The sequence below is a fragment of the Cobetia sp. 10Alg 146 genome (assembly GCF_029846385.1).
GTDB classification, from domain to species: Bacteria; Pseudomonadota; Gammaproteobacteria; order Pseudomonadales; family Halomonadaceae; genus Cobetia; species Cobetia marina.
In genome coordinates, this window is sequence record NZ_JARWKT010000009.1 from 57672 (window position 1) to 115342 (window position 57671).

The following is a 57671-nucleotide window of genomic DNA, read 5'->3' on the forward strand; positions in this document are numbered from 1 at the left end:
CAGTGTCCTTGGTCTCATCCCAGGCAGCGGCCGCGCTCTTGCGAGTGTCCTGCCACCAGTCGGTGGTGTACTGCGGCTGTTCCTTGAGCTGAGCCTCATCCATGTTCACATGGATGCGATATTCGAGATTGTCGATGTCGTCACCCTGACGGGTTTCCAGCGTGAACTTGCCGGTCTCGACCACGTACTGCTGATCATCAAGGCCCAGCACTTCATCACTCTCGACCACCAGCGCGGCGACCTGCATGTTGTCGTCGAGCAGCACATCTTCCACTTCACCCACGACTTGCTGGTCGTCGTTCTGCAGATAGACGTCAGCATCCATCAGTTCATCAGCGGAGTAGAGTCCCTGCGGATTGGCCATGGCCAGGCCGGAGGTGGTCAGCAGAGTGGTCGCGGTGATCGCACCCAGAATCTGTTTGCGGTTCATCTTGCTCATGCCGTACTCCTTGCGTGTCGATTCTTCATTGCCGTCTGCCCTGATGTAATCCGGCGGCGACTGCGTGGCGTGCTGCAGTGATGGGTCAATCAGGACATGGACGATGTCGGGCTGCCATCTCGTGCAGCCATGCTTCCTAAGATTCAGATGACGCGATCAAGTTTCAAGGGGGGAGTGGAAAAACTTGTACGGTAGTTCATGCGCTCGTCACGAATCAGGTGCACTTTTCGGCCAGCGAGATGCCGGCGTCTGGCGGGGCTACGGCGGTCTGCCGGCAGAACAGGAGGGCAAGGCATGGAGGTGTCCATCAGTGAATATCGATGGCCAACCGCGCTGTCATCCGTGCTGGCGGAGGAGAATGCCGCACTCAACCTGCAGTTTTCATTGCACGATCACTGAATTTGTAGCGAAGTGTTACGGTCGGGGCGTGACGATTGTCAGTGGTGAGGTCGACATCTGCAGGGGGATCAACGCTGCGTAATCGCAGTTCAGGATGGGAGGTTCAGGGTGTACGTTAGCTATACAGATACGTTTTGATACTCAGAAAAACTTGTACAACAGTTTTCAAGTGTCTAACTTTGAGGGTGTCAGAGCGCAGCGAGGCCAATGATGAACGCCTCGCCAAGAGAGGGAATGGAGATCCGCAGCGTGCTTTTCAAGCCCTCGTCCTTTCCTTGCTCGAGATCTGGCAGGTCACGGTCGAGTCTATCGAGGAAGGCCGTGAGAGTTTTCATCAAGGATCCAGCGGAGGGCATCGAGATGAACGCAGTGCGCAAGGTTCCCATGGAGTGTTCACGTTGTGGCAGCAATCGCGTCAATCTGGGAGAAAGCCCGGCAGATGACGACATCGTGAGCTGCGCCGAGTGCGACGAATTTCTCGGGGTGTGGTTCATGCTGCGCGACCGGCTTGAAGCCAGCGCTCGCAAGCGTGCCACCATCGACCCTGCCTTGATGGCCAACCAGGTGATCAAGCAGCTTGATGCACAGGCTTGAGATGTTCTACCCACTGACAGCCAGCAGGTGATACGGCATTCATCAGTCGTCCAGCATGCTGGTCAGTGAGATGTGAGAGTCAGGCTTCGGCAATCGTCATCCTTTCGGTCAATCGTCCATTGCCGGAGCCCCGAGCAAGTGCCTTGTCAAAGGCGACATGAATTCGTGATACCGCTGGCGACTGTCCAGCGTCCTGGTCGACCCCCTCGGTGAGCGTTGCCTCCCGATTCAGGTCCTGTTCTGCCTGAGAGTGTTTTCCCGGCCATTGGCCGGGATTTTTTTGTGTGTCATCCGACAAGGCAATCAGCGTGTTTCGAGACAGCCTTGATCTGCATCATCCGTGGGAGTGTTATTCGTTTGTAAGATTGTCCTGTCAGGATGAGGCGCGTCTGATGCCCTGTCGCGGATGAGACATGCTGGAGATGCCTCGAGCTATCCGGGACATCAGCAAGGAATCTGATATTTCTAACATAAAGTGCAATGGAGTCTGCGGCCTCGTGTCTCCATCATGCGCACGCATGCTGAGCCATGTCTGCATGATCCCCTTATCGAGAGCCTGGTCATGACAACGTCACCTCTTGCGCCGAAAAGGAGTTCGCGCATGTTTTCTACTTCAATCCCGACCAGTAATGGACCTCGCTGCCCCGAGTGCAATGAATCATTGCATTGGCCAGCCTGTGATCTCCCCGATGAGCACCTGTTGAAATGCCCGAATGGTCATGTCCTGTGTTCCATGGGGGACTTCCGATTGGCAGCGCGTGAGATGGCACTCCAGGAAGAGTTTCGTCTGACGCGAGATGGTGCCCGCTCCCATGCGCAACGACGCCCACTGGAGCACTCCGCGAGAAATCGTCAGGATGCCATCGTCAGCGGTGAACGCATCAGCGCGGCTTGAGAGTTCTTGCATCCTGAGGTCTCCAGCTCATTGCAAAGCCCCCGCCCACGCCGGGGGCTTTGCGTTCCTGGCACACGACGCGAGCGGGAAGGGAGTCGTGTGCAGGAGACAGGCAGCCGCCTCACGGCTGCTCTTCTCGACCTTCGGTGGCAAGCACGCCATGGGGTTGCAAGCAGGATGCCTGCCCCCATGTCTTTCACAACCGCATGGATCCTGCGCACTTCCCGTTCCCCGGGCTTGCGTCGCGGATGCATGCCTTCCAGAGACTGCACAGGAGGCTGTTACATGTCCGATCTATCCGAGGAACTGCGTATCCCCAAGCCGTGCCCCGACTGTGGTAGCAAGCGGATGCGCGTCTCTCAGGTGCACAATCCGGAAGACAAGGTCTTCTGCGCCTCGTGCGGCACTTACGTCTGCCTGTATGCGGATGTGGCCAGGATGCGCGAGGAGGGGGCGTCCAGTGAAGCCGAAGAGCTGCTGGAGCAGGCCGCCAACAAGGGTATCAAGAAGTAACGATATCACCGGGGTATCCGGAGATGCCACGCCCTGAAACGCAAGAGGCCCTCACGTCGGTGAGGGCCTCTTGCGTTTCAGGGCATGGCGCGAATCAGCTTTCGTCAGAGCCTGTCGGCGTCGATGCCTTGGCGATGGCGCCGGTGTTGTCGGCGGCTTCCAGCTTGGCCAGCATGTTCTGTGACTCACGCTTGAAGGCGGCCAGCGCCTTGCCGGACAGCGACTTGTTGTTCGGCAGCTGGACGCGCATGGCATCGACCTGACGATTGTTGACCATCACCTCATAGTGAAGGTGCGGGCCGGTGGAGCGGCCGGTATTGCCGGACAGGGCGATCTTCTCACCCATCTTCACGCGCTCGCCTTTCTTGACCAGAGGTCTGGAGAGGTGCAGGTAGCGGGTCTTGTAGCCATTGTCCATGCGCAGCACGAGGTAGCGGCCCGCCAGCGGGTGGTTGCCGACCAGTTCGACCACGCCATCAGCCGTGGACAGGACCGGTGTACCGACGCGAACGGCAAAGTCGGTGCCCTTGTGCGGGCTGATGCGACCAGTGACCGGATGGCGACGGCTCAGGTTGAAGGGCGAGCTGATGCGCGCCTTGTGGGCCAGCGGGTAGCGATTGAAGGCCGGGTCGAGACCCTTGCCGTCCGGAGTGTAGTAGCGGCCATCGGCGGCATTGCGCACCACGGTCAATGACTTGCGGGTACCCTCGTAGCGCGCGGCCAGAATGCGCGAGTCGGTGCTGGTGCCATCGATCATGTCGGACTCGACCAGCACCTGGAACTTGTCGCCCTTGCGGGTATCGCGACGGAAATCGATCTTCTTGCCCAGTACCTGGGTCAGCTGGGTGACATCCGCCACGCCAAGACCGGTGGCCTCCGCCGAGAGCGAGAAGCTGCCGCTGACGGTACCGGCGAACAGACGCTGGGTCGCTTGAGTGGCCTTCTCTATCTTGGCGACGCTGAAGGAATCCTGCTGAGGGTCACGCTTGACCATGAAGCCGCGACGCGCATCCTTCATGATGCGCAGCGCCAGCAGGTTGCCGTCCTCGTCGAGCTTGTAGTCGAGGCTGTCACCGATACGCCAGTGGGTCAGCACACGCTTGTCCGGCAGCGACTTGATGATGCGGGTGGTCTCGCGATAGCCGAGCCCCAGAGAACGCTCCGCCATCACGGCAAAGGTGTCGCCCGCCTGAACGGTGTAGGTCTGCCATTCCGGGACATAGACTTCCTTGGCTGCCAGTTCGGTCTGCAGCGTCGGGCTCTCGCCCAGCTCGACCGGATCGACGGACAGATCATCGTAGGAGGTCCCGCCGGCCTGCTCATCGGTCGCGGTGGCGATCACCGCCTCGGCCGTCTTCACGGCAGAAGGTGCCAGTGCCACGATCGGGCCGGGCTCAGCTTCACCGGCAGGGTAGTTGGCGTCGGTCAACATCACCGGCATGTCGAAGTCGACATCGATGACCTCACTCGGCGTCAGCGCGGAGAGTGGCACCTCGCCAGCTGCGCTCAGTGCCTGATGCCCCGCATCAAGACTCGCCGTGGCCAGCGGAGCAGGCGTCTGTTGCGCGTGCGCGATGGCAACCGGCAATGCGTTCGTCACCTCCGAGCTGGCATTGGCCAGGTCGATGGCGAGGTGGCGAGAGGCAGGTGAGATCTCTTGAGAGTCCAGAGTTTCAAGAAGCTTGTGAGCGCCCAGCACGGTGACCATTGTGGCAACAGGTAAAAGAAGATACTTGTGCACGCGTGGGAGCGAATGAAGGATTCGCAGCATAGTTGACCGATGATGTGATGAAGTGAACAGAACAGAAGACGACAGATTCGCATCCGAACCTTAACCAAGCTTTTGCGCATTCGATAGGCTGGACACATGTCCAGTATTAGGAATTCAACCCTGTTTTGATCATCAGGGGTCGTGCTAGCGGTGTCTGTTTTATGAGGACAGTCGAAAATCCCGCCATTTTTGCTTAAGAAACGCTGTTCTCACAGTAATATCTGCTTGCTGTTAAATTTTGTAACTTCGTCGAAATATTCTGCAAGTCAGTGCGTACATCACGAGGATAGCGTCCTGTTGTCAGAGGATTGTGACGCAGAGTGGCGAACGTGTTGGCACATGATGCTCTGGCGTCGCAACATGAGATCTCTGAAGGGGGCGAAGATTGTCCAGAGGGACAAGCAGGGTGGCGTCGCTCGTGCCGCCCTGTCTCGCCTTTCGTGCGCCCGCGTGGCAACAAGAAATCAGTGGAGAATGTCCGATGTCGTCTCGAGTGACTCTGGCCCAATGGCAGATGCTGGCCGCCGTGGTCGATCATGGCAGTTTTGCCCGAGCCGCCGAGGCCGTGCACAAGAGCCCCTCCACGCTCAATCATGCGGTGCATCGCCTGGAGGCGTTGCTGGGAGTGCCGTTGCTGGAGCCGGTGGGGCGCAACGTGCGCCTGACCGAGGCCGGCGAGATGCTCCTGCGTCGCGCACGCCAGTTGATCGAGAGTGCCAGCGCGCTGGAGGATGTGGCCCAGGCGCTGTCACAAGGCATGGAGAGCGAGATAAGCCTGGCCGTGGACCAGCTGTTTCCCTCGGACCTGCTGGCCCGTGCGCTGGAGGGGTTCTCCGCGGCCTATCCCCAGGTACGGATACAGCTGCACGAAACCACCCTGACGGGTGGCAGTGAGCTCTGGGATGCCGGCCAGGTCGATCTGCTGGTCAGCGCGCTGCCACAGGAAGGGCAGCTTGGTAGCCTGCTGGTGCGGGAAACCTTCGTGGCGGTAGCGGCGCCAAGGCATCCCCTGCATGCGCTGGGACGGCCGCTGGATCTGCGTGACCTCGAACAGCATCGGCAGCTGGTGGTGCGCGACAGCAGTCGCTCGACAGGCATGGATGCCGGCTGGCTGAAGGCAGAAAAGCGCTGGACGGTGAGTCATCTGGCGACGTCCGTCGATCTCGCCGAGCGTGGCCTGGGCTTTGCCTGGCTGCCGCGTTCGCGAATCTCGCAGGCGCTGACCCAGGGGACACTCGTGCCCTTGCCCTTGCTCAACGGCGGCGAGCGTGAGATCGACATTCATCTCTACCTGCCTGATGCCGACAGCGCCGGCCCTGGCGTGCGTGCGATGGTCGAGCAGCTGCATCACAGCGTTCAAGGGGGGTGAAGCACTCCTGAGCCACATGAGAAAGCGGCTGGGGATTGGAAAAGCTTCTGGGCGCTACCACCTGTCGGAGAGGCGTCATTCGTTGCGTGCGGGGACCATGGCTCCTCTGCGATCCCTTGAATGGCTATCCTCACCTTGCATGACAGGACATTTCCTCATGGGCTTACTGGTCGATGGCACCTGGCAGAACCGTGGTTACGATACCGACAGCAATGGCGGGGAATTCAAGCGCGAGAGTGCCAGCCTGCGTGACTGGGTCGTACCCCCCGGTACGGCCGAGCAGGGCCCTGACGGCCAGTCTGCCGTGCCCGCCGAAGTCGGGCGCTACCATCTCTATGTCTCGCTGGCCTGTCCGTGGGCCCACCGTGCGCTGGTGATGCGCTCTCTCAAGGGACTGACGTCGGTCGTGGGCATGTCCTTCACCAGCCCCTACATGCTGGAACATGGCTGGAGCTATCTCGAGGAAGAGGGCTCCAGTGGCGATCCGATCAACGGCGTGCGCTACCACCATCAGCTCTACACCATGACCGACCCGCACTACACCGGCCGTGTTACCGTACCGGCGCTGTGGGATCGCAAGGCGGGGCGCATCGTCAACAACGAATCCGCTGACCTGGTGCGCATCTTCAACGACGCCTTCGATCCGCTGACCGGCAATGACCTGGACTTCTCTCCCGAAGACCTGCGCGGCGAGATCGACGCTCTCAATGCCGAGATCTACGACAAGGTCAACAATGGCGTCTACAAGACCGGTTTTGCCACCCGCCAGCAGGCCTATGAGCGTCACTTCACCGCGCTGTTCGCCTGCCTGGATTCACTGGAACGCCGTCTGGCCGACTCGCGCTATCTGGTCGGTGAGTGGTTGACCGAAGCGGACATCCGCCTCTTCACCACGCTGCTGCGCTTCGATGTCGTCTATCACGGCCACTTCAAGTGCAATCAGCGCCGCATCAGTGACTATCCCAATCTCTCGAATTACCTGCGCGAGCTGTACCAGTGGCCGGGCGTCGCCGAGACCTGCGATCTCGCGCAGATCAAGACCCACTATTACGGCAGTCAGCTGGCGGTGAATCCGACCGGTATCGTGCCCCTCGGCCCGACGCTGGATCTCGAGGCACCGCATGATCGTGAGCGCCTGACAGGGCAGGGCATTCGCCGCCACCACTGAAGCCATCGCTGCCGGGACGAGGCGTTCGGCCTCACGGCCTGGTTCGTCTGGCCTTGGCCAGCCAGCGGTCCAGCGCATTGCCGAAGTCGCGCTGCTCGCGCTGGCCATAGGCGGAGGGGCCGCCGGTGTGTTCGCCGCTGGAACGCATGCTCTCCATGAAATCGCGCATCTGAACCTTGGCGCGGATGTTGTTGGCATCCAGTGTCTCGCCGCGGCTCGTCATCACCAGGGCGCCTTTCTCGATCGCCTCCAGCGCCAGCGGCAGGTCGGACGTGATCACCATGTCGCCGGGCCGGGCGCGCTCGACGATCAACTGGTCCGCCGCATCGGCACCGGCAGGGACGGACAGCGCCTTGACATGCACCGAGCGTGGCAGCGGCACCTGATGATTGGCCACGAACCAGGTGGGGGTCGCGGTCCGCTCCGCGGCGCGGACCAGAATGTCGCGCGCCGCGCGCGGGCAGGCGTCAGCATCGACCCACAGCGTGGTGATGGGCTCGGCGGGTGAGGGGGTGGTGGGGTCTTGCACGTCAGTCATGCCGTCTCCTGTCAGAGGGAATTGGCGAGTGTGGCCTGCGCCGGTAGACGCCTGGCCTGCGACCAAGGTCAAAAGAAAGGATGCAGAATGCGCGAGGGACTGCTAGAATGCCAGCTCCTCGCATGTAGTGACCCACCATCCTGAGTAGCCGAAGCCGGTGATCGCCTTTCTTGACAGGCCTTCAGACGGTAATTTCGCGCCTCCCGGACCGAGTGGCGTAGCTTGCCCCGAGCCCTCCGTGACCCCTCGATCCTTCGATGTCCGGCCGCCGAGACGCAAGACCCGTCCCAGTCCACAGTGTGCATGATGGAGCGCCCCGAGACTCTCAAGTGGAGAGCCTCTGGTTGCTGTACGGTCGCCGCAGCGTTGTGCCTGATAGCGGAAATGCGTCTGCCATCAGAGCAACCCGGGCCCGTCCATGCCAAGACGTCCAAGCACTCGTACGTTTTTTCTGATGATGCCAGCGCCTCGTGCCTGACGGCATCGCCAGACGGAGCCCTTACGCTTCGTGTCGGTTCAAGCCGACCCATTCTTCAGCTACAAGCTTCACTTGTAGCCATTTAGGTGTGAGATATACATGACCACGACTTCCGTCGTCGATCGCTTCAGCGATCTTGCCCTGCTGCCTGCCGTCCTGACCTCTCTCGAGAAGCTGGGCTACGAAACACCGTCCCCCATCCAGGCCCAGACCATCCCGAGCCTGCTCGATGGCCGTGACATGATCGGTCAGGCCCAGACCGGTACCGGCAAGACTGCGGCCTTCGCTCTGCCGCTGCTGACCCGTCTGGACCTCGACCGCCGCGAGCCGCAGGTTCTCGTGCTGGCTCCGACCCGTGAGCTGGCTCAGCAGGTCGCTGTCAACTTCACTCGTTACGGCCAGTTCATGCGTGGCCTGGAAGTTGCCACCCTTTGTGGTGGTCAGGACTACCGCGAGCAGATGCGCAGCCTGAAGAGCGGCGCCCAGATCGTCGTCGGGACTCCGGGTCGTGTCATCGACCACCTGGATCGCAAGAGCCTGAAGCTCGACGGCCTGTCCGCCCTGGTGCTGGACGAAGCCGACGAGATGCTGCGCATGGGCTTCATCGATGACGTCAAGCGCGTCGTCGCCGATACCCCGAAGGAAGCACAGCGCGTGTTCTTCTCCGCGACGCTTCCGACCGAGATCGAGCGTATCGTCAACCGCTACCTGGTTGATCCGATCAAGGTGGCCATCAAGTCCGAATCCAAGACCGCTTCCACCATCGAGCAGATGATGGTGCGTGTCGAAGGCGGCGCCAAGCTGGAAGCGCTGTCTCGCCTGCTGGAAGTCGAGACCGTCGATGCCGCCATCGTCTTCGTGCGGACTCGTGCCGCCTGTACCACCGTCGTCGAGCAGCTGATGGCTCGCGGTATCTCCGCTGCGGCACTGTCCGGTGATCTGGACCAGTCCCTGCGTGAGCGTACCGTGACGCGTCTGAAGCGTGGCAAGGTCGACGTGCTGGTCGCGACCGACGTCGCCGCTCGTGGTCTGGACGTGGCGCGTATCACCCACGTCTTCAACTACGACCTGCCGGGTGACAGCGAATCCTTCGTCCACCGTACTGGCCGTACCGGTCGTGCCGGTCGTGAAGGTCGCGCCATCACCTTCGTCAGCGGTCGCGAGATGCGCAAGGTTCGCTGGATGGAGCAGGCCCTGGGCCAGCGCATCACCGAACGCCAGCTGCCGAGCGAAGAAGAGATCCGTGCTCACCGTGACGCGGCCTTCCGTGCTCGCGTCGTCGAAGCCCTGGGCAGCAGCTCCAATGGCCACCGCGCCCTGGTGCAGAGCCTGATCGAGGAAGGTCATGATCCGGTCGAGCTGGCCGCGGTCTTCGTCAAGATGGCTCGCGCCGAAGAGACGCCGATCCAGTCCCTGCCGAAGCCGGGTGCGCGTCGCAACGAGCGTCCTGAGCGCGGCGAGCGTCCGGAACGTGGTGAGCGTCGCAGCTCTGCGCCGGTCGCACGTGAAGGCATGAAGCTCTACCGTGTGGCCGTCGGCCATCGTGACGGCGTCAAGCCGGGTCAGCTGGTTGGCGCTCTCGCCAACGAAGGTGGCATCGAAGGTTCGCGCATCGGTCGCATCGACATCCGCAACACGCACAGTGTCGTGGAGCTGCCGAGCGGTCTGCCGACCAGCATCGTGTCCAAGATGGCGCGTGCTCGCGTCGCTGGCCGTCCGCTGGAACTGGCAGAAGACGGTGCGGGCGCTCGTCCGCAGCGCCGTGAAGGTGGCAACGACGACCGTCGTCGCGCCTGATCAGGCCTGAGTCTGGCCGGCGCTGAACACAGTGCTGGCCACAGCTTCTGAAAAGACCGGTACCTCTCACGAGGTGCCGGTTTTTTTGTGCCTGGACGAAAGGCGCCACAGGGGCTGGTATCCTGTTCTGGCATAGCGGTGGAGCGTCCACCGTCCATCATTTCCCGAGGATGCCCACATGATCTCTTCACTCGATGCCCTGCGCCGTGGCCTGAAGGCCGCGTCCGCCCGCCAGCTGATACTGTGCGCTCTGCTGGCGACACCCTGGTTGTCGCTCAGCGCGGCCCACGCCGAGTCCGGCATGCCCGCCAGCAGCGCCACGCCGGAGATTCGCGTCCCGCTGGTCTCGCTGGAGGCCCTGCGGCTGTCACCGGTGGTCACGCCGCAGGGCGAGGTGCTGGGTCGGGTCGAGGATGTGCTCAGTGATACGCGTGGCCAGATCCATCGTCTGTTGATCCGCCCGCAAGGCGGTGACAAGGCGGCCAGCATCGACTTCACGCGCTTCACTCGTGAAGCCGTCAGTGATCCGCTCGCCGCCACGGCCCCCGGCGACATCCGCTACCGCCTGGTGCTCGACATGACGCCGGAGCAGCTGGCGGCACGCGCGGATCAACCGCTTTCCAATCGGCTCTCGCGTCAGCTGGAACGCGGCATGGGGGAGGTCGGCAACGGGCTGGACAGCTTCCGCAACCAGGCGGCGGAGGTGCTGCGTTCACTGGGCAAGCAACTTGAAGGTGAGGGCGATCGATAGCATCTGAGAGGGAGAGACCCGCAACCGCCGTGAGGGAATGCATGAGTAAGTGCATGAGTGAGTGGACGACAGCACTGCACGATTGGAATCTCGACCCTGCCGACGCCGTCGCCAAGCAACGCGAAATGGCGACGCGACTGACGCTGATGCCGCCCTGGGGAGCAAGTCCCGAGGCCTGGCCGGCGACCATCACGGGGGTCGATATCGGCTTCGAGGATGCAGGCGAGGTGACACGTGCGGCGGTGGTGACGCTGGATCTGGCGACGCTGGAACCCCTCGAGCAGCAGCTGATCCGTCAGCCGACCCGCATGCCCTACATTCCGGGCCTGCTGTCATTTCGGGAGCTGCCCGCTGCCATCGCCGCCATTGAGGCACTCGAGCGGCCGCCCGAATGCCTGATGGTGGACGGTCACGGCATCGCCCATCCGCGCCGCCTGGGTGTGGCGGCGCATCTTGGCCTGTGGTGTGACCTGCCGTCCTTCGGCGTGGCCAAGAAGCGTCTGTGCGGCAAGCATGGCGAGCCGGGCGATGCGCGTGGTGACTGGGTCGCGTTGACGGATCGCGTACGCGAGGCGGATGCCGAGCTCGGCATCATCGAGGACACCGCGCTGCCCAGACGCGAACAGCGCAGCCAGCTGGGCGCCGTGCTGCGCTCACGCGCGAAGGTCAAGCCGGTGTTCGTCTCGCCGGGCCAGCGCATGAATCTGGACACGGCGCTTTCGATGACCCTGCACTGTCTGGACAAGACCAAGCTGCCCGAGCCGACCCGACTGGCGGATCAACTCGCCAGCCGGCGTCTCAAGCGGCTCCGTGATGCCTAGCTTCGCATTACCTGTCTTCGCGTTATCTGTCTCTGCGTTATCTGTCTTTGCGAGGCCTGGCGACGCTTAGCCTTCGATCTCCAGACGGCTCTGACCGTTGCCCGAGGGGCGCACCGCGATACGCACCGGAATACGTTCATGCATCTCGGCCACATGCGAGATGACCCCGACGCGACGGCCGCTGGCCTGCAGGCCATCCAATGCCTCCATCGCCAGCGCCAGCGAATCCGGGTCGAGACTGCCAAAGCCCTCATCGATGAACAGCGATTCGATGCGCAGCTCGCCGGAAGCCATGCCCGCCAGGCCCAGCGCCAGTGCCAGCGAGACAAGGAAGGTCTCGCCACCGGACAGCGAGTGAACGCTGCGCAGTTCATCACCCATCTCGGTATCCACCACCACCAGTCCCAGCGGGCTGGCGCCGCGTGCCAGACGATAGCGACGTGCCAGATTGGTCAGGTGCAGATTGGCATGCTCGATCAGGCGTTCGAGATTGAAGGCCTGGGCGATGGTGCGGAACCTGGCGCCGCTGGCGCTGCCGATCAGCTCCGACAGCGCCCCCCAGCGCTGATGTTCGGCACGCGCGGCTGCGAGACGCTCGGCAAGCGCGGCGCTGCCACTGCGGCGCTGATCATCATTGAGTATCGCCGCCTGTGCCGTCTGATGGGCCTCGCGCACGGCATCGAGCGGTGCCTTGAGTGTCGTGATCAGACTGGCCAGCGCCTCGCCAAGCTCGCGGGTGTCGTCCTCGGGCCCTGGCGGCGCATCCGTCAGTGTGCCAGCGGCTCCTTCTTCCGGGGCCTCCTGCAAGCGGGCCTGCAGACCAGCATGCACCGCCAATGCCTGCTTGGCCTGGCCGCGAATGACGCCGAGCTCTTCAGCTCCTGATGCACCGTCTCCCGCGGTACCGTCTGCCTGCGTATCGTCTCCAGTCGTGTCCTCGGCGGGCGCTGCCAGCTGTTCGAGTGCTGCCTGCCAGTCGGAGGTCCGAGCGGCCTGCCAGTGTTTGAGCTGACGCGCATTGCGCTCCTCACACAGGGCATCCGCGCGTGCGACTCGCTCGTGGGCGCTACGCAGTTGCTGGCGCAGTGCCTGCAGGTCGTGATCCTCGACGGCCAACAACTCCTCGATCCGCGCGTCATCCAGGCCAGGGTTCTCGGCCTGCCAATGCGCGCGTTCACTGTCGAGCGCGCGCTGCTCCTCTTGCAGCTCCGTCTGGCGTTGCTGCAGGTTGGCCTGCTGCTGCGTCAGCTGCTGTTGCTGGTCGCTCAGCTCTTGCAGCGCCTGACGCGCATCCTCCTGCTCATTGCGCATGCGGGTGGTCAGCGATTCGACCCAGTCGGACCAGTCGCTCACGCTGGCATGCTGTCGCCTGGGGTCTGCGCTCAGCTGCTGGGCAAGCGTGCCGCTCAGCTGCTCGATCTCGCTCGCCAGCGCCGCGATGCGTGCCTCACACTGCTGAAGCTGCGCTTCGCCATGCTGGCATTGCGTCGTCAGCGTGGCGTGGCGTGTCGCCAGTGCCTGGCGTTGCTCACGTAGCGGCATCAGCTGACGCAGCGTCGTCACCAGCGTGTTCTGACGGGCGTCCAGTTCGCCAAGGCGCTGCTCGATCAGTTCCAGTGCTCGTGCGGCAGGCAGCTGGGGCAGGGACTCAAGCAGCGGCTGCTCTGACAGCGAATGCCGAGCCAGAATGTCGGTCAGGTTCGACTGACAGGTCTGCGCCTGCTGCTGCAGACGTTGTCGTTCCGTATGCAGCTGCGCCTGTTCCTGCTGCAGGTAGCCGAGCTGCTGCTCGAGACGTGCGTGCTCGTGACTGGCCGCCTCCATGGCGTGCTGCGCGGTGGCCGTGGCCTGTCGGCGCTGTTCAAGGCGCTCGCGGGCCTGCTGTTCCAGCTGAGCGATCAGCGCCTCGGCCGGCGCGGCCTGGTCGGCGGCGGGGTGCTCATGGCTGCCACATACCGGACATTCCTCGCCATGGACCAGCCCGCGGCGCAGCGCCATCACGTTGTCGCTGCGTGCCAGACGCTCCTGCTCCTGCTGGCGGCGCTCGGCGTCTTCCTCGTGGCGCGCCTGATCACGGGCCTGCAATGCCTGGGCCTGCCGGGCAGCCACCTCGCGCAACGCCTGTTGCTGCCGAGGCAGCAGCTGCTCCAGCTCGACAAGGCGCTGCTGGACCTCATCACGGCGGGCCAGGCCATTGATCTGCTCGCTGAGCACAGGTTTCAGCTGCAGCAATGCATCGCGCTGACGTTGCAGCTGGTCCCGATGGTCTTCGGCATCGCTCAGCGGCTGACCGGACTCGTCGACCAGCGTCGCCTGCAGTTGCTGGAGTTGATGATCCAGCTGCTGGCGCTGTCGATCCTGTGTCTCCAGCTCCTGCTGATGGTGGCCGAGCGTGTCGCGCAGGCGTTGCTGTTCATTCTGCTGGCTGACATGTGTCTCGCGCTGTTGCGCCAGACGCGAGGCCACCTGACGGGCCTCTTCCAGCTTGGGCAGTTGCTCGCCACGCCAGGTCTCGCAGCGCTGCATGCGTTCATCGGCGGCCTGCTTGTCGGCCCGGGCCTGCTCGGTGAGTGGTGACAGAGTGCCGAGCTGTTGCTGTACTCGGGTGAGCTGCGTGGTCAGCTGGGCATGCTGCGGCGAGATCGCCTTGAGGCGCAGCAGAGCAGGGCGAATCGGTGCGAGGGCTTCCAGGGCGCTGAGTTGCTCGCGCTGACGGGATAGCGCAGCACTGGCGGCGTGAGCCTCCTTCTGTTCAAGCTGCGCCTGACCCAGGGCCTGTTCGAGCTCGCCCGCCGTGGTGGTCCACTGGTGATAGGCCGTCAGCGCATCATGCTGTTCGCTGAGGCGGGTCATGGCCGTCTGGCGTAGACGGACCTCATCCTCGAGTGCCTGGCGCTCGTCCGGGCTTGCCGGCAGCTGGCCATCCAGATGGCGTTCGAGCTCGTTGACGGCCTCGCGGGCGCTGCGCTCACGCTCGTGGGCGGCGATCGAGATATCGGAGTAGTGGCCGGTGTCGGTCAGTTTCTCCAGCAGCTCCGAGCGCTCGTTGTCGTTGGCGCGCAGGAAGGCGCTGAACTCGCTCTGGGCCAGCAGCACGGCGCGGGTGAACTGCTCGAAGTTCAGTCCCAGTCTGTCGATGATCAACGCCTTGGCGTCATTGCTGGTGGTATTGAGGATCTGAGCTGACTGGGTGTCATCGGCCGTGGGCAGCAGCTGGAGATGTTGCTTGGCGTTCTGCAGGCGCCCGCCGGGCTTGCCGCGCGCGCGGCTGACCGTCCAGCCGGCGCGATAGCGCAGGCCATCGCGGCCGATGAAGTCCACCTCGGCCTTGCCTTCGCCGCAGCCGCGCCGGAGCAGGCTGCGCGGGTCCTTGAGGGTCAGCTGATGCTCGCCGACATCCTCCAGCTGACCGCCGCTCGGGGTCTGGCGCAGGCGTGGCGTGGTGCCGTAGAGCGCCAGACACAGGGCATCGAGCAGCGTGCTCTTGCCGGCCCCGGTGGGTCCGGTGATGGCGAACAGGCCCGCATCGGACAGCGGCGCCTTCTCGAAGTCGACTTCATGCGCGCCGGCCAGTGAGGCCAGGTTGTCGAGGCGCAGGGCGAGGATCTTCATGCCTGACCTCCCTTGGCCTTGTCTGCCGAGGCTGTCTTGTCGGCCTGGCGACCGGGCTTGGTGGCCTTGCTCGGTTCCCCTGCCAGGCGTGCCTCACGCGCGATCTCGACCTCCTCGAGCAGCTGGGCGAAATCCTCGATCAGTGACGGGGCCGGCTCGCTGTCATAGGTGGCGCGATAGTGGCGCTCGAACAGCCCCATCGGCCCCAGTTCATCGAGCTTCACGCCCTTGGGCGCGCGATTCTCGGCGCTGGGCGCCGGATAGCGGGTGACCAGCTTGATCAGCCGCAGCGGCGCGTCTTCCAGCAGTGCCTCGATGCGCGCGCGCAGGTCGATGACGGGCGCCTCCAGCTGCACGCTCACCTCAAGCCACGGCCAGCGTGCCGGCTCGAGTTCACGGTCTGCCTCGGCGACCAGCGCCGTGAGCTGGGCGGTGATCTCGGTCAGCGGTGCCGGTCCGATGCGCGTGAGCGCGACATGGCAGGGCACGCGATGCTCCTCGACGCCCACGAGTGTCTCGTCTTCGAGAGTGATCTCCAGCACGCGGTGACCGTAATCGACCTCGGAGAAGTCCATCGCCAGCGGCGTGCCGCAATAGCGGATACGCTCCTGGCCGCCCACGCGTTGCGGACGATGCAGATGGCCGAGCGCCACATAGGCGATGTCGTCGGGGAACAGGCTGGTCGAGAGCGCCTCTTCGCCTCCCATCAGGATCGGACGCTCGCTGTTCTCGGAGACCTCGCCGTCTCGCATGTGCGCGTGGCCCATGGCGATCAGCGCCTCGCCGGGCTGGCGGGCGGCACGCGCCGCGCTGACCAGCTGCTCGTGCACACGGGCCACTCCCGCGCGATAGGCCTCGCTGCGGGTGCGCTCAGGCTTGTTCACGTCCTGCGACTCATCCTCGCCAGCTCCCAGGCCGGTGACCTCGGCCGGGCGCAGAAAGGGCACCGCCAGACACAGGGCGCGGCGCTTGCCGTCACGATCATGCAACGGCACCAGCAGATGCTGACAGTCGAGATGGTGGGCATCCCCTCCGTCGGCAGAATCATCGACCCAGCGCACACGGCCCAGCGCATGGGTCTTGAGGCGGGCCAGCAGGGCGGCGGGCAGCTCGATGCGTGAGCCGGAGTCATGATTGCCGGCGATCATCACGATCTCGAGCGCCGCGTCCTGCTCGTGGGCGCGCACGATGAAGTCGTAGAGCAGCTCCTGGGCGGCGAGGCTCGGATTGACCACATCGAACAGATCACCGGCGATCAGCAGGGCGTCCGGGGTCAGACACTTGAGCCGTGCCAGCAGCCAGTCGAGAAAGGCGGCATGTTCGACATGGCGACTCTGGCCATGGAAGCTCTGGCCGAGATGCCAGTCCGAGGTATGCAGAAAGCGGAAGCTCACTATGCGTTCCTTGCGGTGTCAGAAGAAGAATCACGAACCCGGTCGAGCTGACGTCCGAGTCTGGATGTGCTCAGTGTACGGATTGCGTCTGGTCGGGCGAAGGGGAGGGCATCATGTGTCGTGCATCTGGAGCGCATTTTCAGGCAGTTGATCTGGATCAATCCCGTTCACGGGCAAAATCGACAAAAGTCGCTACGCTGAAAGTCGAGGCCTGTGTCGAAATTCGACAAGCCCCGGCGATGGCAGCGTCAGGGTGGCTTCAGAAAGGCAGGAATCGATGGACGACCAATGAACAACAATCAGGCCGGCAACATGGGAAGCCGTTGCCGATGCCCAGAGATGACAGGAAGGAATCGCAATGCGCCACGGTCTTTTTGCCTCACCTCGCCCCGATAACCTCGGCCTGCATGATGGGCTGCTGGCACCAGCCCCGAGTACCCCCAACGGGGTCAGCTCCCAGGCCTCCGACAGCAAGCATTACGTAGCGCCGCTCCCGATGCCGACGGACTGTTGCCTGAGCGCGATGGAGAAGATGCACAGCATCATCGAATCCATGGGGCATGCGGAAATCATCAGTACGGATGACGGTTATCTGCATGCGGAATTCCACACGCCCCTGCTGGGCTTCGTCGATGACGTGGAAATCGTCTGCAATGAACAGGAAGGCGTCTGTCATGTACGCAGCGTGTCACGCATGGGACATTCCGACCTCGGCAAGAATCGTCAGCGGGTCGAGGATATCCGTCATCGCCTCGAAGGCTGGGGTTACTGCAGCTGAAGCTGCCCCGAGAAGGGCATCGCTCACGTCGATGCGCCACTTTCACCTCGCCAATGCACCTGTGTGCCTCCCGACGACTTCCCATCACCCCGGTCTGCCTGTTCAGGCGCCGGGGTGTTTCGTCTGCGTCTATCGTGCCTGATCTGCCTGGCCGGGCTTTCATGTCTCTTCGCGCGCTTGCGACATTTCGTGCCCCTCTCTGCAGAAACCGCCCGTAATCCGTGAGCGGGCGCTACCCAGCCACGGGCGTGTTTGCTACTCTGGGTGCGTTACATGAGACGCATGACTGCATCGAGCAATATTGTGTTTTTCGCAATACAGTGATGCAGCGTACGCTGGCAGGATTCCGCACCATCGCCACGCCCGGGGCAACCCCGGTGCTTTCCGCCATTGCGCTCGCTAGAACGCCTGTAAGTGGCGTCTGCGAGGCTTGTGCTGAAAGACGACACGACAACAAGATGCGCGACGCGTGAATCACTCTTGACCATCGCTGGACACCAGCCCCCGCTAACACAGAGATCCATGAACGATTCCGTCCCCGCAGCGGGCTCAGCCACCGCTGCCCACGATTTGCCCAACGAAAATTCGCTCAAGCGTGGTGACATCAAGGTACTTGGCCTGTCCGCACTCGGCGGCGCCCTCGAGTTCTATGACTTCGTCATCTTCGTGTTCTTCGCCACCGTCGTCGGTCAGCTGTTCTTCCCGCCCGACATTCCCGAGTGGCTGCGCCAGGTGCAGACCTTCGGCATCTTCGCCGCCGGTTATCTGGCGCGCCCGCTGGGCGGCATCATCATGGCCCACTTCGGCGATACGCTGGGTCGCAAGAAGATGTTCACGCTGTCCATCTTCATGATGTCGTTGCCGACCCTGCTGATGGGCATGCTGCCGACCTATGCCGTCATCGGCATGTGGGCGCCGCTGCTGCTGATCATCCTGCGCATCTTCCAGGGTGCGGCAGTCGGCGGTGAGGTGCCGGGGGCCTGGGTGTTCGTCAGCGAACACGTCGCACCGCGTCACAATGGTCTGGCCTGCGGCACCCTGTCGATGGGGCTGGTGGGCGGCATCCTGCTCGGCTCGCTGATGGCCAGTGCCATCAACAGTGTCTATACCCCGGAAGAGGTGAGTGATTTCGCCTGGCGGATTCCGTTCATCATCGGTGGCGTGTTCGGGCTGTTCTCGGTCTACCTGCGTCGCTGGTTGCACGAGACCCCGGTCTTCGCCGAGATGCAGCAGAAGAAGGCGCTGGCCGCCGAGCTGCCCTTGAAGATGATCCTGCGTGAACAGCGTCCGGCGATTGCCGTGGCGATGGCCGTCACCTGGGTGCTGACCGCCGCCATCGTGGTCGTGATCCTGATGACGCCGAGCCTGATCGCGGAGCTCGAGGGGCTGACTCGTGCCGCCGCCTTCTCCGCCAACAGTCTGGCGATCGTGGCGGTGTGCATCGGCTGCATCGTGTCCGGTTACATGGTCGATCGTATCGGTGCCGGGGTGACCCTGGTGCTGTGGAGCGCTCTGCTGGGCATCACCTACTGGATCTTCCTGGCCACCATGCACTCGGACCCCAGCCTGCTGGTGCCGCTCTACTGCCTGACCGGCTTCAGCGTCGGCATCGTCGGCGCGGTGCCGAGCATCGCGATCCGCGGCTTCCCGCCGGCAGTGCGCTTCACCGGGCTGTCGTTCTCCTACAATGTCGCCTACGCCATCTTCGGTGGTTTCACGCCGATTCTGGTCTCGCTGATGATGACCGTCTCGCCGCTGTCGCCCACCTGGTACGTGGCGGCGCTGTCGCTGATGGGCGTGGTGCTGGGTCTGTGGCTGGCGCTCAGTCCGCGCGGCCGCGAGCTGATGGAAATCACGCGCTGAGCAGAGCACTGACTCGGCGCCAGGGCGCCTGTTCCCGACCAGTCAGGCATTCATCTGTCTGAAAACGCGCATCACCCTCCGGGGTGGTGCGCGTTTTCGTTTGGGCCAGCGCCGAGGCGACGCTAGGATGGAGGCACTCGTCACGCCTCGCTCTCGACTCGTCTCGCCTCGGCCATGAGGGCTCGGGGGCTTTGCCAGCAGGATGCCCGCATGTTTACCGTTCTTCACGCCAATCACCTCGAGGATCTGCGCGATCTGGCGCTCAAGGTGATCAAGGCCGCTCCCCAGCCTCCGCTGGTGCCGGAAACCTTTCTCGTCCAGTCCAACGGCATGGCCCAGTGGCTGAGGTTGTCATTGGCCGAGGCCGATGGCATCGCTGCCTCGGTCGATTTTCCACTGCCCTCAAGCTTCGTGTGGCGTGCCTATCGCGGGGTCCTGGGTGGCGTGCTGGGCGACGAGATTCCGGAGCTGTCACCCTTCGACAAGGGCCCGCTTGCCTGGCGTCTGCTGCGCCTTTTGCCGGGCCTGCTGGCCGATGAATCCCAGGCGGAATGCTATGCGCCGCTCAGGGATTACCTGTGTCGCGATGAGCGTGGCCAGCTGATCGAGGCAGTCGATGAGGGTGCCCTGCCTGCACTGCCCGAGGGGCCGGAGGCAGAGCGTCAGCAGTGGCAGCTGGCCTGCCAGCTGGCGGATCTCTTCGATCAGTACCTCAACTATCGCCCCGAGTGGGTGCGCAGCTGGGAGAGCGGGCTGGAGGATGACAACTTCCGCGATGCCTTCGCGCGTCAGCAGGCCGCAGGCGAGCTGCCCGCCAATCTGCTGCCGGACAACCTGCCCGCCAGCCAGAAATGGCAGCCGGCCCTGTGGCGCGCGGTACTGGCGGATGCGCCGCCCAGCAGCCGACAACATCACCGTGCCGCTCTGCATGGTCGCTTCGTCGCGGCCGCGCGCGCGCTGGAATCACTGCCCTCATCACGCCGCCACCCGTTGCCGCCACGCCTGTTCGTGTTCGGCATCTCGGCACTGCCTGGGCAGACGCTGGATGCGCTGCATGCGCTGTCCGGGGTGATGGACATCTACCTGATGATCACCAATCCCTGCCGTCATTACTGGGGCGATATCGTCTCCGACCGCGAAGCCGTGCGGCGCAGTATGAGAGCCGACAGTCTGCGCATGGACAGCGAGCGCGTCGCGCGACAGCGTGCCCGTCACCCCGAGGCACCGGCGCTGACCGGGCTGGCGGAGGAGGAGCTGCACCTCAAGGCCAATCCGCTGCTGGCCGGGCTGGGAGCCCAGGGGCGTGACTTCATCGTCAATCTGTATGAATTCGAGAGCGCGCTGTCCGGGCGCGACAGCGGTTTCGATCTCGAACTGGACGTCTTCGTGCCGCGCATCAGCGAGGATACGCCGCCCGAGCAGGCACCGCTGCTGCATCAGATCCAGGACGAGATTCTCGAGCTGGTGCATCCCGGCGAGCGCGCCCTGGCCGAGGGAAGTCCTCGCAGGCTGGAGGCGCAAGATGATTCCATCAGTCTGGTCAGCGCCCACTCGGCGCTGCGCGAAGTCGAGATTCTGCATGACCGCCTGCTGGCGGCCTTCGAGCGTGCCCACGAGGCGGCCAGGCAGGGTGGGGGCGAACCGCTGCGGCCGCGCGACATCCTGGTGATGGTGCCGGACATCGACCGATATGCCCCCTATATCGAGGCGGTCTTCGGTCAGCTGCCGCCGGGCAATCCGCGCCATATTCCCTTCACCATCGCCGACCGGGTGGCCAGTCAGGCCAATCCGCTGCTCGGACTGGTCTTGATGCTGCTGGAGCTGCCGGAGCGCCGCCTCGGCGTCAGCGAGGTGCTGGATGCGCTGGATGTCGCCGCCTTCCGGCGTCGTTTCGCCATCGAGGAGGGCGAACTTGAGCGCCTACGGCGCTGGCTGGCCGACAGCGGCGTGCGCTGGGGGCTCTCCGGTGAGCACCGTGAGCAGCTCGGCTTCATGCCCCTCGACGAGAACAGCTGGCGCTTCGGGCTCGAGCGCATGCTGCTGGGCTACGCCACCGGGGCCCCGGCGGCCGGTGCCCCGGCGGCCGGCGGTCCGGCGGCCGGCTCCCCAGTACAAGGTGAGCAGAGCGCCGACCTGATGGACGACCTGATGGACGATCTGATGGACGGCCTTGTCGACATGAATGGCCTGAGCTTCGATGGCGTGGTGCCCTTCGATGAAGTGGCCGGTCTCGAGGCCGAACTGGCAGGCAAGGTCGGCGAGCTGATCGAGAGCCTGGATCGCTGGCGCCGCTGGCTGGACACCTCGCGTACGCCAGCGGACTGGGCGACTACGCTGCAGCGATTGTGGGAGGAGAGCCTCAGCCCGGACAGTGCCGAGGAATTCGACATTCTGGCGCGTCTGCAGGCGGCGCTCTCGCGCCTCGACAAGGGCTGGCAGCAGGCCGGTTTCGAGGGCTGCCTGTCGCTCAAGGTGGTACGCGAGGCGCTGCGCGGCGAGCTGGACAGCGGCGGTCTCGCCCAGCGCTTCCTTGCCGGGCGGGTCAACTTCGCCACCCTGATGCCGATGCGTGCGATTCCCTTCCGCGAAGTGCACCTGCTGGGCATGAACGATGGTGACTACCCGCGCGTGCGCATGCCGCAGGATTTCGATCTGATGGCCAGCCGCCCCCAACCGGGAGACCGCTCACGGCGTGACGATGATCGCTACCTGTTCCTGGAGGCGCTGCTGGCGGCGCGGGATCGCCTGTCGATCTCGTGGGTCGGGCGTGACCAGCGCGACAACGGCGAACGGCCGCCCTCGGTACTGGTCGGGGAATTGCTTGATTACATCGAGCTGGGCTGGGAGCCCGAGCAGCCGCACTCCGCCAAGTGTTCGCGGGAGGCGGCGCTGCGCGAGCGCCTGATCACCGAGCACCCGCTGCAGCCGTTCTCGCGGCGTTATTTCCATGCCTCCCAGGCAGCGGCCGTCGATCTGTTCAGCTATGACGCCAGCTGGTCGAGCCTGTATCGCGCGGCGGATCAGGCTCCAACCTCAGAGGCATCCCCGGTGAACCCGAGCGAGGCCAGCAAGGCGAGCGCGGCGGGGGCCGCCGCCTTGAAGCAGCTGGTGGAGCAGGCGCCGGAGTCCCATCTGCGTCTCGGCGCGGACTCGCTGGCGCGCTTCCTGCGTCGTCCCTGGCAGCTGGGGCTGGACCGCGTCGGCGTGCGCTTCCGCGATGCCGAGGTGCCGGATGAAGACAACGAACCCTTCGCCCCCGACGGGCTGGAGAACTTCACCCTGACCCGCGAGCTGCTGGACGCCGCGCTCACCGGACAATCCTTGCCGCTGGCCGCCGAACGTCTGCGCCGAGCCGGGCGCCTGCCGGCGCTGGGCTTTGCCGATGCGCTGATTGAACCGCGCCTCAAGCGTCTCGATCAGCAGCTGGCCAGCTGGCGCGACCAGCTCAGCGATGCCACCTCGCTGCCGCCGCGCACCCTCGAGGTACCGCTGATCATGCAGGATGAGGACGGCAAGCCCTTGCGGGTGACGCTCACCACGCGTCTGATCAGCCGTCGGCAACTGCGCGATGACGCCGAGGGCGAGAGCCGCCTGCTGGCCACGCTGGAGGCGACCCACTTCGGCACCCTCAAGCCTGGCAAGGAGGGCCGCTACAAGAAGCTCGGCAAGCCGCATCGTCTGCTGGCCGGCTATCTCGACTGGCTGATGGCCAACGCGCGCCCCGGCCTCGGGGAGGTGGCGGGTGATCAGGGCACGCGCCGTGAAGGCTATCAGTGGCTGGCGGTGTTCGAGGACCGCTGGCTGCTGTTCCCCGCGCTGCGCATCGAGCAGGCCGAAGCTGCGCTGCGCCATCTCGTCAAGGCGTATGCCCAGGGCTGGCAGGCGCCGCTGGCCGCCGCGCTGGAATTGGCGACCACGCTCTGGGAGGTAGTGGGCGAGGAGGATCGCAGTGCCTTGTTCGGCGCACTCAAGGCGCAGGCCGCTGACGGCACGCCAACCCTTGAGACGGCGCTGGCCGCCATCTACAAGCCCTGGCTTGCCGACAGCCTGTCGCGCGCCATGGAAACCCGCTTCACGGAAGACATCTTCAAGGGCCCCCAGGCACTCAGGCGACAGGAAGGCGCGCTGGGCGAGCTGTGGCCGGAGTTCGATGCCTTCGCCCGTGCGGGCGGCGTGCTCAACAGCGTGCAGCTCTATCAGCCGTTGATCGAGAGCATGATCGGCGTGCGTCAGGGCATTCTCGGCGAGCGCGCGGTGGAGCTTGCCACCGGGAAGGGGCAGTCATGAGCGATACCAGAGTGGAAGGCATGAGCGGTGTGGAGAGTGGCGTGGGGAGCGGCGTGAGGAGTGGCATCGCTCAGGACAAGGAAGCGGCAATGAGTGACGAGATGAATCAAGGCGTGCAGGGCCAGGCCCTCGATATTCCGACGCTGCCCCTGCTCGGTCAGCATCTGATCGAGGCGAGTGCCGGCACCGGCAAGACCTTCACCCTCGCCGCGCTCTACGTGCGGCTGGTGCTCGGGCCCTTGCCCGGGCAGGCGGCCAGCGTGAGCTATCCGCGTCCGCTGACGCCGCCGGAGATTCTGGTGGTGACCTTCACCGAAGCCGCCACCGCCGAGCTGCGTGACCGCATTCGCGCGCGCCTCAAGCAGGCGCGTGAGGCGCTGCTGGGGCGTGCCAGTCCTGATCCGATCCTGGCTGAATTGCTCGCGCCGCTGCTGACATCCTCACCTGCCGAGGACGCATCGCGCCTCAAGGCCGCGGCGGCGCGGCGCCTCGATCAGGCCGCGCGCCTGATGGATGACGCCGCCATCTTCACCATCCACGGCTTCTGTCAGCGCATGCTCAGTCGGCATGCCTTCGATGCCGGCGGACGCTTCGGCGCCGAGCTGCTGCAGGATGGTCAGTCGCTGCTGACACGTTGCGTCGAGGATTACTGGCGCTGCGAATTCTACCCGTTGGCCCGCGAGTGGCAGGCCTTGATCCGTGGGCGCTGGGCCGGCCCGGAAGCACTGGGAGAGGAGCTGCGCGGCCTGTTGCGTGACGGCACGCCACGCCCGCTGTATCGCGACGGTGAATGTCTTGAGGCCCCGCAAGACCTGAGCGAGCTGCTCGGCAATGCCGAACAGTGGCGTCAGCAGCAACAGGCCGCCCGGCGCGCCGTCGAGGAAAGCTTCGATGAGCCGGCCATCCGCGACGTGATGGGCGAAGCCTTCGCCAGCAAGGCGCTCAACGGCAACAGCTACAAGGAGGCCGAACTCGAGCCTCGCCTGGCGGCGACGGCCGCCTGGCTGGCCAGCGGCGAGCACGATTTCGCCGCCGACATGCTCGACAGCAAGAAGCTGTGCTGGCTGAGTCAGGCCAAGCTCGAGAAGGGCACCAGGAAGAACTGCCAGACGCCGCGTCACCCCTTCTTCGCGGCGCTGGACCTGCTGGCCGAGGTGCCGGCACCGGACGCCGTGCTGCTGGATCAGGTCGCCGTGCACGCGCGTGACAGCGTCGCCCGCGCCCTGATCTGCGAGAAGCGCCGTCTGGGACTCTGGGAATTCTCGGACCTGCTCAATGACCTCGACCACGCGCTGGACCCTTCGCTCAATGGCGAGGCCAGCCAGCGTCTGGCGCGTCAGATCCGTCAGGAACTGCCGGTGGCGATGATCGACGAATTCCAGGATACCGACCCGGTCCAGTACCGCATCTTCCGGCGCATCTATCCACAGACGGCGGGCGATGGCCCGCGCGATGGGCCGCTCGATGAGCAGCACGTTGACGTTGCTGACAGTGACGAGGCTGACGAGGCACCCAGCACGCTGTTGATGATCGGTGACCCCAAGCAGGCCATCTACGCCTTCCGCGGCGCCGATATCGACACCTATCTGGCGGCGCGCCAGGTCACCCCCTCGCGCTTCACCCTGCCGCGCAACTTCCGCTCCAGCGCCGCGATGGTGGCGGCGGTGAATGCGCTGTTCGCCCAGCATCCCGCGCCCTTCGGCAGTGAGGACATTCCCTTCCAGCCGGTCGAGGCCCAGGGCACGCGCACCCGGCTGGTGCTGCGGCATCCGGATGGCCGCGAAGAGGCCGCCTGTGCACTGAATCTGTGGTGGGCCAACGGTGAGCGCCTGAGCGCCGATGCGCATCGCCGCGCCATGAGTCGCGCCTGCCGCACCCAGATCCAGACACTGCTCGAGGGCCAACAACGCCTGGCGGCGGGCGAGCCGGGACTGGTGTTCATGGACGCGGGAGATTCGACGGTGCGGGGCGTGGCCGCCAGCGATATCGCCGTGCTGGTACGCAACGGGCGCGAGGCCGCAGCGGTGCGTGGGGCGCTTGCCGAAGGCGGTATCCGCAGTGTCTATCTGAGCGAGAAGAGCTCGGTGTTCGACACGCCGGAGGCCTTCGAGCTGCTGCAGCTGTTCGAGGCTGTCGCCCATCCGCGGGATGACCGTCGTCTGCGCGCCGCGCTGGCGACACGCCTGCTGGCGGATGACCTCTCGCTGGTTGAGCGCCTTGCGGTGGATGAACTGGCCTGGGAGCGTGAAGTCGAGCGCTTCGATGGCTACCACCGCGACTGGCAGCGGCGCGGTGTGCTGCCGATGCTGCGCGGCGTGATGCGTGACTTCCGGGTCGGTGAGCGGCTGGCGACCCGCGCCGGGGGGGAGCGTGCCCTGACGGATGTGCTGCACCTGGGGGAGCTGGCCCAGAATGCCGCCCAGCGGCTCGATGGCGAACAGGCGCTGCTGCGCTGGTGGCATCAGGCACTGGAATCCGGCCATGAAGCGCTGGACAGCGACAGCCTCAGTCAGCGACTGGAAAGTGATGAGGGGCTGGTGCGCGTCGTCACCATCCACAAGTCCAAGGGGCTTGAGTATCCCATCGTGCTGTTGCCGTTCATGGCCAGCTTCCGCGCCGCCGAGCCGGACAGGAATTTCGGCCTGCTGACCCTCAAGCAGCGCTGGCTGGCCACGGCTGAAGAGGGAAGCGATGACGAGGAAGACGATAACGAGGAAGTGCCTGCTCGGAGAGTCGATCAGGAGGATGACGCGCTGGATGATAGCATCCTGGTCAAGAAGCCCTCCAAGGAGGCCATCGCGGCGGCCGACCATGCACGTCTGATGGAAGACGTGCGTCTGCTCTACGTGGCGCTGACACGGCCCAAGTTCGCCTGCTGGCTGGGGCTGGCGCCCATCGGCAAGGGCGGCTTCAGCAAGCAGCTCAGCCTGCCCGTCACCGCCATCGGTTATCTGCTCGGCATGAGTGACAACGAGGAGATCGAGGCCAGCGCCATCGAGGCTGCCTTGCGCCGCTGGTGTGAACAGCAGTCGGCCGGACTCGCTCGCGTGTCCGGTCTGCCGGAGTTGCCCGGTCATGACTATCAGCCACCGGCGGAGCGCGATCAGCACTTCCACGGCGCGCGTCACTTCGCCGGCGGCATCGAGGATGACTGGTGGATCGCCTCCTACACCGCCTTGCTCACGGATGCCCGTCAGGTGACGGCGGCGCTGGAAGACACCGGCGATGCCGAGGATGACCGCGTGCCCGAAGGCGCCACCGAGATCGCGCTGGAAGAAGGCGAGCAGGGCCTGACCCGCCCGGACCGCGAGGTGGCGGGCCAGTCAGGCCCGCTGCTGGCTGGCGGCCTGCCGATGACGGTGGGCGAGATCCACCTGCATGATTTCCCGCGTGGGCCGCGTCCGGGGACCTTCCTGCACGGCCTGCTGGAGGCGGTGGATCTCGATCGTCTCGGTGCGGAGGACTATCGCGGCGAGCTTGAGCGGCTGGTGGGCTCGCGGCTGCATTTCGGTGGCTTCGATGCCAGCTGGCAGCCACGCCTCACCGACTGGCTGGAGCAGGCACTGACCCGTCCGCTGCAGGGCTTCGAGGGCGAGCCTATCCTGCTCAATCGACTCGAGGCCTGGCAGCCGGAGCTGGAATTCTGGCTGCCGGCCGTGCACGCGCGCAGTCTGCCGCTGGACGCCGTGGTCACCGCGCTGGAACCGTTGCCGCGCTCGCGGCCCAGGCTCGCGCCACGCCGCATGCACGGCATGCTCAAGGGCTTCATCGATCTTACCTTCCAGTCCGGCGGCCGCTGGTACGTGCTGGACTGGAAATCCAACTATCTGGGCGAGCGCCCCGAGGATTATCTTGGCGAGTCACTGGCCCGCGCCATGGTCGAGCACCGCTACGACCTGCAGTACGTGCTCTACACCCTCGCGCTGCATCGCCTGCTCAAGGCGCGCCTCGGCGAGGACTACGATTACGAGCGCTGCATGGGCGGGGTGCTGTATGTCTTCCTGCGCGGCCTGGATGCCGGCGGTGATTCACCCGCGCTTGCGGTGGATGAAGCCACGGCGACGCCCGGCCGGCCCTTTGAAGAGACAGCGACGCCCGGCGTGGCGACCCCCGGCCAGCCCTTTGAAGAGACAGCGACGCCCGGCAGGCCCTTTGAAGAGACAGCGACGCCCGGCGTGTTCCAGCGGCGGCCATCACAGGCGCTGATCGAGGCGCTGGATCTCTGGCTGGGCGGTGACAGCTCCGCATTGGACAGCCTGCTCCTTCACACCACCGACACCACGCCACTAACGCAAAGCGGCCAGCAGGGGGCCTTCGATGTCTGACGCCACGCCTTTGGAAACGCAGCAGCACAGCGCTGCCCCTGACGCCCCGACTGCCGAGACCCTGCTCGCGACGCTCGGCCTGTGGGTGGAGCTGGGCTGGCTCAGGCGAGTCGATGCCCATCTGGTGCGCTTCATGGCGCGTCATGTGCCGGAGGCCCCGGCCAGAGTGCTGCTGGCGGCTGCGCTTGCCAGCCACCAGCTGGGGCGCGGGCATGTGTGCCTGTCGCTGTCGCGGGCGCTGGCCGAGCCACGCGCGACCCTGTCGCTGCCACCGCTGGAGCAGTCCGAGGCGCATCTTGCCGAGGTCAGCGTGGCCTTGCCGGAAGCCTTCCTGGCGGATCTCGATGCCGGCCGCTGGGCCGAGCAGCTGGCGGAATCGCGGCTGGTCAGCGTGCTGGCGCAGGCCGATTCCCCGGCAGGCCATCTGCCGCTGCGCCCGCTGGTGCTGGTGGGCGAGCGCCTCTATCTGCGCCGTTACTGGCAGGCCGAGCGTGAAGTCGCGGCGGGGCTGCGTGCGCGGATGGGGCCGAGCGAGGAGGGCGAGACGCGGGTCAGCGATGCGCTGGGCGAGCGTCTGCGTGAGCTGTTCACCAGCAATCAGCCGGACCCCCATGGCGCGCCGGACTGGCAGAAGCTGGCTTGTGCTCTGGCGCTGCGTCAGCGCCTGACGGTGATCTCCGGCGGTCCCGGTACCGGCAAGACCACCACCGTCACGCGCCTGTTGGCACTGTTGCAGGCGCAGGCGCTCTCTGGTGGAGCTGGCGGTGTGGAGGTGGAGAGCGGTGTGGTAGGCAGTGTCGGGAGCGATGAGACAGGCCATCCGCATGAGCGGCGGGCGCTGGATATCCGACTGGTCGCCCCGACCGGCAAGGCGGCGGCGCGGCTGTCGGAGTCGATCCGTGGCGCGGTGGCGAAGCTCGAGGTGCCAGACGCGGTGCGCGCCGCCATCCCGCGTGAGGCAAGCACCGTGCACCGCCTGCTGGGCGCACGTCCGGATTCCCGCCACTTCCGCCATCACGCCGGCAACCCGCTGGCGCTGGACCTGCTGGTGGTGGATGAAGCCTCGATGGTCGATCTCGACCTGATGGCGGCGCTGCTCGGCGCGCTGCCCGCCCACGCCCGCCTGATTCTGCTCGGCGACAAGGACCAGCTGGCCTCGGTGGAAGCCGGCGCCGTGCTGGGCGATCTCTGCGAGCATGCGCTGCCGCCGCGTTACTCACCGGCGCTGTGTGCAGACCTCGCCCGCCTGACCGGTGAAACGCTGGATGAGGCCATCGCCACGCCGGATGTCTCGGAGACGCAGGACACGGCAGACCGCGGCCGACTCGCCGATCACGTGGTGGTGCTGCAGAAGAGTTATCGCTTCTCCGCCGACAGTGGCATCGGCGCCCTGGCACGTGCCAGCAACGCCGGGGACCGTCAGGCGCTGCGCGCCGCCTGGAAGACAGGCTACAGCGATATTGCCTGGCTGAAGCTCAGCGGCCCGGAGGACCGCGATCTGGAGACGCTGGTGGTCAATGGCTATCGCCCGGCGCTGGAGGCCGTGCGTGAGCGGCGCCCGGTACGAGAGGTGATCGATCTGCTGCTCGAGTTTCAGCTGCTGTGCGCGCTGCGCCGTGGCCCCTATGGGGTCGATGGCCTCAACCAGCGTGTGGCGCGGGTGCTGATGCGCCGTGGGCTGATCGCCGAGGAACGCGGCTGGTACGCCGGGCGTCCGGTGATGGTGACGCGCAATGATCGCGCGCTGGGGCTCTACAACGGCGATGTCGGCATCACCCTGTCGGACCCCGCCGCCGGGGGACGCCTGCGCGTGTTCTTCCCGGTCGAGGAGGAGGTGTCGTCAGACGCCGAGCGTGATGGGCAGGACACCGAGATCCAGCGCTTCCACCGTGGCGTGCGCGCGGTATTGCCGTCACGTCTCGAGGCGGTGGAGACGGTCTTCGCGATGACAGTCCACAAGTCGCAGGGTTCCGAGTTCCGCCATGTGGTATTCGTGTTGCCTGAGGGTGCCAACCCGATTCTGACTCGTGAGCTGGTCTACACCGGCATCACGCGGGCCAAGTCGCGGGTCACGCTGGCGGGCACCCGCCGCGAGACGCTGGAAGGCGCCATTGAACGACGCGTGGTGAGAGCCAGCGGGCTGGTGCTCTAGACCGGACGCCGACGGATGATCGTCAGGTCAGGCCCCGCTGCGCTCGACAGGAGGAGGGGACATGACGGATGTCAGCAGTCGCGTGAAGGGAAGGCCGCAGCCACAGAGCGAGATGATTGCCGTACCGCTGGCCACGGCGGCCAGCCAGCTCAAGGACCCGCAGGCGGCGGTGGCCGAGCTGGCCCGAAAGCTTGATGACTCGCTCGGTGGCCGCCAGCGGCTCGGCGGGGTGCTGTTCTTCTGCTCGGCGGATTACCCCCTCCCGGCACTGGGTCAGGCGCTGGCCGATGCCTTCGGTGAGGTAGCGGTGAGTGGCTGTACCACCGCCGGCGAGATCACGCCCGAGGGCTATGCGCGCGGCTCCATCACCGCCATCGGCCTGGCGCGCAGCGACTTCGCGCTGGCGCAGGTGTTGATCGATGATCTGAGCGGTTTCGACCTTCCGCGTGCCCAGGCGCTGAGTGATGAGCTGCTGTCGCGCTGTCGCGAGCAGGCCGTGGCGCCGGTGATGGGCAACAGCTTCGCGCTGACGCTGCTCGACGGCCTCTCGAGCAGCGAGGAGCAGGTACTGGCGACGCTGGATGCAGCGCTGGGCAGCATTCCCGCCTTCGGTGGCTCCGCCGGGGACGACAACCGGTTGGCGCATACCTATGTCTACGCCGACGGGGTCTTCCATGATCAGGCGGCGGTCGTGGTGGTGGTCAATACGCGGCTGCCGTTCGAGGTCATCAGTACGCACCACCTCACACCGCTGGCCGACAAGCTGGTGGTGACGGCGGTGGACCGCGATTCACGCCGCGTGCTGGAGCTGAATGCCGAGCCCGCCGCCGAGGAGTATGCGCGGCTGGCAGGTGTCGCCTCCGAGGCGCTGGAGGAGGCGGTCTTCGCGCGCTGCCCGCTGGCGGTGCGCATCGGTGAGGCGCATTACGTGCGCTCCATCCAGCGCGTGAATGCCGATGCCAGCCTGAGCTTCTACTGCGCGGTGGAGACCGGCATCGTGCTCACTGCCATGCAGGCCACGCCGATTCTCGCGCAGCTCGAGCAGCGGCTGACCGAGGTGGAGGCGCGTCTGGGGCCGCCCGCGCTGACCATCGGCTGTGACTGCTTCCTGCGGCGCATGGAGATCGAGGCGCTGGGGCTGGAGGCAGAGGCCTCGCGTCTGCTCAGGCATCACCGGGTGATCGGCTTCAATACCTACGGTGAGCAGCATCACGGCATGCACATCAACCAGACCTTCACCGGCGTGGTGATCGGCCAGCGCCGTCTCGCGGCCGATGGCACGGGAGGACAGGATGGCGCCTGATACGCCGCTGACAGATTCCCGAAAGGACGGCCTGAGCGCTGAACTCGCCGCCCTCAAGGCGCGCAATCGCCAGCTGGAGAAGATCAACGCCGCCCTGATCGAGCGGGTCGAATCCAGCAGCCCTTCACCGAGCGCGCCCTACGCCGCCTTCGAGCACGCCGTCCTGCTGGCGGATCAGGTGCGCGAGCGTACCGACACCCTGCACCGCACCCTCGATGAACTGGGGGCACTCAATCGACGTCTGACCGCCGCCAAGGCCGCCTCCGAGGCGGCCAACCACTCCAAGACGCGCTTTCTCGCCGCCATCAGTCATGATCTGCTGCAACCCCTGAATGCCGCCCGATTGTTCGCAAGCGCCCTGGAAGAGCAACTGGCGAGGCTGGCACTTGATGACCCCACGCCTGCCGAGCTGGTGGCGCGGCTGGGGCGCTCGCTGGCCGATGTCGAGAGCCTGCTGGGCACGCTGGTGGACATCTCGCGGCTGGATGCCGGCGTGCTGACGGCCGATGTCGCCACCTTCCCGGTGCGTGAGCTGCTGGATGTGCTCGCCGAGGAATATCGTCAACTGGGCGCTGCCCGTGGGCTGGAGTTGCACTACGTGGCCAGTCACCTGAGTGTCGAGTCGGACCTGCAGCTGCTGGCGCGCGTGATACGCAATTTCCTGAGCAATGCCCTGCGCCATGTGCCGGATGGCTCGACGCGCGGGCGGGTGCTGCTGGGGTGTCGCCGGCGCGGTGACTGGCTGGAGATCACCGTGGCCGACAACGGCCCCGGCATCGCCGAGCATCAGCGCGAGGTGGTCTTCCAGGAATTCCGGCGTCTCGCACCGCGCCAGGACAACGAGCAGCGCGGCCTCGGGCTGGGACTGGCGATCGTCAAGCGCATCACCGGCCTGCTGGAGCACCCCCTGTCGTTGGCCAGCACGCCGGGGCGAGGTGCCGCCTTCGCGGTGCGCGTGCCGATTCGACAGCCTGCCAATGTGATGGGCCCGGCGGCTGACGCGCCTTCTCCCGGCCAGCCTTGCGCGTCACCGCTCGCGCAGCCGCTGCTCGATACCGTTATCTGGGTGGTCGAGGATGATCGGGAGGTGTGTGCCGGCATGCAGTCATTGCTCGAGGGCTGGGGCGCGAGTGTCCACTGCGCCGATACCGCCGAGGTGCTGTTGCAGCAGGCGCTGGCCGCGCCGCCGGAGGTGTTGATCGTCGATCATCAGCTGGGTGATGGGCAGCCCGATGGTCTGGCGCAGGCACAACGCCTGCGCAAGCGTTGGCCAGACTTGCCGGTGGTGGTGATCAGCGCGGACCATTCGGCGCCGCTCAAGGCCAGGGCACGCGCGCTCGGCTTCGGGTTCCTGCTCAAGCCGGTCAAGCCGCTGCGCCTGCGCCAGCTGTTGCTCCATTGTCGTTAGCCTTCGCGGGGAAGGAAGAGGCAGGAGGGATTGAAGGAGACTATCAGCTACCGCGCTGAATTTTAATGAGAACTAATCGTATTTAGCATGTATGCTCGTGTCATGACATCCCGCATCCCCTTTCTCTGTTCGCGGGCCATTGATCTGGCAGGTTTCCCCCCCATGCTGAATATCATGTCCGATAAATCCGTACGTCATGCCGCCAGCATGTCGCTGGGCAGTGAAGGTGAAGCCTCTGCTGCCGGCGGTGTGCGCACCGCATCCCCTCTGTCCCTTGCGGGACGCCTGCGTCGCGCGCTGCCGTTTCTCGGCCCGGCGATGATCGCCGCCGTCGCCTACATCGACCCCGGCAACTTCGCGACCAACATCGAGGCCGGCTCCCGCTATGGCTATACCCTGCTGTGGGTGGTGCTGTGGGCCAACCTGATGGCGATGTTGATCCAGACCCTGTCCGCCCGGCTGGGGCTGGCCACCGGCAAGAATCTGGCGGAAGTCATCCGTGAGCGCTTCCCGCGTCCGGTGGTCTGGGCCTTCTGGGTGCAGGCGGAGATCGTGGCCATCGCCACCGATCTGGCCGAGTTTCTCGGCGCGGCGCTGGCCTTCAATCTGCTGTTCGGGCTCAGCATGCTGGAAGGGGCGCTGTTGACCGGTGCCATCACCTACGCGGTGCTGGTGATGCAGCGCTACGGCTTCCGCATGATGGAAATGATCATCGGGGCGATGATTCTGGCGGTGTCGGCGGGATTCCTGCTCGAGATCATCCTCAGTCGTCCGCCGGTGGAGCCGATCATCTACGGCCTGCTGACACCAGGTTTCCCGGATAGCCATGCCATCTTCCTGGCGGCCGGTATCCTGGGCGCCACCGTGATGCCCCACGTCATCTACCTGCATTCCGCGCTGTCCCAGAACCGCATCCGGGTGCGCGACAGCGGTCAGCGCCGTCGCGTGATGGGCTACTACCGTCTCGATGTGATCATCGGCATGGCGCTGGCGGGGCTGATCAACATGGCGATGCTGGTGCTGGCCGCCAAGGTCTTCCATGGCAATGGCGAGACCGGCGTGGCTTCCATCACCGAGAGCTACAAGCTGCTGTCGCCGCTGATGGGCCAGAATGCCGCGAGCCTGATCTTCGGCTTCACGCTGCTGCTGGCGGGGCTGTCCTCGTCCATCGTCGGCACCCTGTCCGGGCAGGTGGTGATGCAGGGCTTCGTCAACTTCCGCATTCCGCTGTGGCTGCGTCGCGTGATCACCATGGCACCGGCCATCGCCATCATCCTGATGGGGCTGCCGGAGCAGCAGGTGCTGGTCGCAAGCCAGGTGGTACTCAGCTTCGGGATTCCCTTCGCGCTGGTGCCGCTGTTGATGTTCACCGCCAATCGCCGCCTGATGGGGGACCTGGTCAATCGTCACTGGGTGACGGCCATCGGCATGCTGGTCGCCTTGATCATCATCCTGCTCAATGGCTATGTGCTGGTCGGGGAGCTGATGTAGGGCGAGTCACTCTGTCCCGACACCTGATGGGCAACGCCCCGGTTCGCGCCTCATTCGTGAGCGCTGGATCGGGGCGTTTCGCGTCGTGGGGCGGCAGAGGCCTCACTCGGGCCTGACACGGCAGGCAGGGCATGGCTGGCCAGCAGGATCGCCTGTACCCGGCTGGCGACCCCCAGCTTGTGCAGGATGGCGGAGACATGCGACTTGACGGTGGTCTCCGCCACGCCCAGCTGCCAGGCGATCATCTTGTTGGACTCGCCCAGCACCATGCGTTCCAGCACGCCGCGCTGCTTGGTGGTGAGGGTCTGCCAGCGCCGCGCGAATTCAGCATCGCTGAGGCTCGGCGCCAGTTGGGGCGCTGGCGGTGGCACTGGTACCGATGATGCTGGTGCCGATGATGCAGATGCAGATGATGCTGAGAGCGGCGCTGGACGCGGCGCAGCGCGCATCAACTGGGCAGGCACGTAGACCTCCCCGGCCAGCATGCGTGCGAGGGCATCGCGCAGGGTCTGCGCCGAACTCGACTTGGACAGATACCCCACCGCACCGAGCGCCAATGCCTCGAGTACCGTCTCGCGCGCCTCGTGGGCGGAGAGAATCGCCACCGGCAGCCAGTCTGCCTCCTCGCGCAGGCGCGCCAGGCCTTCCAGGTCGTGGCTGTCGGGCAGGTCGAGATCCAGCAGCAGCAGGTCGAGACTGTCAGCATGATGAGCGATCACGCTGAGCGCTTCCTCGAGACTGGCGGCCTGCAGCAGCTCGTATTCTGGCGTAGAGCCGTCAGCGACGGCCAGATTCAGGGTACGACTGATGGCATCACGGAACAGCGGATGGTCATCCGCGATCAGCAGACGGTACATGAAGGCTCCTGGCCGGTCGTTGGCGGGCGATGTTCTGGTCATGACGTTCCAGGCCATGGCTTTCCTGATCATGACCTTGCTGACAATAGCTACCCTGAGCATAACGTCATGGCGTGGTGTCGTGCCTTGCGGCCTTCGCGGTATGGCCTGTCTTTCCTTTCTTCCTCTGTCTTCCTGTCCCATCTTTCTTGCCTGCCGGGTCTCTCCCTTTTCTCCTCCCAAGGGATGAGACGGTTTCCGCCCATGGGCGCATGTCGCGAATGCCACAAGTGAACAAGACTGTGAGGGTCGCCTGATCAAGCAGTTCTTGATGCAGTCATTGATGCAGTCATTGATGCAGTCATTGATGCAGTCGTTGACGGTCAGGCGAGGGACAGGAGCGCCATCTCCTGTCCACGTGACTTACAACAACAGGTCGTCGATCACGAGCGCCACTCGTGAATCCGACCCACAGGAGTTCGCCATGATCTACGCCTCCCCGGGCAGCGCCGACGCGCTGGTCACGTTCAAGGACACCTACGGCAATTACATCGGCGGGCGTTTCGTCGAGCCGGCCAAGGGGGAATATTTCGACAATGTCAGCCCGGTGACGGGCGAGGTGTTCTGCCGTATCCCGCGCTCGAGTGCGGAAGATATCGATCTCGCGCTGGACGCCGCCCACAAGGCAGCCCCCGCCTGGGGCAAGACCTCGGTGCAGGAGCGTTCCAACATCCTGCTCAGGATCGCGGATCGCATCGAGCAGAATCTCGAGATGCTGGCGGTCGCCGAGACCTGGGACAACGGCAAGGCGGTGCGCGAGACGCTGAACGCCGATATCCCGCTGGCGGCGGATCACTTCCGCTACTTCGCCGGTTGCCTGCGCTCCCAGGAAGGCACCGCGGCGGACATCGATGCCAATACCGTCTCCTATCACTTCCACGAGCCGCTGGGGGTGGTGGGACAGATCATCCCGTGGAACTTCCCGATCCTGATGGCGGCCTGGAAGCTCGGCCCGGCGCTGGCGGCGGGCAACTGCGTGGTGCTCAAGCCGGCGGAACAGACCCCGGCCTCAATCCTGGTGCTGGCGGAGCTGATCAATGACCTGCTGCCGGCAGGGGTGCTCAACATCGTCAACGGCTATGGCGCCGAGGCCGGACAGGCACTGGCGACCAGCAAGCGCATCGCCAAGATCGCTTTCACCGGCTCCACCCCCGTGGGCTCGCACATCCTCAAGTGCGCCGCGGAGACCATCATTCCCTCCACGGTGGAGCTGGGCGGCAAGTCCCCCAACATCTACTTCGCCGACATCATGAATGCCGAGCCCGAGTTCATCGACAAGGCTGCCGAAGGGCTGGTGCTGGCGTTCTTCAATCAGGGCGAGGTGTGCACCTGCCCGTCACGCGCCCTGATCCAGGAAAGCATCTACGACGACTTCATGGCCCGTGTGATGGAGCGCGTGAAGACCATCAAGCGCGGCAATCCGCTGGATACCGACGTGCAGGTCGGCGCCCAGGCCTCCCGCGAGCAGTTCGACAAGATCATGTCCTACATGGATATCGCCCGTGAGGAGGGTGCCGAGGTGCTCACCGGCGGCAGCAGCGAGCAGCTGGAGAACGAGCTGGCCAATGGCTATTACATCCAGCCGACCCTGCTGAAGGGCAACAACGCCATGCGTGTCTTCCAGGAGGAGATCTTCGGGCCGGTGGTCGCCGTCACCACCTTCCGTGACGAGGCCGAGGCGCTGGCCATCGCCAATGATACCGAATTCGGTCTCGGCGCCGGTGTCTGGAGTCGCGACATGAACGTCGCCTTCCGCATGGGGCGCGGTATCCAGGCCGGTCGCGTGTGGACCAACTGCTACCACCAGTATCCCGCCCATGCCGCCTTCGGTGGCTACAAGAAATCCGGTGTCGGTCGCGAGACCCACAAGATGGCACTGGAACACTACCAGCAGACCAAGAACCTGCTGGTCAGCTACGACATCAATCCGCTCGGCTTCTTCTAGGCCTGACCGTCAGCGCCACCGAGGCTAGTGGCGCTGAATCCACCTCCCGCGATGCCTCCTCGAGGAATTCCTCTCGATGCCCGCGCCAGATCCGACTTGCTTGATCTGGCGCAGGGCAGGGAGCACCGCGTCTGGTTTCAATGAAGAGGCAGGTCCGGGGCGTGCGCGAACACTGGCCCTCGCTCACGACCGGACGGGATCGCACTCTCCGCCTGATCTCTGGCTCGCCTTTCCAAGGTTCGTCTTTCGACAATGAATGAGGAGTCCATCATGGATAACAGCATGAAAGCCGCCGTGGTACGTGAATTCGGTGCACCGCTGGTGATCGAGGAAGTCGCGGTACCGCGACCGGGGCGTGGCGAGATTCTGGTCGAGGTCGCCGCCTCCGGGGTCTGTCACACCGACCTGCACGCCGCGCATGGTGACTGGCCGGTGAAGCCCAACCCGCCGTTCATTCCCGGCCATGAGGGCGTCGGCATCATCGCGGCGGTGGGCGAGGGTGTAACCCACGTCAAGGAAGGCGACCGGGTCGGGGTGCCTTGGCTCTACTCGGCCTGTGGCCATTGCGAGCACTGTCTGGGCGGTTGGGAGACGCTGTGCGAGAGCCAGCAGAACACCGGCTATTCGGTGAATGGCGGCTTTGCCCAGTACACGCTGGCGGATGCCGGCTACGTGGGGCGTCTGCCGGACAGCGTGGGCTTCGTGGAGATCGCGCCGGTGCTGTGTGCCGGGGTCACGGTCTACAAGGGGCTCAAGATGACCGACACCCGTCCCGGTCAGTGGGTGGTGATCTCGGGGATCGGCGGGTTGGGTCACATGGCGGTGCAGTACGCCCGCGCCATGGGCCTGAACGTGGCGGCGGTGGACGTGGATGATGCCAAGCTGGATCTGGCCCGCCGTCTGGGGGCCACCGTGACCGTGAATGCCATGAAGGAAGATCCGGCAGCCGTCATCAAGCGCGAGATCGGCGGCGCGCACGGCGCACTGGTGACGGCGGTATCGCCCAAGGCCTTCGATCAGGCCCAGAACATGCTACGCCGTGGCGGTACCCTGGTGCTCAACGGCCTGCCGCCGGGTGACTTCCCGCTGCCGATCTTCTCCACGGTGCTCAACGGCATCACGGTGCGTGGCTCCATCGTCGGCACGCGTCAGGACCTGCAGGAGGCGCTGGACTTCGCCGCGGAAGGCAAGGTCGCGGCCACCGTGCAGACCGGCAGGCTCGAGGATATCAACGACATCTTCGGACGCATGATCGACGGCAAGATCGAGGGGCGCATCGTGCTCGACATGAAGGCCTGAGGCGTTCACTGTCCTGAACTTGACCCCTCTCCACCGACGGCAGATCTTCAGGAATCGGCAGGACTCCAGATACGACAACGCCAGCCCTCGGGCTGGCGTTGTCGTGTCTGGCATGGCCGTGTGCGTCAACTCTCACGCGGTCACTCCAAGGAGCTCTCCATGACGAGTTCGGGCTTCTGCTCATACCGTGCCGAATTTCTCGTTCTCGCCCATGTCCGGGGTGTGGTCCTTGTCGAGGTTGGCGCGCGCAATCTCATAGAGTTGATACGCCTTGCTCTCCTTGGCCTTCCAGTGCTCACCGGATTGCACCTTGACCTCCAGCAGAGTGACATCGGGGTCATCCTTGCCTTCCGGGAACCAGGCGGCCACGAACGGATTCCAGAACTTGTCGATCAGGCCCTGATCGCGGTGCAGATTGGCATGACCGCTCAGCGACACATAGACGCCATCATCCTGATCGGAAAAGCTCAGGCAGACCTCGCTGTCCTTCTTTGCTTCAAACACCTTCTCGGCACTGGCTCGCGTGAAGAACCACAGGGTGCCGTCGTAGTCATCCTGCACCAGATGCATCGGGCGGGCATGTGGCATGCCGTCACCCTGCGTCACCAACATGCCGACCTTCACATCCTTGATCAGCTTCCAGATCTTCTGCTTGTGCTCCGGGCTCGACATCGTGTGTCACTCCTTTGCCTCATGCGAATGAAAATCCGGCTGGCTAGCCGTTGAACAAGACCTTGGAGCGACACCCCACAACTTCAAGGGATGATGATGAAGCTTTCGCTTGATGAGTCAGCACTTGATGAATCAGCGCTTGATCAATCGGGGCTTGATTCAGGCGCCCGGGCGGCTCACTGCGCTGCCGGTGCCTGCCAGGCCTCGCTGCCCCATAGCGGCACGCTGCTCAGCGCATGCTTGAAGCTGCCGCTGGTTTCCTTGGTGCTGTAGGCGATGTAGAGCAGGCTCTGTGAGTCACGGTCCAGAATACGCCGGATCTTGAGGCTCTTGAGCAGCACGCTCTTGGACTTGCGATAGACCTCCTCGCCACTCTTGGAGGTGTCGATGTCGGCGAGCATCGCCGGGGTGATCGGGCCGGTCTGGCGGCAGGCGATGCTCATGTCGGAGGGATCGGAGAAATCGAGATTCGCCTCGATGTTGCTCAGGTGACAGGTCACGCCCGGCACCTTGGGGTCGATCAGGCTCTCTATCTTGATGTCCTTGGTGGTGAACAGGCCCAGCGAGACATCCCCGACCTCATTGTCGTCACAGCCGGCCAGCAGCAGGCCAGAGGCGATCACGCCCAGCAGGGCGGCACGAGGGGATAGGCGGCGCAGTCGAGTCATGGGGTCATCCTTGAGTCAGTGGGTAAGGCGAAGGCGGCAAGGCGATGATAGCGTGTCGGGCGACGTCCGAGCCTCACTCATCGCCGAAGACGTGCAGATTCAGCGGGTGGGAGCTGCCCAGCCACATCACGCCCTGGGTGTGATCGAAGAGATCATCACCGGTGCCGGCATGCACGAAGATGTCCAGCGTGCCGCGATTGAGCGCCAGCCACGGGATGATGCGCCCGAAGTCTTCGTGAGCGAAGGACAGCTGACAGCTCCACAGCGGGTGCGGGCCTACCGGCTGCTCATGGAAGCGACCGACGCGCAGCGGGAAGTGCTGCTCGGCCTGGGCCGCCAGCTCGCGAGCGGCGGCCAGGCTCTGCTCATCGGTGTAGTAGAGATGTGCGTGGTAGTAGTGGATCTGCGGTGTCATGACGTTGCCCCGATCATTCTCGAATGTCTGTCTGAAAGCATGGCCCAGAAGGTCATGCTGGCTGGCGGCAGAGGTCGCCAGGCGTGATGGCGCGCGGAGATCAGCCCCAGGCCTTGTAGATCAGCTGCACGCCGACCAGCGCCATCGCGAGGATGATCAGGCGGAAGAACAGCTTCTCGTTGACGCGGGATTGCAGCCACAGGCCGCTCCTGACACCTGCCCAGGCCACCGGCACCAGCAGCAGCGAGGTGGACAGACTGGTGAGGTTGACCTCGCCCAGCGCCACGTAGGGGCCCAGCTTCATCAGATTCATGCCTGCGAAGATGATCACCGTGGTGGCGATGAAGGTCTCCTTGGGATGCTGACGCGGAATCATGTACAGGTTGTAGGGCGGGGCGCCGGCGTGGGCGAAGAAACTGGTGAAGCCGGCCGTGGCACCGGCAGGAATGGCCAGCCAGCGCGGCAGCGGATTCCTCGCGGTGGGCTTGAACAGCATGTAGGCGGCGAACAGCAGCGAGATGACGCCCAGCAAGCCACGAATCATGTTCTCGTTCAGCTCATCGAACAGCACCACGCCCACCGCGATGCCGATGGCGGCGCTGGGCAGGATGATGCGCACCTCCGACCACAGCTGCTTGCCCCACCAGGCGCGAGCGCTGAGAAAGTCCATCACGATCAACAGCGGCAGCAGGATGCCAGCCGCTTCCAGCGGACCGATGGCGAGCGCCATCAGCGGCACGGAAAGCGAGCCGAACCCGCCGGCGAAGCCGCCCTTGGAGATGCCGGTCAGGTAGGTCGAGAAGACGATCACGCTCCAGGCCAGGGCGGAGTAATCGGGCAGGGTCAGCAGAGAGTCGAGAAGATCGGTCACGGGCAGCTCTTGTCAGTGGCAGTCAGGACGAGGCCGAGGCGTGTCATTCTCGCCATGTCGCTCCCGTCATATCGTGCTCGCCATGTCGTGGTCAGGTGTCGTCACGCCGTCGGCGTCATGCCATTGTTGAACAATTCCGTCCGGTCTTCATCCCGACACGCTGCAATGAAGTCTTTCCCTTGACGCACCAATGCGCTAAAAGGCGCATGTCGCACAGTGTTTTCTTTCGAGACACTGGGCGAGCAGCCTGATCTGGCAGGAGCTGTCACGACGCCTGTCGCTCGTTGGTCGAACAATCTCTGAGGTGGCGATGTCACGCGCTCCATTTGAAATCAGCGGTACCCGCATCGCGCCGGGAACGCGGGCCCAGGTCGATGTGCCTGTCGCCAAGCTCTACACCCACGCGCCGTTGCACATCCCCGTCGAGGTGGTGCATGGCCGTCAGCCCGGCCCGGTGCTGCTGGTGTGCGGTGCCATCCATGGCGACGAGATCAACGGTGTCGAGATCGTGCGTCGCCTGCTCAAGAGTTCCAGCCTCGCGCGTCTGCGTGGCACCTTGATCGCGGTGCCCATCGTCAACGTCTTCGGCTTCGTGCAGCACACGCGCTACCTGCCGGACCGCCGGGACCTCAACCGCTGCTTCCCGGGCAGCGAGAGCGGTTCGCTGGGCTCGCGGGTGGCGGCGCTGTTCCGTGAGCAGATCGCCGACCAGGCCACCCACATCATCGACCTGCACACCGGCGCGATCCACCGCACCAACCTGCCGCAGATTCGCGCCACCATGAGCGGCAGCGACGCCACGCGCCAGATGGCGGATGCCTTCGGTGCACCGGTACTGCTGAACGCCGAGCTGCGTGAAGGCAGCCTGCGCGCCTATGCCAGTGGCCGTGGCGTGCCGGTCATCACCTATGAGGCCGGCGAGGCGCTGCGCTTCGATGAGTGGGCGATTCGTCCGGGGGTCAGCGGCGTGAAGCGCGTGATGCGCTCCATCGGTATGCTGGCCAAGGACCGCGACCGCAAGCCCAGCTCCCGCGCGGTGGAGATGTCCAACGGCTCCAGCTGGGCGCGCGCCTCCATCGATGGCATCGTCCAGAGCCGCGTGGGCCTGGGAGACCGCGTCGAGAAGCATCAGGTGCTGGGCATCGTCGCCGACCCCTTCGGCAACAGCGAAAGCGAGGTGCTGTCGCCGGCGGATGGCATCATCATCGGCATGGCCAATCTGCCGCTGGCCAACGAGGGCGAGGCGCTCTATCACGTGGCGCGCTTCCATGCGATCGATGATGCCGAGAGCGCCGTCGACAACTTCCAGCAGCTGTTCGTGCCGGACTCCATCTAGGCGGTTTGTTTCACTTCAGGCCACTTTATGGCCCTGTTGCTGGTAGTGACAACGCAAACGCCCCGCTCAATGAGCGGGGCGTTTGCGTTGTTGCAGCAGCCTGTCGTGTCGTCGTCGGCAGTGAAGATGACGACGACTGCGAGATCAGCCGTGGCTGGTCTGGGTCTCGAGCGGGCCGTCATGACGCGATTCCGCGCCGTGCATCCAGTCGACCAGCTTGCCGGCGAACACCAGCAACAGCAGGCCGCCGAGCACGCCCGTGATGGCGATGCCACCGAACACGCTCATGGCGCCGGCTTCGCCGACCAGCGAGCCGATCATCCCGGCCAGGTAGTTGGCCAGTGCCACGAAGGCGAACCAGGCGCCCATCATCAGCGCGCCCATGCGAACCGGCGACAGCTTGGTGACCATCGACAGGCCCACCGGCGACAGGCACAGCTCGCCCAGGGTGTGGAAGAAGAAGGCACCGACCAGCCACATCATCGAGGCGCTGCCCGCGGCTTTCTGTTCCAGCACCGCGCCGATCATGCACACGAAGCCGATGCCGAGGGCGATCAGGCCGAAGGCGAACTTGACCGGCGAGCTGGGCTCGCGATCATTCATGCGTGTCCACAGTCCCGCCAGCAGTGGCGAGAGCAGGATGATGAACAGCGGGTTGAGCGACTGGAACCAGGCCGCCGGGACTTCAAAGCCCATCAGCATGCGGTCGGTGTAGTCCTGCGCGTACAGTGCCATCAGGCCGCCGCCCTGCTCGAAACCGGCCCAGAACAGGATGGTGAACAGACCCAGCACCAGGATGACCTTGATGCGATCGCGCTCCTCGCGGCTCAGCGGTGTCCTGGTGGTGCTCCTCTTGCTCAGGCGTGCCTCGCGTCTGGCGCTGGGCTCCACACCGAGCTCGCCCAGATGGCGAGGCGCGAAGATCAGCTGGATGGCGACCGCCAGCAGCATGCCGATACCCGCCACCAGGAAGCCGGCGTTCCAGCCATAGCCTTCGGCCATGGAGCCCGCGACGATACCCGACAGCAGCGCACCGAGGTTGATGCCCATGTAGAAGATGGTGAAGGCGCCATCACGACGGTGATCGCCCTGTGGATAGAGATCGCCGACCATCGTCGAGATGTTGGGCTTGAACAGGCCGTTGCCGACGATCAGCAGGCCGAGACCGACGTACAGCAGCATCTCGGCATCCAGACCACTCATGTCCGGTGGCACGGCCAGCACGAACTGGCCGGCCGCCATGATCAGACCCCCGATCAGAATCGCGCGGCGTGCGCCCAGCCAGTTGTCCGCCAGTGCGCCGCCGAACATCGGCGTGATGTATACCAGCCCCGTGAAGATGCCATACAGCTGCAGGGCATCGCCCTGATTCCAGCCCAGCCCGCCGCTGGTGACGGCATCGGTGAGATAGAGCACCAGCAGGGCGCGCATGGCGTAGTAGGAGAAGCGTTCCCACAGTTCCGTGGAGAACAGCAGATAGAGTCCGGCCGGGTGCCCGAACAGCTCACGGCTGTTGGCTCCGGAGGGGGAGGATGTGGACATGGAACCTCGAAGGATGTGTCAGCATGAGCAGCGCAGTCCGTGATGGGGGACTGCATGGACCGGTCCACAGGTCTGTGGGGGAAGCCGGTGACGGAGCCGTTGTATGGCCGTCAACACGTCAGCACGACGTGACGATGACGTGACCTGTTGTTGTCCGCATGGTCAGTCATTCTGCGCGAGACGCCCTTGTCAGACAATCAAACGAAAGTCATGCATGTCATTGGTATTAAAGGAGTTATCAGCTTATATAGCGACGCAGGGTTGCATGTTTCGGCATCTGTGAATGTTCTGTCATCGCGCCTTTCCCGATAGGGGCTGCCGGTCGCTGGATCGATGGCTCGACGGCTCGTTGGGGACATCGAGAACATGGGAATGCCAGAACGACGACACCCGGCACATGGGCCGGGTGTCAGTGGACGGTCTTCTGGAAATGCTGCGTTCCTGAGGAAAGGGGCAGAGGCTGCCGGATCAGGCCTGTTCGACCTGTGTCTCGGGCTGGTGCTCCGGCACGCGCGCCATGGCGTCATCGATCACCTCGATGCCCGCGCCCGGCTTGTGGGCGTTCTCGGATACATGGCGGCGGAACTGGCGTCCGCCCGGCTGTCCCTGGAACAGCCCCAGCAGATGGCGGCTGATGTGATTGAGGCGCACGCCCTCGGCGAGACGCTTCTCGATGTAGGGGCGGAAGGCACGCAGCGCATCGTGGCGGCTGGTGTGCGGATTCTCGGCCTCGCCGTACAGCTCGCTGTCCACCGTCGCCAGCAACCAGGGGTTGTGGTACGCCTCACGGCCGACCATCACGCTGTCGACATGCTCCAGCTGCTCGTGCAGCTCACCCATCTGCTTGAGGCCGCCGTTGATGCCGATATGCAAGGACGGGTGCGCCTGCTTGAGGCGGTGCACGCGGCCGTAGTTCAGCGGCGGCACATCGCGGTTCTCCTTCGGCGACAGGCCCTGCAGCCACGCCTTGCGTGCATGCACGCTGAAGGTCTCGCAGCCGGCATCGGCCACGGTGCTGATGAAGCGCTCGAGATCGGCGTCCTCATCCTGATCATCGATCCCGATGCGGCACTTCACCGTCACCGGAATCTTCACCTGCGCCTGCATCGCCGCCACGCATTTGGCCACCAGCTCCGGATGGCCCATCAGACAGGCACCGATCATGTTGTTCTGCACGCGATCGCTCGGGCAGCCCACATTCAGGTTCACCTCGTCATAGCCCCAGCTCTCGGCGATCGCCGCACACTCGGCCAGCGCCTGCGGGTCACTGCCACCCAGCTGCAACGCCAGCGGGTGCTCCGTCTCGTCGTGACCGAGGAAGCGCGCGCGGTCCGGATTGAACAGCAATGCCCCGGTGGTCACCATCTCCGTGTACAGCAGCGTACGACGGCTCAACACGCGCGCGAAGGCGCGGTAGTCACGGGTCGTCCATTCCATCATCGGCGCGACGGAGAAGGTGCGGTCAATCGGTGTCATCGGCATGGCAGTCATATCGGCTGGTGTGGGAGCAGGGGACGGAGCATCAGGTGCAGGCGCTGTCGAGACAAGCGGGCGGTGATTCTAGCAGCATGTGAGGCGAAGCGCCGAGTCAGAGAGAGCCGCGAGCCATTGCTCCGCTCATGGCTCAATGCGTGTTGTTGACCTTCAGCGCCTCGATATCCTGGGCGATGTCTTCGGCGAGCTGGCGGACGGCGTCGCTTTCGCCTTCACGCTGGGCGTAGGCGCGCAGGCCCATGACTTCGGCCTGCAGGCGGCGACCGAGACGTTCCGGTTGGTGCGCGGGGCGCTCGGGGTCGAGGAGTTCACCGGCGTCGCGGGCGTCCGCGAAGGCCTGGCGGAAGCGGGCTTCCATGCCGGCGAGCAGTGTCTCGACCTTGTCGCGGGCGGCCTGTTCGCGCTCACCGAGTTCCAGCAGGCTCTTGGCCAGCATGCAGGCGCGTGACGGGACTTCGCTGTCACGCAGTCCGCCGAGCTTGCGGATGTAGGCGGCGAGGGCGGTCAAGGGCGAGTCGTGGCTGGCCATCAGGCTTTCCATCTCGCGCAGGCTGCGCGCGGAGTAGCACTCCAGCGCTTCCTGGAAGAGGCCATCCTTGCTGCCGAAGGTGGCGTAGATGCTGCCGGGACGCATGTCGAGCGCGCGCTCGATGTCCTTCAGCGAAGTGGCATGAAAGCCCTTCTGCCAGAAGAGATTCAGCGCCCGGTCGAGGGAGTCCTGGCGGTTGTGCAAGGTCGCGCGTGGCATGGCTGTCCTGACGATGGGGCTCGCGAGTGTCGCCTGACTCCACACAGTGTGGAGGGCAGGCTGATCCCGAGGAGCAAGGTATTGAGTGAGTACTCAATTTTAACTTGAATGACCGCTCAAATCCAGCTAGTGTGTCCCACGACAACGTAGTGAAGCGCATGAGCAGGTCTTTTTTTGAGCAATTGCTCATCATCATGGGTAGCGACGACGTTCACGACGCCTCCCCAGCCCTGCCATTGCGCTCATCTCGTCCATCATATTGAAGGAGTCATCATGACCGATTTCACGCTGCACACTGCCGATACCGCCCCGCAGGACAGCAAGCCGCTGCTCGACAAGTCCGTCAAGGCCTTCGGCATGGTGCCGGGTCTGCACGCCGTGATGGCAGAGGCGCCGGGCCTGCTGGAAGGCTATCAGGTACTGCACCAGCTGTTCCTCGACAGCAGCTTCAATGATGAAGAGACCACCGTGGTGTGGCAGACCATCAATGTCGAGCACAACTGTCACTATTGCGTGCCGGCACACACCGGTATCGCCAAGGCGATGAAGGTGGATGACGCCATCACCGAGGCGCTGCGCAACGAGACGCCGCTGCCGACCGAGCGCCTGGAAGCCCTGCGCACCTTCACGCTGGCCGTGGTGCGTGAGCGTGGTTTCGTCGATGACGCCACCGTGCAGACCTTCCTCGATGCCGGCTACACCAAGCGCAACGTGCTGGAAGTGGTTCTTGGCCTGTCCCAGAAGGTGATGAGCAACTACACCAATCACCTGGCCGAGACGCCGATCGACGAGCCGTTCAAGAAGTTTGAATGGCACAAGCAGGGCTGAAGCCGCAGAACGGATGATGCATGACCTGCGAGAGGGGTGAAGCGCGCCGTCATTCAATCTTAATGAAAATATTTCTCATTAGTGTTGACGGACGCGTGCTCGCGACCTAATCTGGGGCCATCGCTTCCCCGCCATGGGCAGCGGTGCCCCGGTCAGTGGAGTCAGGCCCCTTTCCGGGAGGCTTCTCATCAGACGTTTTACGGTCCTTGCCAGCGGCTCCCCTCACGGGTGAGCCGCTTTTTTCATGCGCAAAAAAAGACGCCCCCTTCGCTTGCACGAGGGAGGCGTCCGGAAGCGCTTCTCGAGTCATTCGCTTTCCCTCTGCCAATGACAGGGAGGAAGGCTTGCGAGTCGAGCGGTGCTTCGTGCCCGCCAGAGTGTGGATGTCAGGTCCGAGGCGGGCGTCTCATCAGGCCAGTCACGACCTTGATATTCTGGCGGCATGATACGTCAGCTCATCGATGGAGGCCAGCCGTGATGGTGAGATAAACGCTGTCTCAATGGTTAATGAAAATAATTCTCATTGGTATTGACGGACGATCTGTCAGGGCATAATCTTGGGTCATCGCTTCCCGCCATGGAACGCGATGGCCAGAACAGCGGAGTCAGGCCCCTGTTCAGGTTTCTCCTCATCAAGCTAGTCACGGTCTTCGGGCGACTCTTCGAGTCGCCCTTTTTCTTGGCGGTGTCACGGCTGTCAGCGTCTGTCGCGCCTTTCTCCTGCCTCTGTCAGGCCCCGCACTCCCGGTATCTCGTCTAGAATGGCCCTTCCTTCAGGTCATTCACACGGGACCGTGCATGATTACCCTCTATCGCCTTCATGAAGACGGGCGCCTGCGTGGCGAGCAGATCGTGCTGCCCGACATGTCCGACGGCGAGGCGCCGCAGCTCGCCGACAGCCATGAGCAGGCCAGCGCCCTGCATGCCGAGCGGCTGGCCAGTGATGAGCTGGCACCTCCGGTACTGGTGCGTGGCGATGTGCTGTGGATCGACCTCTGCCAGCCCGATGAGGCCGAGCAGCGCTGGGTGAGCGAGCAGTTCAGCGTGGAGCTGCCGAAGATCGAGGAGCTCGAGGAGATCGAGTCGTCCTCACGATTCTATCTGGCCGGCGATGGCATCCATGTCGTCTCGCTGTTTCCCCATCGCAGGGGGCGCGAACCGCAGACCGCCAACGTCGCCTTCCATCTGCATGGGCGGCAGCTGATCAGCATGCGTCACGAGGAGATCGGGCTGTTGCGGCTGTTCCGCAATCATCTGCGTCGCCAGCGCCTGAGTCCCCAGGATGGCTGGGACGTGCTGCTGGCATTGCTGGCGATGAAGGTCGATTACCTGGCCGATGAGATCGAGGACATCTATCGCGCGCTGGAGGTACTGGGCAAGCAGGCGGTGCATCCTGAATCGCTGGAGGACACCCTGCATGGCATCCTGCTGCAGGAGCGCTACAACGACAAGGTGCGCCAGGCCCTGCTGGACAGTCAGCGGCTGTTGCGTCAGCTGACGCGCCATCTGCCCGCCGAGCCGCATCACAAGGCTCGGCGTCAGGAAATTCGCGACATGCTGCGCGATGTGGATTCGCTCAATCCGCACACCACCTTCATCTTCGAGAAGGTCAACTTCCTGCTGGATGCCTCGATCGGTTTCACCAACCTCGACCAGAGCCGCATCATCAAGATCTTCTCGGTCGCGGCAGTGGTGTTCATGCCACCGACCCTGATCGCCAGCATCTACGGCATGAACTTCCACTGGATGCCGGAGCTGGACAAGGACTGGGGCTATCCCTTCGCGCTGTGCCTGATGGGGGCATCGGCTCTCTCGACCTACCTGTTCTTCAAGTGGAAGAAGTGGTTGTAAGTCGCTGATCAAAGGCAAAAAAAAGCGCCTGGCGTCGTGAGACGGCCAGGCGCGCAAATAGCTTGCATTACTACACTGAAGATCGCCACCGAGGCCCGGGATGGGCCGACGGCGAAACCGCGCGTGCGGGTGTCGCCATGCAGACCAGTCACCGGGACCCGGTGGGATGAGCAGTGCAACTACCTGAGCGCGAACCTGAATCGCCTGACTGCGCCACGCAGGCCAGACGCTTCACGGTCTAGTCCGGAAGCAGAGGGTCGATGCCGCGACGCGTCTGCTCCCGCATGTTCGAGGTGCCCAGTATAGGGCGACGCGCTTTGGAGAATAAGCGCGTACAATCGAAAACTAGGGTTTCCAATATGGAAACATGTTCGCGTGGTCACGCAGGACGCTCGTCAATGGGCGTCTGGAGCTGAATCAACTCTGGAGTATGGAATGGCGACGCTTGATGCCCTGCGGGTCTTCGTCGAGGTGGTGCGAGCGGCGAGCTTCACGGCCGCCGCGAGACGCCTGGGAATTTCCAAGTCGCTGGCGTCCAAGCGCGTGGCGGCACTGGAGGAGCAGCTGGGGGTGAGTCTGATCAATCGCTCGACCCGCAAGCTGCACCTCACCGAGGCGGGGCGCATCTATTACGAGCACGGGCTGCGCATCCGCGAGGAGCTGGAATCCGCCGAGGCGCGGGTGCAGTCCGTCACCTCCCAGCCGATGGGCCAGCTCAAGGTCTCGGCGCAGGTGTCGTTCGGCTTCATGTATCTGGCCGCCCCGACCACCGCCTTCATGCGCCGTTATCCGGATGTCAGCGTCGAGATCCTGCTGGAGGATCAGCGCTTCGAGCCCATCGATGAGTCGGTGGATCTGGCGATTCGCATGGGGCCGTTGCCGGATTCCTCGATGGTCTCGCGGCCTCTGTGCAAGGTGGTCTATGGCCTGTATGCGGCACCGGATTATCTGGCGCGCGTCAATGCCCCGCCGGTGCAGCCGCAGGACATCCGCGCCTTCGATACCATCTTCTACGGCAATTACGATCTGGGTGCCCACTGGCGCTTCACGCTCAACGGGCAGCCCTTCGATGTGGAGCCGGAGTCGCGGCTGGTGATCAACAATCTGCTCGGCGTGGTGGAGGCGGCCAAGGCCGGTTTCGGTCTCGCCTATCTGCCGACCTTCTCGGCCCGCGCAGCAGTGGAAAGCGGTGAACTGGTGCCATTGTTGCAGCCCTACTGGAACGAGCATGGCTCGATGGTGGTGCTGTTTCGCTCGCGCAAGTACCTGCCCGACAAGACGCGTGCCTATCTGGACTTCATCACCGAATGGTTTCAGGAGCACCTGCAGCTCTGATCGCCCTCGCTGCTTCCGTCACCAGTCGATCGGCTCGCCGGCCCAGTCACGGAAGCCGCCGCTGTCCTCTGGCGACAGCTCACCCGCCACCCGCAGCAGGCGACGCGCCACGTAGCCTGGCGTGAACAGCTTGTGCTCGGGGACCCGCGCCTGAAAGGGGGCCGAAAGCCCGGTATCGGTGGTGCCCGGATGCAGCGCGACCAACACAGCCTCGGGATTGCGGCGCGCGATCTCGATGGCGGCGGTCTTCAGCAGCATGTTGTGACTGGCCTTGCTGGCACGGTAGGCATACCAGCCGCCACTGCGGTTGTCGCTGATCGAGCCGACCCGCGCCGAGAGCGAGGCGAAGATCAGCGGCGTGCGCCGGCGCAGGCGTGGCGCGAGCATCCCCAGCAACAGGGCGGGAACGAAGGCATTGACCTGATGCAGGCGCGTCAGCGCGGCCATGTCGAGATCCTCGAGACGTTTCTCGGGCCACAGTGCCGCGTGCTGCTCAAAGGCTTCCTCATGCAGCAGCCCCATGGTGTTGAGGATCAGTGCCGGTGGCTGGCCTGGCCTGGGCTCGTTCTCCTCGTGCTTCTCCTTCTCCTTGTTCTCCTCCTGCCCCGTGTCATCCAGTTGCTCGCGGAGCCAGTCTGCCAGCCGCGCCATGCCCTCGTCGGTGGTCAGGTCAGCCTGCAGTGAGGCAAGTGCGGGATGTGCCGGCAGACGCGAGACGTCACGGCTGACCGCCAGCACCCGGCCGCAGCGTTCGTGGGCGAGCAGCTCTTCGAGCATCGCGCGTCCGATACCGCCCCCGGCACCCGTCACCAGAGCGGTGAAGCCCTGTGGGAGGCGTGCAAAGGTGTCAGCGGCCAGTGGTTGATCCTTGAGTGTGGATTCCGTCATCGTCCCTCCCGCGATAGCGTTCATGTCAGGCCTGATTCGTGGTGCGCGCCATCAGGCGTGCCAGCCGCGAGTCGGCCTGCAGTGTGGTCGGCGTGGCATCTTCCTTGAGTCTCCCTTCTTCCAGCAGTGCCAGACGCGCAAAGCGCTCAAGCCCCAGCGGCTGATGGGTGATCATGATCAGGCTGCGTCCCCGGCAGGCCGTGAGAATCGCGCTGATCACCCGCTCGGCACTCTCGCGATCCAGACCTTCACAGGGCTCGTCGAGCAGCACGATCGGGGCGGGCGAGAGCAGCGCCCGTGCCACGCCGAAGCGACGCAGCTGGCCTCCGGACAGCGAACGGCCCCCCTCGTCCGGGAAACCGGCCAACCCCTGCGGCTGTCGGGCCAGCCACTCGCCAAGCCCCAGGCTTTCCAGCATGTGGATGAGTGTCTCATCACTGGCCTCAGGCGCGGCCAGGCGCAGATTGTCAGCGTAGCTTGCGCAGAACAGATGCGTGTCCTGCGGACAGACGGCGAAGCTTGCGCGCAGTGTGGCCTCGTCGAGCGACTCAAGCGCCACACCGCCCAGATGAATGCTGCCGGAATTCGGGGCATGGAAGCGGCTGAGCACTTCCAGCAGGGTGCTCTTGCCGCTGCCGGAGGGGCCAAGCAAGGCCAGATGCTCGCCCGCTGCCAGGCTCAGCGACAGCTGCTCGAGCACCTGAGTGTCGCCATGCGCGACACTCAGGTCATGGATCACCAGTTCATGCCCGACAGGCGTGGCGGCGGCGGAGTCCTCCGGAAACTGTGGCGCCGGGGTGTCGGCCTGTACCTGGTTGAGACGCGCGGCCGCCGACAGGCAGCGGCCCAGCCCCTGCCAGGCCAGCGGCAGGGGGGCGAGGGCTTCGAAGGCACCGAGGATCGCCAGCAGAAACAGCGCCAGCAGGCGGCCGTCGAGCAGCTCGCCGGCATGGGCGGTCACGTCACCGACAGCCGTCTGCGTCTGAGGCGCCATCTGCATGACGCCGAGCAGGGCGACCCCTGCCAGCGTCAGCCCCAGCAGCGTATGGCTCAGCCAGGTGGCTAGCGCCTGACGACGCGCCTGGGAGCGCTCGATGCGATCACGCTCGGCCTGTTGCTCCGCCAGGCTGGCAAGTTCTGCCTGCCAGCGTTCGTAGATGACCAGCTCGCCCAGGCCCTGCAGTCGCTCCAGCAGACGGGCACGCAGGTGACTGGCGGAGGCCTGATGGCGCATGGCATCGCGGCTGCCAAGATGCCATGCCAGCCACGGCACCAGCCCCCCGGTCAGCGCCAGCCCCAGCACGGTGATCAGCGCCAATGTCGGCGCGAAGACGCCGATCAGCGTACCGGCGGCGAGGATGGCACACACCGCCACCAGTGACGGAATCAGCACGCGCACATAGAGGCTGTCGAGAGCATCGACATCCGCGCCCAGACGCGTCATCAGCTCGCCCTGCCCGGCGCGCTGCAGAGCGGCGGGGGAGAGGGGTTCGATGGCGTCGAACAGACGACGACGCAGGCTGGCCAGCAGGCGCAGCGTGCCTTCGTGGGTGGTGACGCGCTCGCCATAGCGTCCGGCGGTGCGCGCCAGTGCCAGTCCGCGCACGCCAGCTGCGGGAGTGAAGAAGTTGAAGGCCTGGGTGGCCGCGACGCTCACGCCGGCTACGGCAGTCGCGGAAAGAAACCATCCCGACAGCGCCAGCAGCCCGGTGGCTGCCAGCAGGGTGATCAGCGCCAGCAGGGCGCCGACACCCAGCCAGCACCGGTGCTCACGCATCAACGCCAGATAGGGACTCAGTTCGCCAAGCGATGGTGGCCGGGCGGTCGGGGGGACGTCAGGGGGTGTCATGCATCACCTCGCGGGCTGGAGGCCTGCAGGTGTCGATCTTCCACCAGGCGGCCGCCTTCGAGACGGATCAGCCGCTGGCAGAGTGGCAGCAGTTCGGGACGATGCGTGAGCAGCAGCAGAGTGCGGCCTTCGCCGAGGCGTTGCAGTGCCCGGATCACGCGCGCCTCGCTCTCGGCATCCAGACTGGCGGTGGGTTCGTCCAGCAGCACCAGCGGCGCATCATGCAGGAAGGCGCGCGCCAGCGACAGGCGGCGTGCCTGCCCACCGGACAGTGGCTGACCGCCCTCGCCAAGCGGTGTCGCGAGTCCGCGGGGCAGGCTGGCGTGCCATGTGGACAGGTCGGCCTTGGCCAGCGCGGCCTCGAGTTCGTCGTCGCTGGCCTGAGGCTTTGCCAGTCGCAGGTTGTCGGCCAGCGTGCCGGACAGGACCACCGTTTCCTGGCCCACCCAGGTGGCCGTGCCGGTCGGGAGACCCTGGGTCAAGGGATGTCCATTCAGAGACAGCATGCCGTCGGCGACCTCGACGAAGCCCAGCAGCAGGTTGAGCAATGTCGACTTGCCCGCCCCGGAAGAGCCGGTGATGGCGATTCGTTCACCGGCGGCGATCTGCAGTGACAGCGGGCCCAGCGCGGGGGGCGTGTCCGGGAGCTGGCCGGCATGGCGCACGCTCACGTCCTGCAATCTCAGGGCGCTGAAGGTGATGGGGCGGGTCGCGCTGCGAGGCGGCGTGGTGTTCACGTCGTCAGGCGTCTGCTGACGGGAGAAGGGGGTGGCACCGACGATCGGCGCCAGGTCGAGCGCGGCCGCTTCGGCCTCGGCCTTGGCGTGATAATGCACGCCCAGCTCGCGCAGCGGCTGATAGAACTCGGGCGCCAGCACCAGAATGAACAGGGCGGTCTGCAGCGTCAGCGGTGCCTCGTCCCAGGTGCCGAACTGCAGATGACCGAGGAAGTGAATGCCGAGATAGACCGCCAGCAGCGCGATGGACACGGCGGTAAAGAATTCCAGCACTGTGGAGGACAGGAAGGCGAGGCGCAGCACGCGCATGGTGCGCTTGCGAAAGGCGTGACTGACGGCCTCGACCTGGGCGCCGCGTCTGGCGCTGCCGAACAGCTTGAGCGTCTTCAGGCCGGTGAGCAGGTCCATGAAGTGGCGCCCCATGCGGTCCATCTCCTGGAATTGCTCGCGGGAGCGCTTGCGCGCCGCGATCCCGACCAGAATCATGAAGATGGGCACCAGCGGGGCGGTGATCGCCAGAATCAGGCCCGCCGCCCAGTTGAGCGGAAAGACGACTGCCAGCAGCAGCAACGGGATGAGCCCGGCCAGGCGAGTCTGGGGGCGAAAATCGGCGTAATAGCCATGCAGCGACTCGACCTGGTCCCAGACACGGTTGGCGAGACTGGCGCGGTGCTGGCGATGCACCCACAGCGGGCCGAGTTCGGCGAAGCGCTGCAATAGACGCACTCGCAGGCGGCGACGGATCTGCTGACTGGCACGGGTGCCAGCGTAGCTGCGCAGCCCGCCAAGCGCGCCTCGCAGCGAGAGGCTGGCCGCGAGTACCGCGATGGCCGGCCACAGTGTGATGAGCGACTCGCGCTCGATCGCCACGCCCTGGGCGAGGCGCGCGATGCTCCACGCCTGTGCCAGCAGCACCAGGGTCGAGAGCAGGGCGCAGCCGATGGCGATGTTCGGCCAGTGGCCGCCAGCTCGGGCCAGGGTCTCCAGCCAGCGGCGTGGCACGAACTCAGGCGACGAGGCGTCGGCGTCAAGGGGGGAGGCAACATCAGACGAGGCGGTGGTTCGGGACATGCTGGCTCCTGCCGGTGGTGGCAGAGGGGATGGTGAGAAGGCGCGGGCGCCGGGCGTCACGACGGACGATCATCGGGCGTCAGCTTACCGCCGTGAAGGCGTTGGCACACGGTGACGCACTGTCGCACATCTTCACCTTGCGTATAATATGCCCCCAGTACAGGCTGCCGAATTGAAGCGTGTTGGCCGGGCACCACTTGCCAGGCTGGTTCGAGATCTTGTCGCGCCTCGCGCCCGGCCGTCATCTCGAGACGCTTTTCGACACCCTTCTTGACACTCCCCCTGAAATACTGGACTCCACATGACCGTTCGTACGCGTATCGCACCGTCGCCGACTGGTGATCCCCACGTCGGCACTGCCTATATCGCCCTGTTCAACCAGTGCTTCGCTCGTCAGCACGGTGGCGAGTTCATTCTGCGTATCGAGGATACCGATCAGACCCGCTCCACCGGTGAGTCCGAGCAGATGATTCTCGACTCGCTGCGCTGGCTGGGCATCGAATGGTCGGAAGGTCCGGATGTCGGCGGCCCCCATGGTCCGTATCGCCAGAGCGAGCGTGGCGACATCTATGCCGCGCATTGCCAGCAACTGATCGATGCCGGCCACGCCTTCAAGTGCTTCCGCACCAGCGAGGAGCTGGATGAGCTGCGCGACTCCCGCAAGGCCGAAGGTCTGCACATGGCGCTCAAGCCGTCCGATCTCGCCCTGCCGGCCGAGGAAGTGGCACGTCGTGAAGCGGCGGGTGCGCCCTTCGTCATCCGCATGAACGTACCGGAAAGCGGTACCTGTGTGGTCAAGGACATGCTGCGCGGCGAGATCGAGGTCGACTGGGCCCAGGTCGATGCGCAGATCCTGCTCAAGTCCGATGGCATGCCGACCTACCATCTGGCCAACGTGGTGGATGATCACCTGATGGAGATCACCCACGTGATGCGCGGTGAGGAGTGGATCAACTCGGCACCCAAGCATCAGCTGCTGTATGAGTACTTCGGCTGGCAGATGCCGGAGCTTTGCCACATGCCGCTGCTGCGCAACCCGGACAAGACCAAGCTGTCCAAGCGCAAGAACCCGACGTCCATCCTGTATTACCGCCGCATGGGCTATCTGCCGGCGGCCGTGATCAACTATCTCGGGCGTCTCGGCTGGTCCATGCCGGACGAGCGCGAGAAGTTCACGCTGAGCGAGATGCAGGAGCACTTCGACATCCAGCGCGTCTCCCTTGGCGGCCCGGTGTTCGATGTCGAGAAGCTCAGCTGGCTGAACGGTCTCTACATCCGTGACCTGTCCGAGGACGAGCTGCTGAGCGAGCTGCGTCAGTGGGCCTTCAACGAGTCCTACGTCAAGCAGATCCTGCCGGAAGTGAAGCCGCGCATCGAGACGCTGTCCGAGGCGATTCCTCTTGCGGGGCACTTCTTCTCCGGACTGCCGGCCATCACGCCGGACGACTTTGCCAAGGCCAAGCTTCAGGGCGAAGATCTGGTGCGTCAGATGCAGTTCCTGACCTGGAAGCTCGAGGCCGTGAGCACCTGGGACAAGGAGCACCTGCTGGCGGAAGTGAAGCTGCTGTCCGAGCACTTCGAACTCAAGATGAAGGACTTCCTGGCGCCGGTGTTCGTGGCGGTGACTGGCTCGGCGACCTCCACCTCGGTGATGGATGCGATGGTCATTCTCGGTTCCGACATGACCCGTGCACGTCTGCGTCATGCCGTGGCAGTGCTGGGCGGCGTCTCCAAGAAGGCTGCCAAGCGCTTCGAGAAGGAATATCGCGAGCTGTAAGGGTGTCAGTGATGCCTGAAGGGCCCCCATGGCGAACGTGTGTCATGGGGGCATGCGCTGCAGCAGGGCGCTGAGCCTTCTCAAGGCGCTGTCGGACTGCCCTGGTGGCCCTGATGAGGCGCGCGATGAAATTGTGTGAAAAAGAAGTTGACGACTACGAGGCGGGTCAGTAATATACGCCTCGTTCTTGAGAGACGGGGCCTTAGCTCAGCTGGGAGAGCGCAACACTGGCAGTGTTGAGGTCAGCGGTTCGATCCCGCTAGGCTCCACCAAGTTTCTCAAGCGACTGCGTCCCATTCGTCTAGTGGTCCAGGACACCGCCCTTTCACGGCGGTAACAGGGGTTCGAACCCCCTATGGGACGCCACTCTTCTGACATCTCGAGTCGCCTGTGATGGCCTCGGGAAGTCAACAAAAAGCACACCTTGCGGGGTGTGTTTTTTTTGTCTCTGATTTCGGCTTATGCACAGCCGGTGTGTCGCCCGAAACGCATGTTATCCCCAAGTCGCCCTTGACATCGCTGTTGTGTTGTCCACTGCGCGGCCAGGACGTGAACTTTCCTCATACTCCCTCTCGAAGTGCGGCCATCCGGTCTGCGCTTGCTCCTGCATGCCAAAATTTTCTTTTATATCAATGGCTTATAAGCTGGTTAAAAATTGTGCAATCTGTTGGTAAGCCCGCTGTCATGCAGGTTGGAAGCGCTTGTCTAAGGGTTATCAACGAGGTTATCCACAGATAGTGTGGAAAAAGGCAGCGCAGCGTGACGGTGACAGGGTTGTTGCAATGCGGCATCAGGAAAGCGCCGATTCCAACGTCTCGCTGACGCTGGAATCGGCGCTTTTCATCGGGCGGCTTGCACGGCTAGCAGGACGTCATTCGTTCAGTGCCTGATTCGCTGCGCGATGACGCGGGCGAGGCCGCTTCGAGAGGGGAGGGCTCGCCTCATCTGGCCAGGCGCTTGAGCAGCGAGGAGGTGTCCCAGCGGCCGCCCCCCATGCTCTGGACGTCGGCATAGAACTGATCGACCAGCGCCGTCACCGGCAGGCTTGCCTTGATGCGGCGTGCCTCCGCCAGACAGATGTCGAGGTCCTTGCGCATCCAGTCGACGGCGAAGCCGTGCTCGTACTCATCGCGGATCATGGTGGCGTGTCGGTTCTCCATCTGCCACGAGCCCGCTGCGCCCTTGGAGATCACCTCGATCACCGCCTCGCGATCCAGTCCCGCCTGCTCGGCGAAGTGCAGTCCCTCGGAGAGCGCCTGAACCAGTCCGGCGATGCAGATCTGGTTGACCATCTTGGTGGTCT

The 57671-nt window shown here is 64.6% G+C and carries 41 protein-coding genes and 2 tRNA genes (2 of these 43 cut by a window edge); 25 read left to right on the top strand and 18 right to left on the bottom strand.

Annotated features, from left to right (window positions below; genetic code table 11):
- Both QD172_RS14835 and QD172_RS14840 read right to left on the bottom strand, forming a co-directional pair.
- A protein-coding gene (locus tag QD172_RS14835) for a PRC-barrel domain-containing protein (RefSeq protein WP_065392634.1) crosses the window boundary here: on the bottom strand, nucleotides 1-439 show its 5' portion. 119 nt of this gene lie to the left of the window's left edge; 439 of the gene's 558 nt are visible here — the first part of the coding sequence; it begins with the start codon at nucleotides 437-439; its stop codon lies off the left edge, out of view.
- Between the two features lie 587 nt (nucleotides 440-1026).
- Nucleotides 1027-1173, bottom strand: coding sequence for a hypothetical protein (locus QD172_RS14840; protein WP_279856162.1), 147 nt, complete (start codon nucleotides 1171-1173; stop codon nucleotides 1027-1029).
- A 25-nt stretch (nucleotides 1174-1198) separates the two neighbouring features.
- Here QD172_RS14840 and QD172_RS14845 point away from each other — a divergent pair, with 25 nt between their 5' ends.
- From QD172_RS14845 to QD172_RS14855, 3 genes are all read left to right on the top strand, one after another.
- Nucleotides 1199-1432 (top strand): hypothetical protein, encoded by a 234-nt coding sequence (locus QD172_RS14845; protein WP_065392415.1) that lies wholly within the window; start codon nucleotides 1199-1201, stop codon nucleotides 1430-1432.
- 601 nt (nucleotides 1433-2033) lie between these two features.
- On the top strand, nucleotides 2034-2327 hold the full coding sequence (locus QD172_RS14850) for a hypothetical protein (protein WP_136939025.1): 294 nt from the start codon (nucleotides 2034-2036) through the stop codon (nucleotides 2325-2327).
- A 285-nt stretch (nucleotides 2328-2612) separates the two neighbouring features.
- Nucleotides 2613-2840, top strand: coding sequence for a hypothetical protein (locus tag QD172_RS14855; protein WP_077379159.1), 228 nt, complete (start codon nucleotides 2613-2615; stop codon nucleotides 2838-2840).
- A gap of 94 nt (nucleotides 2841-2934) precedes the next feature.
- Here QD172_RS14855 and QD172_RS14860 read toward each other — a convergent pair whose 3' ends face one another.
- On the bottom strand, nucleotides 2935-4548 hold the full coding sequence (locus QD172_RS14860; RefSeq protein ID WP_240704272.1) for a peptidoglycan DD-metalloendopeptidase family protein: 1614 nt from the start codon (nucleotides 4546-4548) through the stop codon (nucleotides 2935-2937).
- A 544-nt stretch (nucleotides 4549-5092) separates the two neighbouring features.
- On the opposite strand from QD172_RS14860, the gene QD172_RS14865 reads away from it, so the two are divergent.
- Together QD172_RS14865 and QD172_RS14870 are read left to right on the top strand one after the other, a co-directional pair.
- Nucleotides 5093-5980, top strand: a complete 888-nt coding sequence (locus QD172_RS14865; protein ID WP_279856163.1) for a LysR family transcriptional regulator — start codon at nucleotides 5093-5095, stop codon at nucleotides 5978-5980.
- Nucleotides 5981-6137: 157 nt separating this feature from the next.
- Nucleotides 6138-7148: a glutathione S-transferase family protein gene (locus QD172_RS14870; protein ID WP_279856164.1), complete on the top strand. Its 1011-nt coding sequence runs from the start codon at nucleotides 6138-6140 to the stop codon at nucleotides 7146-7148.
- Between the two features lie 31 nt (nucleotides 7149-7179).
- Here QD172_RS14870 and QD172_RS14875 read toward each other — a convergent pair whose 3' ends face one another.
- Nucleotides 7180-7686, bottom strand: coding sequence for a YaiI/YqxD family protein (locus QD172_RS14875; protein ID WP_077379167.1), 507 nt, complete (start codon nucleotides 7684-7686; stop codon nucleotides 7180-7182).
- A 577-nt stretch (nucleotides 7687-8263) separates the two neighbouring features.
- On the opposite strand from QD172_RS14875, the gene QD172_RS14880 reads away from it, so the two are divergent.
- The 3 genes from QD172_RS14880 (at nucleotide 8264) to QD172_RS14890 (ending at nucleotide 11533) form a co-directional block, all read left to right on the top strand.
- Nucleotides 8264-9961 carry a DEAD/DEAH box helicase gene (locus tag QD172_RS14880; protein WP_065392493.1) on the top strand — a complete coding sequence of 566 codons (1698 nt, stop codon included), beginning with the start codon at nucleotides 8264-8266 and terminating at the stop codon, nucleotides 9959-9961.
- A 178-nt stretch (nucleotides 9962-10139) separates the two neighbouring features.
- Nucleotides 10140-10712: a PRC-barrel domain-containing protein gene (locus QD172_RS14885; RefSeq protein WP_279856165.1), complete on the top strand. Its 573-nt coding sequence runs from the start codon at nucleotides 10140-10142 to the stop codon at nucleotides 10710-10712.
- A 53-nt stretch (nucleotides 10713-10765) separates the two neighbouring features.
- Nucleotides 10766-11533 (top strand): endonuclease V, encoded by a 768-nt coding sequence (locus QD172_RS14890; protein WP_279856166.1) that lies wholly within the window; start codon nucleotides 10766-10768, stop codon nucleotides 11531-11533.
- 66 nt (nucleotides 11534-11599) lie between these two features.
- Here QD172_RS14890 and QD172_RS14895 read toward each other — a convergent pair whose 3' ends face one another.
- Both QD172_RS14895 and QD172_RS14900 read right to left on the bottom strand, forming a co-directional pair.
- Nucleotides 11600-15145, bottom strand: coding sequence for an AAA family ATPase (locus QD172_RS14895; protein WP_279856167.1), 3546 nt, complete (start codon nucleotides 15143-15145; stop codon nucleotides 11600-11602).
- Nucleotides 15142-16539 carry an exonuclease SbcCD subunit D C-terminal domain-containing protein gene (locus QD172_RS14900; protein ID WP_279856168.1) on the bottom strand — a complete coding sequence of 466 codons (1398 nt, stop codon included), beginning with the start codon at nucleotides 16537-16539 and terminating at the stop codon, nucleotides 15142-15144. The genes QD172_RS14895 and QD172_RS14900 overlap by 4 nt, the downstream gene beginning before the upstream one ends.
- Before the next feature lie 358 nt (nucleotides 16540-16897).
- On the opposite strand from QD172_RS14900, the gene QD172_RS14905 reads away from it, so the two are divergent.
- From QD172_RS14905 to QD172_RS14940, 8 genes are all read left to right on the top strand, one after another.
- Nucleotides 16898-17317 (top strand): DUF1499 domain-containing protein, encoded by a 420-nt coding sequence (locus tag QD172_RS14905; protein WP_077379176.1) that lies wholly within the window; start codon nucleotides 16898-16900, stop codon nucleotides 17315-17317.
- 522 nt (nucleotides 17318-17839) lie between these two features.
- A complete protein-coding gene (locus QD172_RS14910; protein WP_077379177.1) occupies nucleotides 17840-19180 on the top strand; it encodes an MFS transporter in 1341 nt (446 codons plus the stop codon).
- Between the two features lie 210 nt (nucleotides 19181-19390).
- Complete coding sequence (locus tag QD172_RS14915; protein ID WP_279856169.1) at nucleotides 19391-23467, top strand: exodeoxyribonuclease V subunit gamma; 4077 nt, start codon at nucleotides 19391-19393, stop codon at nucleotides 23465-23467.
- Nucleotides 23464-27792: an exodeoxyribonuclease V subunit beta gene (gene recB / locus QD172_RS14920; protein WP_279856171.1), complete on the top strand. Its 4329-nt coding sequence runs from the start codon at nucleotides 23464-23466 to the stop codon at nucleotides 27790-27792. Before QD172_RS14915 ends, recB begins: the two co-directional genes overlap by 4 nt.
- Nucleotides 27785-29944: an exodeoxyribonuclease V subunit alpha gene (gene recD / locus QD172_RS14925; RefSeq protein WP_279856172.1), complete on the top strand. Its 2160-nt coding sequence runs from the start codon at nucleotides 27785-27787 to the stop codon at nucleotides 29942-29944. The genes recB and recD overlap by 8 nt, the downstream gene beginning before the upstream one ends.
- 112 nt (nucleotides 29945-30056) lie before the next feature.
- Nucleotides 30057-31247, top strand: a complete 1191-nt coding sequence (nosP, locus tag QD172_RS14930) for a nitric oxide-sensing protein NosP (RefSeq protein ID WP_279856213.1) — start codon at nucleotides 30057-30059, stop codon at nucleotides 31245-31247.
- Nucleotides 31237-32655, top strand: a complete 1419-nt coding sequence (locus tag QD172_RS14935; RefSeq protein ID WP_279856173.1) for a hybrid sensor histidine kinase/response regulator — start codon at nucleotides 31237-31239, stop codon at nucleotides 32653-32655. Before nosP ends, QD172_RS14935 begins: the two co-directional genes overlap by 11 nt.
- 174 nt (nucleotides 32656-32829) lie before the next feature.
- The gene (locus tag QD172_RS14940; RefSeq protein ID WP_240704271.1) at nucleotides 32830-34146 is read left to right on the top strand and encodes an Nramp family divalent metal transporter; all 1317 of its coding nucleotides are present in this window, start codon (nucleotides 32830-32832) and stop codon (nucleotides 34144-34146) included.
- Between the two features lie 50 nt (nucleotides 34147-34196).
- Here the strand turns inward: QD172_RS14940 and QD172_RS14945 are convergent, their stop codons facing one another.
- Nucleotides 34197-35003, bottom strand: coding sequence for a response regulator transcription factor (locus QD172_RS14945; RefSeq protein WP_279856174.1), 807 nt, complete (start codon nucleotides 35001-35003; stop codon nucleotides 34197-34199).
- A 463-nt stretch (nucleotides 35004-35466) separates the two neighbouring features.
- Here QD172_RS14945 and QD172_RS14950 point away from each other — a divergent pair, with 463 nt between their 5' ends.
- Nucleotides 35467-36987 (top strand): aldehyde dehydrogenase, encoded by a 1521-nt coding sequence (locus tag QD172_RS14950; protein WP_279856175.1) that lies wholly within the window; start codon nucleotides 35467-35469, stop codon nucleotides 36985-36987.
- Between the two features lie 270 nt (nucleotides 36988-37257).
- Nucleotides 37258-38286 carry an alcohol dehydrogenase AdhP gene (gene adhP, locus QD172_RS14955; protein ID WP_279856176.1) on the top strand — a complete coding sequence of 343 codons (1029 nt, stop codon included), beginning with the start codon at nucleotides 37258-37260 and terminating at the stop codon, nucleotides 38284-38286.
- Between the two features lie 180 nt (nucleotides 38287-38466).
- Here adhP and QD172_RS14960 read toward each other — a convergent pair whose 3' ends face one another.
- The 4 genes from QD172_RS14960 to QD172_RS14975 form a co-directional block, all read right to left on the bottom strand.
- The gene (locus tag QD172_RS14960; protein ID WP_084209317.1) at nucleotides 38467-38958 is read right to left on the bottom strand and encodes a pyridoxamine 5'-phosphate oxidase family protein; all 492 of its coding nucleotides are present in this window, start codon (nucleotides 38956-38958) and stop codon (nucleotides 38467-38469) included.
- 176 nt (nucleotides 38959-39134) lie between these two features.
- On the bottom strand, nucleotides 39135-39626 hold the full coding sequence (locus QD172_RS14965; RefSeq protein WP_077379193.1) for a CreA family protein: 492 nt from the start codon (nucleotides 39624-39626) through the stop codon (nucleotides 39135-39137).
- Nucleotides 39627-39699: 73 nt separating this feature from the next.
- A complete protein-coding gene (locus QD172_RS14970; protein ID WP_279856177.1) occupies nucleotides 39700-40041 on the bottom strand; it encodes a DOPA 4,5-dioxygenase family protein in 342 nt (113 codons plus the stop codon).
- 100 nt (nucleotides 40042-40141) lie between these two features.
- Nucleotides 40142-40912, bottom strand: a complete 771-nt coding sequence (locus QD172_RS14975; protein WP_240499597.1) for a sulfite exporter TauE/SafE family protein — start codon at nucleotides 40910-40912, stop codon at nucleotides 40142-40144.
- A 310-nt stretch (nucleotides 40913-41222) separates the two neighbouring features.
- Here QD172_RS14975 and QD172_RS14980 point away from each other — a divergent pair, with 310 nt between their 5' ends.
- A complete protein-coding gene (locus QD172_RS14980) occupies nucleotides 41223-42248 on the top strand; it encodes a succinylglutamate desuccinylase/aspartoacylase family protein (RefSeq protein WP_077379197.1) in 1026 nt (341 codons plus the stop codon).
- 144 nt (nucleotides 42249-42392) lie between these two features.
- Here QD172_RS14980 and QD172_RS14985 read toward each other — a convergent pair whose 3' ends face one another.
- From QD172_RS14985 to QD172_RS14995, 3 genes are all read right to left on the bottom strand, one after another.
- The gene (locus QD172_RS14985) at nucleotides 42393-43790 is read right to left on the bottom strand and encodes a peptide MFS transporter (protein ID WP_176493629.1); all 1398 of its coding nucleotides are present in this window, start codon (nucleotides 43788-43790) and stop codon (nucleotides 42393-42395) included.
- Nucleotides 43791-44258: 468 nt separating this feature from the next.
- On the bottom strand, nucleotides 44259-45266 hold the full coding sequence (dusA, locus tag QD172_RS14990) for a tRNA dihydrouridine(20/20a) synthase DusA (RefSeq protein ID WP_279856178.1): 1008 nt from the start codon (nucleotides 45264-45266) through the stop codon (nucleotides 44259-44261).
- Nucleotides 45267-45414: 148 nt separating this feature from the next.
- Nucleotides 45415-46032 (bottom strand): TetR/AcrR family transcriptional regulator, encoded by a 618-nt coding sequence (locus tag QD172_RS14995; protein ID WP_279856179.1) that lies wholly within the window; start codon nucleotides 46030-46032, stop codon nucleotides 45415-45417.
- A 273-nt stretch (nucleotides 46033-46305) separates the two neighbouring features.
- On the opposite strand from QD172_RS14995, the gene QD172_RS15000 reads away from it, so the two are divergent.
- The 3 genes from QD172_RS15000 to QD172_RS15010 all read left to right on the top strand — a co-directional run bounded on the left by QD172_RS15000 (nucleotide 46306) and on the right by QD172_RS15010 (nucleotide 50046).
- Nucleotides 46306-46860, top strand: a complete 555-nt coding sequence (locus QD172_RS15000) for a carboxymuconolactone decarboxylase family protein (RefSeq protein WP_077379203.1) — start codon at nucleotides 46306-46308, stop codon at nucleotides 46858-46860.
- A 798-nt stretch (nucleotides 46861-47658) separates the two neighbouring features.
- Nucleotides 47659-48711 (top strand): magnesium/cobalt transporter CorA, encoded by a 1053-nt coding sequence (gene corA / locus QD172_RS15005; protein ID WP_084209312.1) that lies wholly within the window; start codon nucleotides 47659-47661, stop codon nucleotides 48709-48711.
- Nucleotides 48712-49146: 435 nt separating this feature from the next.
- Nucleotides 49147-50046, top strand: coding sequence for a LysR family transcriptional regulator (locus QD172_RS15010; protein WP_043333112.1), 900 nt, complete (start codon nucleotides 49147-49149; stop codon nucleotides 50044-50046).
- A gap of 18 nt (nucleotides 50047-50064) precedes the next feature.
- Here QD172_RS15010 and QD172_RS15015 read toward each other — a convergent pair whose 3' ends face one another.
- Genes QD172_RS15015 through cydD form a run of 3 tightly spaced genes read right to left on the bottom strand, consistent with a single transcriptional unit; the run spans nucleotide 50065 to nucleotide 54591 of the window.
- Nucleotides 50065-50934 (bottom strand): short-chain dehydrogenase, encoded by an 870-nt coding sequence (locus QD172_RS15015; protein WP_279856180.1) that lies wholly within the window; start codon nucleotides 50932-50934, stop codon nucleotides 50065-50067.
- A gap of 25 nt (nucleotides 50935-50959) precedes the next feature.
- Complete coding sequence (gene cydC / locus QD172_RS15020) at nucleotides 50960-52783, bottom strand: thiol reductant ABC exporter subunit CydC (RefSeq protein ID WP_279856181.1); 1824 nt, start codon at nucleotides 52781-52783, stop codon at nucleotides 50960-50962.
- Nucleotides 52780-54591 carry a thiol reductant ABC exporter subunit CydD gene (cydD, locus tag QD172_RS15025; RefSeq protein WP_279856182.1) on the bottom strand — a complete coding sequence of 604 codons (1812 nt, stop codon included), beginning with the start codon at nucleotides 54589-54591 and terminating at the stop codon, nucleotides 52780-52782. Before cydD ends, cydC begins: the two co-directional genes overlap by 4 nt.
- Nucleotides 54592-54892: 301 nt before the next feature.
- On the opposite strand from cydD, the gene gltX reads away from it, so the two are divergent.
- From gltX to QD172_RS15040, 3 genes are all read left to right on the top strand, one after another.
- Nucleotides 54893-56368 carry a glutamate--tRNA ligase gene (gene gltX / locus QD172_RS15030; protein WP_077379213.1) on the top strand — a complete coding sequence of 492 codons (1476 nt, stop codon included), beginning with the start codon at nucleotides 54893-54895 and terminating at the stop codon, nucleotides 56366-56368.
- Between the two features lie 196 nt (nucleotides 56369-56564).
- A tRNA-Ala gene (locus QD172_RS15035) sits at nucleotides 56565-56640 on the top strand.
- Between the two features lie 18 nt (nucleotides 56641-56658).
- Nucleotides 56659-56734 (top strand) — tRNA-Glu (locus QD172_RS15040).
- A 575-nt stretch (nucleotides 56735-57309) separates the two neighbouring features.
- On the opposite strand, the gene QD172_RS15045 is transcribed toward QD172_RS15040, so the two are convergent.
- Nucleotides 57310-57671, bottom strand: the 3' end of a protein-coding gene (locus tag QD172_RS15045; protein ID WP_279856183.1) for an NAD(P)-dependent oxidoreductase. 526 nt of this gene lie beyond the right edge of the window; only the last 362 of its 888 coding nucleotides appear in the window; the start codon falls outside the window, past its right edge — the gene reads right to left on this strand; its stop codon occupies nucleotides 57310-57312.

What these genes read in the sequence shown, in the direction of transcription:
- adhP (WP_279856176.1), top strand. Translation starts at nt 37,258, where the DNA reads ATGGATAACAGCATGAAAGCCGCCGTGGTACGTGAATTCGGTGCACCG.
- QD172_RS14995 (WP_279856179.1), bottom strand. Translation starts at nt 46,032, where the DNA reads ATGCCACGCGCGACCTTGCACAACCGCCAGGACTCCCTCGACCGGGCG.
- QD172_RS15000 (WP_077379203.1), top strand. Translation starts at nt 46,306, where the DNA reads ATGACCGATTTCACGCTGCACACTGCCGATACCGCCCCGCAGGACAGC.
- QD172_RS14880 (WP_065392493.1), top strand. Translation starts at nt 8,264, where the DNA reads ATGACCACGACTTCCGTCGTCGATCGCTTCAGCGATCTTGCCCTGCTG.
- QD172_RS14855 (WP_077379159.1), top strand. Translation starts at nt 2,613, where the DNA reads ATGTCCGATCTATCCGAGGAACTGCGTATCCCCAAGCCGTGCCCCGAC.
- QD172_RS14945 (WP_279856174.1), bottom strand. Translation starts at nt 35,003, where the DNA reads ATGTACCGTCTGCTGATCGCGGATGACCATCCGCTGTTCCGTGATGCC.
- recD (WP_279856172.1), top strand. Translation starts at nt 27,785, where the DNA reads ATGTCTGACGCCACGCCTTTGGAAACGCAGCAGCACAGCGCTGCCCCT.
- dusA (WP_279856178.1), bottom strand. Translation starts at nt 45,266, where the DNA reads ATGACACCGATTGACCGCACCTTCTCCGTCGCGCCGATGATGGAATGG.
- QD172_RS14910 (WP_077379177.1), top strand. Translation starts at nt 17,840, where the DNA reads ATGAACGATTCCGTCCCCGCAGCGGGCTCAGCCACCGCTGCCCACGAT.
- QD172_RS14940 (WP_240704271.1), top strand. Translation starts at nt 32,830, where the DNA reads ATGTCCGATAAATCCGTACGTCATGCCGCCAGCATGTCGCTGGGCAGT.
- QD172_RS15010 (WP_043333112.1), top strand. Translation starts at nt 49,147, where the DNA reads ATGGCGACGCTTGATGCCCTGCGGGTCTTCGTCGAGGTGGTGCGAGCG.
- recB (WP_279856171.1), top strand. Translation starts at nt 23,464, where the DNA reads ATGAGCGATACCAGAGTGGAAGGCATGAGCGGTGTGGAGAGTGGCGTG.
- QD172_RS14865 (WP_279856163.1), top strand. Translation starts at nt 5,093, where the DNA reads ATGTCGTCTCGAGTGACTCTGGCCCAATGGCAGATGCTGGCCGCCGTG.
- QD172_RS15015 (WP_279856180.1), bottom strand. Translation starts at nt 50,934, where the DNA reads ATGACGGAATCCACACTCAAGGATCAACCACTGGCCGCTGACACCTTT.
- QD172_RS14960 (WP_084209317.1), bottom strand. Translation starts at nt 38,958, where the DNA reads ATGTCGAGCCCGGAGCACAAGCAGAAGATCTGGAAGCTGATCAAGGAT.
- cydC (WP_279856181.1), bottom strand. Translation starts at nt 52,783, where the DNA reads ATGACACCCCCTGACGTCCCCCCGACCGCCCGGCCACCATCGCTTGGC.
- QD172_RS14980 (WP_077379197.1), top strand. Translation starts at nt 41,223, where the DNA reads ATGTCACGCGCTCCATTTGAAATCAGCGGTACCCGCATCGCGCCGGGA.
- QD172_RS14905 (WP_077379176.1), top strand. Translation starts at nt 16,898, where the DNA reads ATGCGCCACGGTCTTTTTGCCTCACCTCGCCCCGATAACCTCGGCCTG.
- QD172_RS14935 (WP_279856173.1), top strand. Translation starts at nt 31,237, where the DNA reads ATGGCGCCTGATACGCCGCTGACAGATTCCCGAAAGGACGGCCTGAGC.
- QD172_RS14970 (WP_279856177.1), bottom strand. Translation starts at nt 40,041, where the DNA reads ATGACACCGCAGATCCACTACTACCACGCACATCTCTACTACACCGAT.
- gltX (WP_077379213.1), top strand. Translation starts at nt 54,893, where the DNA reads ATGACCGTTCGTACGCGTATCGCACCGTCGCCGACTGGTGATCCCCAC.
- QD172_RS14985 (WP_176493629.1), bottom strand. Translation starts at nt 43,790, where the DNA reads ATGTCCACATCCTCCCCCTCCGGAGCCAACAGCCGTGAGCTGTTCGGG.
- QD172_RS14915 (WP_279856169.1), top strand. Translation starts at nt 19,391, where the DNA reads ATGTTTACCGTTCTTCACGCCAATCACCTCGAGGATCTGCGCGATCTG.
- corA (WP_084209312.1), top strand. Translation starts at nt 47,659, where the DNA reads ATGATTACCCTCTATCGCCTTCATGAAGACGGGCGCCTGCGTGGCGAG.
- QD172_RS14850 (WP_136939025.1), top strand. Translation starts at nt 2,034, where the DNA reads ATGTTTTCTACTTCAATCCCGACCAGTAATGGACCTCGCTGCCCCGAG.
- QD172_RS14965 (WP_077379193.1), bottom strand. Translation starts at nt 39,626, where the DNA reads ATGACTCGACTGCGCCGCCTATCCCCTCGTGCCGCCCTGCTGGGCGTG.
- QD172_RS14890 (WP_279856166.1), top strand. Translation starts at nt 10,766, where the DNA reads ATGAGTGAGTGGACGACAGCACTGCACGATTGGAATCTCGACCCTGCC.
- QD172_RS14885 (WP_279856165.1), top strand. Translation starts at nt 10,140, where the DNA reads ATGATCTCTTCACTCGATGCCCTGCGCCGTGGCCTGAAGGCCGCGTCC.
- QD172_RS14950 (WP_279856175.1), top strand. Translation starts at nt 35,467, where the DNA reads ATGATCTACGCCTCCCCGGGCAGCGCCGACGCGCTGGTCACGTTCAAG.
- QD172_RS14845 (WP_065392415.1), top strand. Translation starts at nt 1,199, where the DNA reads ATGAACGCAGTGCGCAAGGTTCCCATGGAGTGTTCACGTTGTGGCAGC.
- nosP (WP_279856213.1), top strand. Translation starts at nt 30,057, where the DNA reads ATGATTGCCGTACCGCTGGCCACGGCGGCCAGCCAGCTCAAGGACCCG.
- QD172_RS14870 (WP_279856164.1), top strand. Translation starts at nt 6,138, where the DNA reads ATGGGCTTACTGGTCGATGGCACCTGGCAGAACCGTGGTTACGATACC.
- QD172_RS14840 (WP_279856162.1), bottom strand. Translation starts at nt 1,173, where the DNA reads ATGAAAACTCTCACGGCCTTCCTCGATAGACTCGACCGTGACCTGCCA.
- QD172_RS14875 (WP_077379167.1), bottom strand. Translation starts at nt 7,686, where the DNA reads ATGACTGACGTGCAAGACCCCACCACCCCCTCACCCGCCGAGCCCATC.
- QD172_RS14860 (WP_240704272.1), bottom strand. Translation starts at nt 4,548, where the DNA reads ATGGTCACCGTGCTGGGCGCTCACAAGCTTCTTGAAACTCTGGACTCT.
- cydD (WP_279856182.1), bottom strand. Translation starts at nt 54,591, where the DNA reads ATGTCCCGAACCACCGCCTCGTCTGATGTTGCCTCCCCCCTTGACGCC.
- QD172_RS14895 (WP_279856167.1), bottom strand. Translation starts at nt 15,145, where the DNA reads ATGAAGATCCTCGCCCTGCGCCTCGACAACCTGGCCTCACTGGCCGGC.